This window comes from Paenibacillus sp. J22P165, assembly GCF_059692015.1.
On the sequence record NZ_JCAUAP010000009.1, the window covers coordinates 57,672 to 115,342 of the forward strand.

A 57,671-nucleotide genomic window follows, 5' to 3' on the forward strand; every position below is an offset into this window, starting at 1 on the left:
CGAAGCTGTTTGACAACATCCAGAAGGCGATCCCCATCACGAAATGGCTACCTAGAAAACAACAAAAATAACTCAAAAATTGATTGCGAGACAAGATGGCTCCTGCGCTGCTATTCGATAGGGTATAGGCAGAATTAGTGAATCGCCGATGCAGCCTTTGGAGCAACTTCCATCGAGAGACGTGAGTGAATACTCGGCCTAACCAAGCTGTGATACTTGAATAATACATATAGGCTGCGCCCGCAATAGCACCAATGAATATGCAAACAGGAATTGACACAACATCTAGGCTAAAAGCAAGTAACAGTGCATACGAAAGCGCCGCGGATACCAAGAGAACGTTTTCGTATAGGATGGCTGCAAACTGTGCACCCAATGATACACCCGCCCTAGTGGCGAGTACGATGCGGCCCGCATAGTTCCAAAAGCCGCCTGGTATGTACTTAGCGAATTGCGAGTTAATAAAAATAAGCAGACCTGATAATAAATCTAGTCTAGTTGGACTGTCCGTTTTTGCTCCAATAGCATTAACAATAAGCACCCAAATGCTCGCTTGCAGTATTAAAAATACGGTGAAAAGGACCATAGACACATAAAAACGATAATCTGCATCCATCAGAAACGTTAGTAAGTCCGCGGGCTCTAGCGCTAAGCTTCTCTTGGCAAAATACAAAATGACTGCCACGAGTAAGGCCTTCAGAAGCACTGGCCACCATCTCCGCAGCATCTTGGCTCCACCGTCCCTTCCTATACGTATGGCGGTCCAATTATTGTATAACGGCATTGTAAAACGTCATGCAGGTAATCATTTTTATTTTGTTAATTTGCTGATAATCATTCTAAGTATGGCTAGCATCCGCCGCAATCAACTCGTACAAGTCATTCACCCGGCAACCGATGGTATCCGCAATGGATATGGCAACTTTCAAGGGCATCATTCTCTTATTTTCCATATAGTCGACTAATCGTTCTGGCTTATAAAGCAATATCCGAGTTAATTCTTCCTTAGCTATTCCGTATTCCGCTAATCGCTCCTGTAACAAGCAGCGTCCAAGTTCAAATTTCATATACGAGTCCCCTTTGTCCAAAAGAATATGACTTCAGCCTAGCCAAGGTTCTCGACTTTTATGCGCAATGAAAAACCCACCGAAAGCTTGCACGAACGTGCGGCCGAAGGTGGGTTTTGATAGAGTTGGATCAAAAAAAATTGAATGAATGTGCCTTTCAGCCAATCACTCTTCGCGATTAACTTTGTCTTTGCTTTTTCCCCGTCTGCCATGCTACATTGTTTCCAAGGAAACTACATGCTGAAGGGGTTGTTCCTATGGGGATTTTAGAAAACTTGGGTAAACGCATTTCACATAAGGCCACCGTCATTCAAAAGCAACAAATTGCTGAGCATACTTTCAGAATTTCACTTCAGCTGCAGCATGCAAAAGGCCTTTCCTATACGCCAGGAGAGTTTCTCCGCGTATTGGTAGGCGCTGATCAATCCGTCAAACTAACCGATATGATCCGAACTTATTCCGTCTGGCGTTACGATACGGCATCACAAGTCATTGAAATAGCGGCTTGCGCATTTTCCTCAGGTTCGGGGGCAAGCTGGGCCAAGCGTCTACAGAAGGGTGACACTGTTCATTTCACAGGACCTAAAGGAAATTTCGTGTATGATGAATCCCCTGATTACTATATCCTTATCGGAGACATCTCCTCATTAGCCCATTTGTATGAAATAAATCGCCAAATCCCTCCACACAAAAAGGTATTTAGCCTCATTTATGCCGATCATAAACAAGATTTTTTCACCGACTTGGATGGAACATCGCCCCTCACCTTCTATGACTTGCCTGCAAACCCCGTACAGTCGTTAAAGGAACAACTAGAACTAATCCTGAAACAAGCACAGGGTAAGGGCATGCTATATGTGGGAGGCGATGGCCGGGTTTGTGTCGAGATGCGTAACTATGTGAAAGTGCATCACCAATGGGAGAATCGTCAAATTAAAGCGAAGCCCTTTTGGATGCCGGGTAAGAAGGGACTTGAATAAAGGCCATTTAAAGCATTAGTTCGATTTTCATAGCCTTAACCGATCAATGGAGCAGTTTCGCCAAGCGTTCCCTCTACTTCGTTCCCTTCCTTCCTCCAGTACTCAATGCCTCCGAGCATCTCTTTCACCCTAAACCCGAGACCGGAGAGTCGAGCTGCTCCTTTGGTTCCACCGTTGCATGCTGGTCCCCAGCAATAAACGACGATTGTTTGTTCTTTTGCGAATGAAGCAGTCGTCTCTTCGTTGATCTGGTTGGAAGGGAGGTTAATCGCACCGGGTATGTGACATTCTCCATATGCTTTGGTGCTGCGAACATCGATGAGCACAAAATCATTAAAGCCATGTTGCATGTCATAACGTACATCCGCAACATCCGTTTCCACGGAAAGCTTATTCATATAATGACGATGAGTAAGCTCCGGTGATGCGGCAGGTATCTCGAGAACGAGTGATTTATTCGTTTGAATGGTCATTTGGGTTGCCTCCAGTGGGTTTGTCGATTTCTTGATGTTAATGTAACACAGGAACCGACACTGGAGTTATCGATAGAAATCGATACAAGACTTCACTCATTTCGATAGTTAGTTAGCGCCATTGAGTATCTCTAGAAAACCAAGATAGGCTTTCGATTTCCATTTTTTCTTGGCGATAATCAATTGTGTATAGAACTTACACTCGGGATGAATAAATGGCATTGCGACGATCTGGCCTTTGCGTAGTTCCTCGGCGACAGCAATTCGCGGCAGCAATGCGATACCAAGCCCGTAGGTTACGCACTGCTTAATCGCTTCGAGATTACCGAATTCGTAGGACAAATTGTAGCTCACTTGATTTCCTTTCAACACTTTCAGGAGCATCGCTCGGTATGTGCAGCCATCCTCGGTCAGGATTAGGGATTCGTTCGCTAGATCTTCCACATGGACTTCGGTTTGCCCAGCTAGTTTATGATCAGGACTTGCAATAATGACTAAAGGTTCTTCTCTTAAAATGGTGCTATCTAGCTCTGGATCTGTAAAAGGCGGATCCAAAATAATGCCAATATCCACAGCGCCTTCTTTAACCGAATCGATAATGAAAGGCTCGTTCCCCGGATGAATAACAATGTTGACGTCCGGATATTCACGTCGATACGCCTGAAGATGGGGTGGGAGATAGAAAGCTGCCAACGTCTCAATCGTTCCAATGGAAAGCGTCCCCTTGGATTGCTTAGATACGACTTCCTTGGATTCTTCGTGTAAGCGATAAATCTCGTTAGCGTATTGCAGGAGCGCTTCTCCGGCCATCGTCAACTTCATCGTCCGTCCGAATCGTTCTAAGAGCACAGCGCCGTAAGATTCCTCCAGTTTCTGGATCTGCGCCGTTATACTGGATTGCGCATAGCCCAGCGTTTCCGCGGCTCGCGTAAAACTTCCATACTTCGCCACTTCGCGAAATGTCCTTAAATACGTCATTTCCACAGGGCTCAACTCCCCCTTTTTCCATTCTAACTTCCCGATAAAGACCGCAGCCGCCGAAGCGACGGAAACAGATACATCCACAAGCCTGCAACAGCAAGTGTCCCTATGCCACCTACGAGCGCGGCCGGAGCTGCGCCGATGAAACCAGCCACGATGCCCGATTCGAACTCTCCCAGCTGATTCGACGTCCCAATGAATAGCGAATTCACGGCGTTAACCCTGCCTCGCATCTCGTCTGGCGTTTGCAGCTGCACAAGGGATGACCTAATCACGACGCTCACGACGTCCGAGGCGCCCACGAGGAATAGAGCGAATAACGATACGATCAGGTTCGTCGAAATGGCGAATAGCATCGTTGCAAGTCCAAAAACAGCGAGTGCCCCGAACAGCTTAAGTCCGACTGACTTTTGCAGTGGAAAATAAGCCAACACGATCGACATCAATAAGGCACCAATTGCCGGTGAGGTTCGCATAAGCCCCAGTCCCACAGGTCCCGTATGCAAAATATCCTGCGCAAAGATAGGCAATAGAGCTGTCGCTCCACCTAATAGAACAGCAAATAGATCAAGAGAAATCGTCCCGAGAATGATCGGTTTGCGATAAATAAAAGTTAACCCCATGAACACAGAACGCATGGTGACAGGCTCGAATTTACGTTCGATAGGCGTCATACGAATCAAGAACGTCAGGATTCCAGCACCGAGCAAGGCAATAGTCGCTGTGCCGTATACGAAAGTGGGCCCTATCGCGAAAAGCAAGCCGCCGAGCGATGGTCCTATAATTTGCGATGTTTGTCCGACTGACGTGCTCCAGGCGATCGCCTGCTGCATGATGGATTTGGGGACCAACTGTGGGAGCAGCGCTGAGGAAGTGGGACCTTCAAAGGCGCGACAAGCACCGAGAATGGCCGCAGCCACTAGAATTTCTTCTCGTCCGAGCCAGTCATTCAGGTTGCCCAACAGCAGCAGCACAGCAATCAAGGCCTCGATGAACTGACAGATGAAGACAATCTTCCGACGGTCGAAGCGGTCCGCCACCTGCCCTACAACGAAGGTAAGCAGCACCATCGGCACAAACTGAGCTAACCCGACGAAGCCCAGACTGAACGCATCGTGGGTCAAGTCATACATTTGCCACCCGATCGCGACAGAAAGCATCTGAAAAGAAGAAGAGGAAAACATGCGCGAAATCCAGAAATAATTGAACGATGGATGACTCAACACAGAATCTTTGGAGGTAAAACGCAATTAACTCACGCCCTTATCGTAGAGTAGTTGAGGTTGGGCTGTCCCATCTCCTAATTGTAAACAGGTTTATTATACGACTAATACGGGCTGTGTTGAAACGTTTAATGTAAAAAAGTCAATTCAGAAAAAGCGCTCTCTCACCATCCGGTGGGAGAACGCTCCTATCAATAATCGTATGTCATCTTCCGTCTACGAGTAATGGAGGTTCTGATGCATTTGTACATATAGAAGGCAAGCAGCGTCATCTCAAGTCCCCAAATCACATAAGTCGACGTTTCACTTACTTCAATTTGCAAATAGTTAAAGTCAGCAAATTGCTTTCTCACAAATTGATCTGCCACCATCTTGGCCACATGATCCACGATCGGCACAAAATCTTTGCCAAACCCCTGCGCCATCATGTAATCCTGAACCTCAAGCTTGAGCATATCTACTTCACTCCAGGAGAAAGCATGCACCCACCTCATAGAACCATCCGTTGATGGGCTGAAGCTAACGACAAAATCGTTCTTATTGCCATTCTTCCATTTATCCTGAAGAGCGTAACCGTATTCCTGCGGCAGATCCGTCCCCAAATTCACAAAAATCAAATTGACTTGTTTCCACGACTTGGTCTCTCCCGGATTCTCTGGGTCAGGCACCGCTTTGTTCAGCTCGGTATTCCACGCCGCCAATGCTTGCAAGGCTTGCAGCCCATTCGGCACAGCGCCTACAATCCTATCGACATGAAGCAGCTCCGATACATGGCTCGGATACCCTGGCAGATCAGGGTAATCTTTTAGATCAATGTCTTCATGTTTAAAAAGACTGTAAGAACCTCGCACCTTATTCACATACAAATGAACGGAAGCTGAAGGCGTCCCCAGCGGAAAATATTTGGCTAATTCGGCTGTCGTATTGGGGGAGCGATCATTAAACCTAGTTCTCCCGTTCATGGACTCGTCCACTTCAAACCATCCGTTGTCCGAGGTTTTAATCTTGTTTTTCGCCTTGTGGTGCTCGTAGTGCCCCGGATTTTGGGTACAGCTCTTGCGGCCGTTAGCATCCGTGGAACATTCTTTCTTGCCTGGAATCCACTCGTCCCACTCTTCTGTGTGCTCCCAGTTCGTCACGCTCCCCGACCAGACCTCTGTATCGACCGTCCTCACATAAAAATCACCGGCTACTACACCAGCAAATAGGGTGGCGGCCAATAGCGATATCAGCACATATCTCCACCATCTGCGCCCCGTCACGAGCTCAGTGGCAAAACCAACAATTAAAACGAGAAAAAACGCTGACCAATACGCCATGTGCTTACCTCAGCTTCACTTCGTTATCTTTGCCTGTTTGATACGCATCGCTCGTACGATCCGAAGTAATAATAAACTTCTCTGCATCCATGGTTTCAAAATGAAAAATAGCGTTCATCAGCACATGCTTCCGAATATGTGTGTTATACTCACGGACTTGATCAGCAATATTCTTTTGATTCCGGTCAAACTCGGTCCGCGCCGAAGAAACTTCATTTTGCAGCTTCGTATACAACGTACTGCTCATTTGAGGGTTCTGCTCTTGTATCACTTGGAAAAGAGCCTGTGTATTCGTGTAACGGCCTGAAATCAGGTCGGTATATACTTTTTTGATATCATCAGCCTGCATGTCAGTGACTTGCGCCATTTCTTTGAACCGTTTCCACATGTTATCGTAGTTGGACTTATTCGCCACATGCTGTGACTTAATTTGCTCATCCAACGCAATGGCTGTCCCCCGTTGTCCCCACACCACGGCTGCCGTGATAATTGCAATTACCACCAATATGCCAATAAAACCAAGACAACCCACGACCAAAATCCCACTCTTATTCCTCATACAATACCCCTCTGCCTATTATTCCCAATCAATTCTATTATTCTAGCACATTGGGGCGACAAGATATCTCAAGATTTTACAAATTTTTGATATGAGGAAATAAAAAATACAGAGCAGCGGTGTTGGTTGGTCCACGCACCACGCTCTGTATGCTTTTCCACTCTTACGATAACTTTTGTTCAACATTAGTCCGTAGTCACAAACCAATCCGCTTTTTGCGTGGCTAACAGCTTTCTCTGACCTTGGAATTCGTCATAAATGCTGAGCGTATACTTTTGTAGAAATTTAGTATTATAAATGAGTCCTGGATCTGGACTTGTTATTTTGAAATTGTCTCTCTTACCAAGACGAATCTTAACATCTTCATCCGCCGTTGAATCTCCATTAATGACATCAAAATCTTTAAAATCAAATTTCTTTTCAAATCGCTTAATTCCGCCGCCATCTTCAAACACAAGCAGTAAGTTATGACCTTCGGTATTAATTTCTGTCATTTTCTCTTTGGTTAACTCGTAGTTAAATTTCAACGTAAATGCACCGTCCGAAATGGACGTTCCTATTTTATCAATCGAGATCGTATAAGGGAACAATTCCACATTTTTAAGTGTTGTAGCTACATCACTCTTCTCGTCTGGCAGCAAGTACGCTACTGGGTTCACATAGGCATCCGCGACAGCTTTCTCGCCTTCTGACAACTTACCTTCTGTCACGGCTTCTCCTAGAAGTAAATTCATATTTGTCGTGGCGTATCCCTTGGGAACCGATGCCCACACATTTAACAGCGCTTTGCCTGTGGGGCTAATTTTGTTCTTCACTTCCGCGACGTTTGCTGGGAAAATCGTACCGTCCGATGAACGGAAATTAGCAACGAATTTAGACACATTCGTGAATCGCTTCTCCAAATTGGTCGCTTCTACCATCGCCGAATACATGATATTCGTTTTGTCTGCATAGGTCGATACGCTTCGAACTCCATACTTAGCTTTACGTCCGATATCATTTGATGTATAGAATTGCCCCATCCCAACCAATGGAATCGCCTGGAGTTCAGCCTGTGTCGAGAATTCCAGCACATCAGTCGCTGCCGCATTGCCTGTGTTTGTACCTGTTCCCGTCGTTTCCCCTTCATTCTCTTGGAGAACTAATTTAATATGTGAAAACTCGTACGTATAAGGTACCTTGCCTGCAACTTGCAGGTTGACACTTGCACCCGCTCCCAACCCAATCACTTTCGCTGTTTGAATAAGCTTTGCATCAATTTTCACTGCGTCATCCAACAAGAAATACCCGGATAATTTCGGGATAGGCAGTGATTCATCTCCGTTATTGCTTAGCGTTAAATCGGCTGTAAGTAAGTCTTGATCCTCCCACGGCAATCTGTGCAAACCGTTCAGCTGCGTCGTATACACACCTGATTTATTGGTGAAGGTATATGCTTTACCAACGGAGCCACCTTCAGGCTGAGAAACAGTTGGCAGCTGGAAATTGGCAACCGCAACATTTAATTTCAAGTCTGCAATCGTCTCAGCAATCGCTAATTGCCAAGCATCTGCAGCAACAGCCACTGGAATCGAACCAGAGAGCTGTATTTCCTTGGTCTCCTTAGGATTAATTTGCAAATCCTTCAATCCTTTGGCTTCCATCGGATACATGAGGCCTTCTGACGTGCGAATTGAGAAGAGGTACGCAGGAATGGTTACGGTATGACTTCCAACATTCTCTAAGCTTACGTACACCGTAGGAACATGATATTTCTCATTCTTGTTGCTTACAAATTTTGTGATTGACGCCTTCACGTTAGTTCCACCAACCGAAATCACAGAGGCAAGATTAGCAGGTGTTACATCTGTATAATCATCGGGAATGGCTAACTCACCTAGAATTCGTTCAAAATCAGTTTGGTTGAAATCCCATTTAATAAATTGCACAACAAGATCTTGTAAGTTCGTACTCGCATCAACCGTTGCATAAAACGTTACATCTGTCGTTGAACCGGGAGCTACCCGGTTCTTATCCTTATCTGCCGGAAGTAATCGCACGGAGAATTGCTTGCCGGATTTGCTTTTTAGACGCGCCCAATAATCAATAAATTGCAGTTCACTGCTGCCCTCGTTATGGATCGTAATCGTAAATGTCGCTAACTTCCCGCTAGCATTCTGTTGAAGATGAATCTGTTGTAACTCAAAATAACTGCTTCCCGTCATGCTTACCTTACCCACATCTAATACAGGGGTGGAGGGGCCGCTATCGGCCCAGACGGGGGTAGTCGCTCCTAGCACAAGCAGCGTAGACAAGACAATAGTCACTAGGCGCTTGTGGTGAATTTTGATGATCATGAGGGATTCTCGTCTCCTTCTATATCCTTCTTATCCTGCTGGAACTGCAATCGCTTGATTCATCATTGGCTGCCCGGGTGCAGTTGGGTTTTCTTTCATTTGTTTGAGCATGGCATCGCCATCCGTTTGCCATTTCTTAAGCGCTTCTCGAGCAGTCATTTTCCCTTGTAGAACATCGCTAAACAGCTTATGACCAATTTCCTGCACTTGATAAATATTAGGATTATTGCGATAAATTTTTGAATTATCTTGTTGTGGAGCCGGTGTTACATTGTAGAAAGCTTCCATGTGAAAATCCAGTCCATCTGTAGGTTTTAAGTATTTGGAGCGTGATACCAACATATTTTGACTACGCGATTTGAGTTTGGCCCAATCATCGCCATTAATGAACTTAATAAATTTCCAGGCATCGTCTGGATTTTGCGATTTGGCGTTGATCCCCATAATGCCATTCATATAAATAGCGCCGCCAACGCCTTTGGCTTCGGGGTGAGAAGGAATCGTTACAACATCCCAATCAATCGGTGTGAAGCCTTTATAATTAGCTGCATTTTTATTGGCGTTCGTGAGTTGTGGAAGTTGACCATAATTGAGAATCGACATGGCCAAGCGACCCGACATAAAAGCATCGTACGCAAAAGGATTATTTTGATCAAACCTCTGATTCATTTGTTTCTGAGGATCAGCTACCGGTGGGAATACATTATCTTTTTGCAACTGTGCCATTTTGGCCCATACTTTCTCCCACTGGTCCGTATCTACCGTCATTTTCTCGCCAGCATCATCAAACATGCTTAATTGCAGAGGGGCTGTATACATTTGCATGCCGTAGAACAAATCCGCACCTTGGGCTTGGGTTGTAAAAGAGAACCCATTGATTCGCTGATCTCCTTCCCCTTTCGCCAACCGTTTGGAAAGATCAAATGTCTCATCCCATGTCATGCCGTCTTTTGGATAATCGACTCCAGCATCTTGGAACATTTTCTTATTATATATAAGTGCAGAAGAGCTGAATGTAGGAGCAAGGGCATAAATCTTGCCACCACCCGCATTTTTCATTCCCTCTATCACAGCTGGAACAATGCCTGCAGTATCAAATTTATCTTTCGTTATACGAGAATCCAATTGTAGTAACAGGTTACTTTCGACAATCTCTGGCAACTGTTCATAACCAAGCATAACCACATCCGGCGGATTATCACTCTGCATCACTTCTTTTAGCTTCTCCATCGGATCTGGCATCTTCTCACCAGGCTGAAGGCCACCGTTCATAAGCTTTTCATCCATCGTCGACATGATTTCCAGCTTAATATTCGGATTAGCAAATTCAAATATTTCAGTGAATTGCTGTGTGAAATATTCATAATTACCACCATACCCCATATTGGTCGCAATCTTCAGCACACGCTCTTGGTTATCGTCCGCTTTCTCCCCCTTCGTACAAGCAACTGCAAGTGGAGCCATTAAAGCTAAAGTTAAGGTTGTCACTATCATTTTTCGTTTCATTTTGATTTTCCTCCGACCGTTTGTGAATGAATTGACGCTTGCTCCTCTTCTGCCGGTAGTGCTCTTGGTGCTTTAATCGTGATGGTCTCGCCATCAAACTCCATCGTAGCTTTCCCGTCAATGTTCAGAGCGGTTAAATACGCTTTGGGAACCTGTAGACGGCCTGCACGATCCAACACGACATATTCCTCATGAGCCTCACCTGTGAGCCCTGTCGAAGTCCCCTCTTGAGCTGAACTCGAAGGATTGCGGGCAATAAACTCCGAACTTGTCATCCCATCTCGAATAGCAACGACACGCCCTACTTTGCCCGCCATGGACATATCGTGGGTAACTATGACAATCGTGACACCTAGTTCCTTATTCAATCGTTGAAAAATGGAAAGAATCATATCCGCTGTCTTCGTATCAACCGATCCCGTTGGTTCATCCGCTAGCAGCAAACGCGGGCGATTGGCTAATGAAATCGCAATGGCCACGCGCTGTTGCTCACCACCCGAAAGCTCTTGTAGTTTATTATTCAAGCGGTGACCAAGACCAACCCATTCCAGCAATTGCTTCGCGTATGCAGGATCGTAGTTCCCACTCAGCATCATGGGCATTTCCACATTTTCAAGCGCAGTCAAGTAAGAAACGAGATTCCGTGCATTATTTTGCCAGATGAAGCCAACTGTATGTCGTTTATAATCAACGAGCTGCTTATCTGTAATCTTCAGCAAATCCCAATCCCCGACTTTCACTGCACCTGCAGAAGGGCGATCAAGCCCCCCTAAAATATTCAGCAACGTAGATTTACCGCTTCCACTATTGCCGATAATCGCCATTAATTCACCGTCGTCAATCTGAATATTAAGTCCTTGCAGCGCGACAACTTCGATCTCATCCGTTTTGTAAATTTTCACTAAGCCTTCGCAAGTTATCATGCTATTTCTCCTCTCCCAGCTTCACTGCCTGGTGAACACGCAATCTTCTGATATGTAAGAACAGCAACATGGCCCCAGTTAGCATCATGAAAGCAACCACGATATATAACTGGTTGGTGTCCTTGGAATCGAACACGACTCGGAATGGCGGCACCTGTGTCTTCACATTCTGGGACGTTTGCAGAAAGGGTAGGAAGAAATAACTCGTTAACTTGCCAATTGCAATACCTAACACAATGGATAATCCAGCTGTGAAACCTTGCTCGAGCAATAGCATCCCTGTGAGTTGCTTACGAGAGAGTCCCATAGCACGAAGGACACCGAATTGTACAACCCTGCTAGATAAGTTAAAGAACCAATACAGCATATAGCCGATTAAAGACACCACGACAGAAACAAGAAAACCTAAGCTAAGAATACCGAACACGCCGCCTCTTGCTGGAAGCTTCTTCTGGACGATGAGCTCGTTGCGAACATCCTTAATCGCAGCAATCTCAATCCCTTTGGCCTGCAATTCTGTAACAATCGGCGTCACTTTCGCATCTGGTATCATCTTGAGCCATACTTCATAGGGTGTCATTGGTGCTTGATCGTAGATGTAGTCTAGATTCGCTATGAAAAATGGTGTTTGATCTGGATATTGAGCTGGCCAATACGGTAATATCCCCACAATTACGAATTCCAAAGGCTGTTGGCCAATCGTAATGGAAAGCAAGTCACCCGCTTTAAGCGCATATTTGCTGGCGTAACTGGAAGAAATGATAATGGCTTGCTCATAGCTGCCTAGTAAATTCAAATATTCGTTCGGATGAGCTGGAAACAAGTCAGGACGGAACCATGCTACTTTAGCGAAATCCGTATTATCGATCCCCATGACCATTCCCTGCCCGGTAGACTTACCGGATACAACCACATTTCCTTTGGTTTGCATGACTCTAGCCGCAGCCTGAACGCCTTCTAAATCGCGGAACACTTGAAATGGCGGCTCTACATATCTGATTTTGGACGGCGTTTCCTCACCAGGCTTCTGACCACCTTGGCCTTGACCTTGACCCTGGCCTTGGTTTTGGCCACCACCCGTACCAGCTCCGCCATTTCCGCCTTGAGCTTCGCCACCATTCCCTCCGGCGTTCGGATTCTGTGGCAAATCATCTGAGAAACCTTCCCACACGGTTTGAATCACAACGTCAGTACCATATTGGTATAAGATTCGCTCCGAAGAGTTCAAATCAATCGTACGTGCAGCGGAAGAATTGTACACGCCAAGGCCAAGCGTAAGAATGAGCAGCAGCATAAGCGGATAATACGCTTTTGCTGAACGTGACAGCTGTACAAGCGTTAAATATAACGGCACGGGAAGGAACTTCCGGCCAAACCAACCGAACAATCGCAGCAACCATGGAAAGATGCGTAGAAAGAAAAGTCCCAACGCGAAGATCGAAAGTGCCGGTACGAAAAACAACAGCGGATGTACCTGTAGTTGATCCGTTGTCATGCCTGTTTGCACGGATAACACTTGACGTTGGTCAAATAAGTAAAAGCCATAACCAACAAGCCCCAACAGGACAATATCAAGGAACCACCGCTGCCATAGTGGCGAACGGTCTGATCTTGCAAGCTGCTGCTTGTAGTTTACGATTGAAGATCTTGCAAAAAGCACAGCTGGAATGACGCTGGCGAGAATGGCAATAAGAACAGCGAGCCCACCGTAGAGCATCGCTTCTGATGTGAAGCTAATTGGAATCGATTTGCGATCCACGAACGTTAGAAAGCCACTGGTGGAACCAATGCTTTTCGCCATGAACCAACCTATGCAGGGTCCAATCAACAGCGCAATCACGCCTAGTAATAATCCTTCTAGGAAGTAGATCCCCACAATTTGCTTCGTGCTGCCCCCACGGCTTCGCAAGATCGCAATCACACCGCGCTGTCGATCTAGCGATTGTCTGGCATTCATCATAATGTAATAGAAAACCATCGCAATCATCGGCGCCGCCAATGTGAATAAGAGAATCTGCATCTGTAAACTTTGTGTTTTGAACTCCGTTAGAATCGGCTTGAAGGAAACATCTACCTTCGTATTCTTAAGCTTCTGGAACAAGTTGATATCTAGTCGTTCCAAACGACTCTCAAGCGGCGATAATTGACTTGTTTGAATGTCTCGCAGATCGAAAGCATAATACCAATTCGCCAGTTGCAGCGGAATTTTCTTCTCCGTCAACAACGTCTTGATGAATGCATCATCGCTAATAATAAGTGCATTGACTAAACCCTCTAACCCTTGGAACCAATACGCGCTCGTTTCGTCCTTCGGTTTGAAGGAACCCACGATCTTCACCTTGAGCAATTGACTGCCGCTTGCACTTGCAACGGAATAATTGAATACATCCCCTACGTGCAAATCGTTTCGGAACAAGGCTTCTTCCATGACTACTGCTTCAATTTGACCATTTTTCATGTCTCCAGAAGCCATTTGGCCATTGGACCATTCGACTTCGTCCTTTAACCCACTTAGTGACGTTAAAGTCATTTGACGACGTTTACTCGGATCGGCTTTGGTCCCTTCAGCAGGGGTTAATTGTGCACCTTTAATTGCATAACTACTTGCATATGTATGTATAGGAAAGCCAATATCTGTAGGAACATCATGTTGGATATACGTCTTGACGCTCTCTAGATCATTCAAATCTGCACGTTCTGTTCCTACTGCTTGATACCGCATGAGCAACGAACCTGCTGGAAGTCCCTCGCTCTTAGCTTCTAAGGATTTGGCTACGACACGCTTCAAAGACCCATTGGCATACATGGGAATGCTGGTAGTGAAAGCCACAGCCAAGACAAGACCAAGCAAGGTGCTGAGCGTTAGCCAGCGGGTATTCCACATTTTTCGAAATAAAAACCGCAGCATCGGCATGGACATTAGCGACCTACTACTTTCTGTCCGGCTGTAAGACCTTTGATGACTTCCACATCCGTTGACGTCTGCTGCCCAATCTCCACGTCCACTTCTTTCTTGTTGCCTTGGGCATCAACCACTTGCACATAATTTCGGCCTGAATAGGAACGAAGTGCCGCTAGAGGGATTGTCGTAGCATTTTCTTTTCTCTGAGTAACAATCGTCACGCTTAGCGGTGTACCGCGGTTCAACCCTTTGGGAAACTCATTCAACTGCACAACCAAATAATTATCAATCGTATCTTGTTCCCCTTGCTGTCCCTGACCAGGGAATCCACCATTATTCGCGTTGTTTCCAGCTTGAGGGTTCGGAAGCTGCTTTACTTTCCCTTTGTGCGTACCAGCTGAATTAATATCCACCTGAACTTCCATGCCAATCGCTACTTTCTTTGCATCGTCTGCACTGATGCTTGCTGCGACAGTTAGTTCGTTCAGATTGGCAATAATAGCGACAGATTCACCTGACTTCACGGTATCACCTTTCTTCGCCGATACGGTGACAATCGTTCCACTGAACGGTGCGAGCAGCTTCGCTTTACCCACTTGTGATTCAAGCTTCGTCAGTTCCTCACGTTTCAGTTCAAAATCAATCTTCGCTTGCTCGATTTGTTCTGGCGACATTTCGTCAGCTTTACGAAGTGTTTCGATCATTGTCAGCTCATCCTTGCGTGTTTGAAGCTTCTTACGCTTCAAATCGCTTTCGATATCCGATACGTCGAGTTCGGCAATCGGCTGTCCCTGTTCGACGGAATCGCCATTTTTCACAAGTATGGCACTTATCCGTTTGGCAGACATATCCTCGGAGAAGAACAATTTCTCTTCTTGCAAAGCCATTAATCGCCCACTCCCTCTCACTTTCGTCTCAAGGGTTTCCGTTTTCACCGTATACTCAGGCTTCTTGGACAGCTTAGGTGGATTAATTGACGGAAGTGCTTCTTCATCCTGTTCCTTAGGCAACAGTGCGCATCCTGAAGCAAGAAGAAGAGTAGAACTTAATACTAATGCTGCTAGTGGTTTCATCGTCCACTTACGTGACGAATCTTCCGTCCACCATTTCATAAACATGATCGGCATCCTCCAAAATTGTAGGGTCGTGTGTCGTCATACAAATCGTAACTTGCTCTGTTGCGATGATGTTGCGAAAAACCGACATAATTTGCGCGCCCATCTGTGAATCCAGCTCGGCAGTCGGTTCATCCGCCAATATGAGCGATGGCCGATGCGCAATCGCTTTGGCGATCGCGACACGCTGCTGTTCACCACCAGAAAGCTCATAGGGACGATGGTGCATCCGTTTCCCGAGACCGACAAGGTCAAGACAATGATGTACCCGCTCTTTCCACTGAGAGCGTGGCGTGCCGGCCATCCGCAGCGCCAACTCAACATTCTCCCAAGCAGATAGCAACGGCATTAACGCATAGGATTGAAATATAAAACCAATTTCCTTACGACGAATCAACGTCCTCTCATCATCGCTGCTATGGTGAAAGGCATGCTCTTGAAACACAATCTCCCCCTTCGTTGGCAGATCCAACCCTCCGATTAAATTGAGCAGCGTTGTCTTCCCCGAACCTGATCGCCCTTTGAGCATGACAAGTTGCAGCGGCCTCAGCTCCATCTCAATCCCTTTCAGAACATCGATTTGCCCACCTCCAACTTGAAATGAGCGATGTACATCGCTTACCGTCAACAAAGGTGTATGGGGCCTAATGATGCGAGTGAAACTGCTACTAGCTAATGGCTCCTCTTCTAAATCAATAGCCTCCAATGTGCTTTTTCTACGAAACCAGCTTGTCATGCAGTTTAATTTCCTTTCATTTCCATATTATTCGTATGATAAAGTAGACGGTGAATGTTGCAAAAAAGTTTCAAGATACTGGTAATTTAAATTGTTCTCATTAACGAATTAATTGGAAAATGCATCCATACAACTAATTACCTATTTTATTACACGCACAAAAAAATGGTTCACCGCCAACTTCTTAGCAGTGAACCATTTTTTGTTGTGTGCTATTCCTCTTCACCCTTGGCAATCGGGTTCTCTTCCCAACTGATCCAGTCGCTCCAGCTTCCGCTGTAGAGCTTCACGTTATCGAAGCCCGCTTCGCTGAGGCCCAGCACATTCGGGCACGCCGTCACGCCGGAGCCGCAATAGACGATGATTTCATCAGCGTCACGCAGTGCGGCAAAATGCTGTTCCTGCTCCGCAGCTGACAACCAAGCGCCGTTCTCGCCGAGAACGCCTTTCCAGAAGAAGTTGCGCGCGCCTGGGATGTGGCCAGCCACCGCATCGATCGGCTCTTCCAAGCCGAGGTAGCGGCGCTCCTCGCGCGAATCCACAAGCACGGTGCCAGGGCGACCGATCTTGTCCTTTACTTCGTCCATGCTCGCTAGCATGGACCGGTGCACCTTCGGTGAGAAGGTGCGCGGGAATACCGCAGGCACTTCAGCCGTGACCGGGTACCCTGCGGATTTCCATGCGGTGTACCCTTGATTTAGCACGTAGACCTCGGAGTGGCCGAGGAATTTCAGCATCCACCACAAGCGCGAAGCCATAGCTCCGCCTTGATCGTCGTAAGCAACGACTGTCTTCGTACCATCGATACCTAGACTCCCGACGAGGATCGAGAACGCACCGAGATCCGGCAACGGATGCCGTCCGCCGTGCGCCATGATAGCGCCCGAAAGGTCCTTTTCCAAATCAACATACACCGCTCCTTCAATATGATCCTGCTCATACTGTTCACGGCCTGATTCAGGCTTACCAAGCGCAAAACGACAATCAGCGATAACGATATTCGCATCCCCCAGCTGCCCAAGCAGCCAACTCTGACTTACGATATTTTCCACGGTTTCTGCCACCTTCCCCAACCTACAGTTAATCTCCCATCCCACTTGTGGGATTCGCGGAGTACGATTGCCAATTGCCTCGATCTCCACCCATTTTATCGTAAAATGCTTGCGCGCGTAAGTTATCTGGAGCTGTTGTCCAGGTTAAATTTGCATAACCGTGTCTGGCTGAGTAACCTTTGCAAGCTGCAAACAGCTTTGCCGCCGCCCCTTGCCCACGTTCAGCTTCAACAACGAACAAATCGTTCATGACAGCAATTTTGGAGGCGCGCAGCGTGCTGAAAGTGAAATATAACGTCGCAAACCCCACCAATGCCCCTTCTTCTGTCTCCGCCACAAATTGAATCCCAATTTTCTGTTCGAGCAGCTCATGGATCAAAGCATTCAGCTTTTCATCCTCAGGTTGTCGATACTGATAAAAATCCACAATATAACCGAGCATTAAAGTTTTGAGCTGGGGTATATCGGACATGACTGCTTCACGAACGTTCACTTGTGTCATCACGGGTGCCCTCCTTAATCTTCATATGATATGGTATAAATAAAAGTGATGTCATTGTAGTCAAATAGAACAATGGCCAATAAATTCGAAAAAATGATAATCGTGCATCACTTTAGTGGTACTTCAAAATAATTGCACTCAAACAGGGCTCCACATACACGCATGCATAGTACCATTTGAAACATCAAATTCGTGCCTATAGAAAGGTTGCCCACAATATGCCTCAACCTATTACCTTAACTTTACCATGGCGCGTGGTTCCATTAACGGAAACAGCATGTCAGGAGCTTTGTACGTGGCGATACCAGGCTCCTTACGCCATTTACAACTGGCCATCCTGGGAAACCATGCTCGATAACCAATCGGAATTCGCTGATCCACAAATTAGGGACTCACAATATCGGGGAGTAGTGGATATAAACGGCACACTAATGGGATTCGTTCAATTCTTCCCGCTCGTTGGCGTCACGCGGCTAGGCCTCGGGCTTCGACCGGATCTTTGCGGACAAGGCGGGGCTAACAACCGCGGACTCGGTACGCAATTTGTTCAGCTGCTCGTAGCCGAAGCCCAACGCCGCTCCCCTGAGCAAGAAATCGACCTCGAGGTACTCGTCTGGAACGAGCGAGCGATACGCGCTTACCAGCGCGCTGGTTTCACGATGACAGACAACTACGAGAAATGGACACCAACTGGCCCCGCAGACTTCCACTGCATGGTCTACACCGGTCCAACCATCCTCTTAGCGCGTTAGCTCGGCATACGTGTGATCAAACTTCGCAGCGGTCCGAAAATCGAGCTCGGTCAAACCGCCAGCACTCCACGAGGTTAGGCGCAGCGTAACCATTTTATAATCAATCGCGATCATCGGATGGTGGTTCATGGCTTCAGAGAGTTGAGCGACTTCATTCACGAAAGCGATCGCTTGCAGAAAAGTAGTAAACCGATACTTCCGTACGATCCACTTGCTCTCCTCCGCTTCAAGGACCCACGTTCCCAAAGCGGCCAATTGCGCATCAATAGTCACTCGCTCTAACTTCACCCTCACCATCCGCTTCGCTCCTTCACTCGAACTCATACGCAACCGCGCCTATATCGCTCTCTCCCGCATACGTGCGAAGAAGCTCCAAGAACGGCTTCCCGTAGTTCCGGTATTTGACCTCACCGACCCCTTTGATGCGCAGCATCGCGGCTTCCGTAGTCGGACAGCTCTCACTCATCTCACGCAGCGTACTATCGGCGAAAATAATATACGGCGGCACCTTCTCACGCGCAGCCATTTCACGACGCAGCAATCGCAGCTGCTCGAACAACGTATTGTCCATCGCAGCAACAGCGCGAACGGGTTGTTTGCGTACCTTTTGATTCACGGGCAACTTCCCCTGTAGCACTTCTGCAGCAGGCTGCATCAACCGAACAACGGGATATTGCCCCTCGGACAACTGCAAGAAACCTTCCGAAATCAGCACATTGATTAACTCGGCGATCTCTTTCTCCGGCAGATTACTCATAATACCATGCGTCGGCAAGCGATCAAAGCGATACTCCATGATCTTCTTCGCTTTAGAGCCCTTGAGCACCGAAGCGACCATCGAGATGCCGAAGCGCTCGTTCATACGACGGATACAGGAAAAAATCTTTTGCGCCTCAACGGTAATATCGACCGTTTCCCGATCGTCCTTGCAGGAGCTGCAGTTCCCGCAGGTGTCTTGAATATTTTGCTCATCAAAATAATGTAAAATAGCATTCCGCAAACAACGCGGCGAATAGCAGTAGTCGATCATGGTTTGGAGCTTCTTATATTCATTCGCTTTGCGCTCGGGCGAAAGCTGATTCTGCTCAATTAGAAATTTCTGCGTCATAATATCCTGCGCACTGAACAACAGAATACACTCACTCGGTTCACCGTCACGCCCTGCACGTCCGGCTTCCTGGTAATAGGCTTCCATATTTTTCGGCATATTGTAGTGAATCACGTACCGCACATTGGATTTATCAATACCCATTCCAAAAGCGTTCGTCGCGATCATCACGCGAATATCATCATAGAGAAACGCCTCCTGCATGTAGGAGCGCTCATCATCCGAAAGCCCGGCATGATACTTGCCAGCGGCGAAACCTTTTTTACGTAACGTTTCGTACAAATCCTCAACATCCTTGCGCGTAGCTGCATAAATAATGCCAGGTTGATGCGTGTGTTCCTTCACGTAATTCTGTATGTAATCCCGCTTATTCTCACCACGAAGAATGGTCAATTCCAAATTATCACGCGAGAAGCCGTTGATGAAAATCCCTGCCCCATCCAAGTCCAACAACCGAGCAATATCCGCTGTCACCTCAGCGGTAGCCGTTGCCGTGAACGCAGCTACAATCGGCCGATTCGGCAGCTGCCGAATGAACGGCGCAATCGAGACGTAGCTTGGTCGGAAATCATGTCCCCACTGCGAGACACAGTGCGCCTCATCAATCGCAACCAGAGGCAGATTCAACGCCGCCATCCGCGCACGAAAACGTTCCGATTCCAAGCGCTCAGGTGCTATGTAAAGCAACTTATACTTCCCCTGCATAGCTCCCTGCATGCGCTGTTCCACTTCTCTAGCTTCCAACGTACTATTAATGAATGTGGCCGAAACTCCGAGCGCTCCAAGCGCATCCACCTGATCCTTCATTAAGGAGATGAGAGGGGAAATGACCAAAGTCACGCCCTCCATCAACATGGCTGGCACTTGGTAGCAGATCGATTTCCCACCGCCTGTTGGCATAATGCCTAAGGTGTCCTTCCCTTCGAGAAGGTTCGAAATAATATTTTTCTGGCCCTCTCGAAACTCGGGATACCCGTAAACCTGTTGCAGAACCTTTCTTGCTCCATCCAACATAGCTTCTTTACACCTTTCTATATCACAGTTCTGCCTGTTTTAGACCAAATAGATGACCGAAACTAACTTTTCGCCATCATGTACCTTGAGCACGTGATTACCAGCATCATGTTTAACTGAACCCGCTCCAACCTGCATCACCGGTGAACTGCCTAGTCCATAGAATATATCGTCAGCCAGCGTACGCAGGCATTCTTCCTGTTCACTCGCATCAAGCTCCTGCCAGTCTTCTGCATTCATCTCCAGCAGCTCGTAAAATCCATTCACCATTTCGATCCCACGTACAAAATCAGTCACAATGTCCTTATATTCACGCCCAAATTTAATACCCACTCGCGCAGTCTCCCTTCAAGAAGCATTTCTTATAGCTTCACTTTATCATATTCTAGGTGAGAATGCAGGGTTAACCCCTTTCGGCACGGATTAAAAATATCACCTTTGGCATAAACTGTGGAAATGGGCAATTTCGGAAAAAATCTGTTACTATGGAAGAAGGAATGCGCCGCTCGGAGGGTAGGAACGATCACATGTTGAAACTTCAAATTCCCAAAAATCGAATGAACTACCTCATTAAGCAAATCCCGCTTCACTTCGACGCCACCCGTCTGGAGCAAGGTTGGGAGTATTATCATAAAGGCCGCGTGACTGAGGTTGATCTCAAAGGGCTTAGTGTCCTGGCCACCGTCGCAGGCAAACAGATCCACACAGCAGAAGTTCATTTAGAAAATTTCGCAGCAAGTACCTGCACTTGCTCCTTTGAGGGCTTCTGTCAGCATATTGGTGCTGCGTTTTTCAGCTTATACGCCACTTATGGCCGTCCAGAGCTAGTACTACAACAGTTAAAACAACAAATCCATACACGGAAGAAACCAGCTCGCGGTGCCGCAGCCTCAGTTATACAAGAACGCAAAGCGGCCGCACAGGCGAATGTGCCTTTGGAAGAGAGTATGCCTAGTGATTGGCATCGTTTTTTTGAGGGGAAATTCCATGGTTTCTCCATTTCTCATCAGCATTCCATCGAAACCTTTTATGAGTCTGCTTTGGAATCGCTGCCGCCTTTTGCAGCGAACTGGCGCGATACGACGCGCGAGCTCTACATGTTCCACATTGTGCTATTCATGATGCGGAAGATTGAACAATTTTATCAAGAAACGAAGAGCTCTTACTTAAGCTACTACCATGAAAATGGGTGCAAAATCGCCGCCAAAAACTGCGAAGATAAACTTGTCGTATTCGTAGAGCAAATCGATGTGAATCGCTCTTTCCTTGCGGAACCGAAAATCTGGCTTTCGACGATGAAGATGGTCGGAGAATCTGCTCTGCAAGGCAAGGATAGCCCTGTAGATTGGCTGTTTGTTTACCGTTTCATCTGGTGGAAGCTAACCGATCAACCTAGCGCACAGAAAGAGGAAGTAACCCGTCTTGATAGCCTTTTGGCCAAGAAGGAACTGCTCCCGAAGAAGAAAGATACGTTGCTTGCGGCTAGGGCTCATTTTGATATTATGCAAGGGCATACCGAGCAAGCTTTCGAACGCCTTGGACAGCTGGCTCATCCGCAGGCCAAGGATTTCTTTCTCTATTTAAATAAATTTGCCAATGATGGACAGTGGGATCAGATGCTGATCTGGCTCCGTTGGCTATTCCCCTCGATTGCGAACGCGAATCACGATGACTTCCGGACTTTTTGCCAATATTGGCTGGATACGACGAAGCACTTGGCGAACGATAGTGAATGGGTACAGGTCATGGAGTCCTTACTCCCTCGTTCTTACTACTATTACACCGCTTATTTATTACAAACGAAGCGATACCGGCAGTGGGTAGATTTGCAACTTGCGAATCGTATTTCGCCCCTAAATCTGTATGGGATGGAGCTTAAAGCGATCGAGGAGCATGACTCCGCGCTGCTGCTTCCCCTCTATCATCAAGCAGCCGAACGGGCTGTTCTGGAGAAAAATAGAGCTTCTTACAAGACAGCAGTCCGTCTTCTTAAGAAGCTGCATAGCATTTATAAACACATCGGCCAGGATGACCGCTGGGAGCACTATATCTACCGCTTAGCGGATAAGTTCTCGCGTTTGCGTGCTTTCCAAGAAGAGCTCAAGAAAGGAAAATGGATTCGATGATCGAAACCAGCGCGCTGACCGTTCACGTTAGTTCCTTACCTAACGGATCATTATTTCTATGGGGTTCCCGTGAAAACGGCGGTATTTGGGATGCTCTTGATTTAAAACATATGCTTTTCGCCTGGCATCGCTCCTCCTTCTTCGGCACCTTCATGGAACCGAGTGAATGGCAAAATCGGGAGGGCATCGAGCTGCAGCCACTGGAGGCGCTCGACTATTTCAGCGAACCGCAGCCGGTTCAGCACTTACAATTAAAATGGCATGCTTCTTGCGCGGATGTCATAGCGCTTGCTCCTGCTATTCGTGAGTCGCTGGCAGCAGGCCGCTTCATGCCGGACTACGAGAAATGGAAGTCCGGCGAGATCGGTTGGAAGCTGCAGCTGCCCGAGGAGCTGCAGCTTTTGGAGACGCCAGCCGTTTCACGCTGGATTCATGCTTTGATCCCGGAGTGGGTCGATGCCGACGGGATCATGAAGGACAATTTACGCAAGCTGGAAGCTGCGTATCCGCTCATGCGCCGCGGCGATGTCAGCGGCGAGGTGTGGCTGGACGAGGAAGACTGGCTCGTCAGCATAGGTTGGCGTCAGGACCGGACGCCGATGCGGACGTGCCTGCAGCTCGTCGAGCCCGACCTGGCGCATGGCGCAGGCTGGCAGCTGCGCGTGCTGCTGCAGGACCGGCTGGCGCCGGAGGTGCTGCGCACCGTGACGACCGTCGGCGAGCCGGTCGCTGGTGAACAGCCACTGCCGGAGGCGTGGCTGCCTGAGCTGGGCCGTGTCGAGCGCGACACGGCGAAGTGGGTGCGCATCCTGCCGTGGCTGGATGCGGGTGAAGGTGTCCTCCGTCAGTCGGTGACGGAGGAGGAGGCTTGGCGCTTCCTCGCAGAGGGAAGCGTCCGACTGGTTGAGGCAGGAACGAGCGTGTTCCTGCCTGCGTGGTGGGATCGCATCCGCAAGATGCGGCCGAAGCTGCGCGCGAAGATCAAATCTTCCGTCGGTTCTGGACGGGAGACGATGTTCGGGCTGACCCAGCTGATGCAGTTCGACTGGAAGCTGGCTGTTGGGGACTTAGAGCTGACGGAGGAAGAATTCCGTCAGTTGCTGGAGGAGAAGCGCAAGCTGATCCAGATTCGCGGCAATTGGATTCAACTCGACCCTAGATTCATGGCGCAGGTCGAGCAGATTATGAAGCAGGTGCACAAAAAGCAGGGACTTTCGTTCCGCGATGTGCTGGAGCTGCATTTTGCCGGTGATGCAGGCGGCTTATTACCTGCTGAGGATGATCCAGATGCTGCGCGTTACCTCGACATGGAAGTCGAGTTGAACGAACAGCTGCGCCACATGATCGACCAGCTGACGCAAACCTCCGCGATCCCGACGATTGAGCCCCCACCTAGCTTTCATGGCTCACTACGCCATTATCAAGTGGACGGCATCTCTTGGCTGTTGTTCTTACGTAGATTTGGCCTTGGCGGCTGCTTAGCTGATGACATGGGTCTTGGAAAAACGATCCAATGGATCACGTATTTGCTCACTGTGAAAGAGACCGAGCTGCCGGATACACCTTCGTTATTGGTTTGCCCGACCTCCGTGTTAGGCAACTGGCAAATGGAGCTGAAACGATTTGCCCCTTCGCTGCGCGTCCATCTTCACTACGGACCACAACGGTTAAAAGGTCCCGCTTTCAGTGAGAAAATCGTCGGCAACTATGATTTGGTTTTGACGTCCTACACGCTTTCCCATCTGGATGAGAGTGAACTTGGCGCTATTGCTTGGAACTCGATCTGCTTGGATGAAGCTCAAAATATCAAGAATGCTTACACAAAACAAGCTACGGCGATTCGCCGATTAAATGGCTTCCATCGCATTGCCTTAACGGGAACTCCAATCGAGAATCGGTTGACGGAGCTGTGGTCTATCTTCGACTTCGCCAATCCAGGCTATCTCGGTACGGTGCGAGAGTTCACTCATCGCTATGTGAACGCCATTGAGAAAACGCGCGATGAAGCGACGATTGGCAAAGTTCAGAAGCTGATCCGTCCGTTTTTGCTGCGGCGCGAAAAGAAGGATCCCGCTATTCAGCTGGATCTGCCGGAGAAAAACGAGTCCAAAACGTTCATCTCACTCACAGCGGAGCAAGGTTCGTTGTACGAAAACTACATCCAAGATATGTTCGATCGTCTGGATAAGCTTAATGCCATGGAGCGGCGCGGCCTCATCCTCGCTGCATTAACGAAGCTCAAGCAGGTATGCAACCACCCTGCTTTGCTGCTTAAAGAAGGGCTCGGCACCCCGTGGAGCGGACGCTCCAACAAGCTAGAGCGCTTGCTCGAAATGGTGCAGGAGCTGCGCCAAGAGGGCGACAAATGCTTGATTTTCACGCAATTTGTCGAGACCGGCAACCTGCTGCAGCATGTGCTTCAGCAGGAGCTTGGCGAAAAAGTGTTGTTCCTGCACGGCGGAACATCGAAGAACGGGCGCGATGAAATGATCGCGCACTTCCAAAACCCTGATGACCAGCCGGTCGACGAGCAGCGAAATGTGTTTATTCTTTCGCTGAAAGCCGGTGGCATCGGGCTCAACCTGACGGCGGCGAATCATGTGTTCCACTACGATCGCTGGTGGAATCCCGCCGTCGAGAACCAAGCGACGGACCGTGCCTTCCGGATCGGCCAGACGCGTCACGTGCAGGTGCACAAGTTCGTGACGCTCGGCACGTTGGAGGAGCGCATCGACGAGATGATCGAGCGCAAGCTCGGCCTCAGCCAGCAGATCGTGGGCTCTGGCGAGAACTGGATCACGGAGCTGTCGACCGACGAGCTGCGCGATCTCTTCTCGCTCCGCCGCGAGTGGGTTGAGGCGTAGTGCCTCGGCTTCAAACACAAAAGAGGTTATCCCAAGCTTCACCTGGGGTAACCTCTTTTGTGCTCCATGCGTATCCTTTTTGTTCTCTCTATGTCGGTGTTCTGTTTATCCTCGTCCAATCCGCCATCACAAACTACATTCCATACCTTTTCTCGCCTATCGTGTCTAACTTCGGCTTTTGAGTAGCTAGCTCTTCAGCATCCTTTGCGCTACCCTCTTACCTTCCTCCATTATGCCATCGTTGACTCCTACGCCAGCTAGGAATTTAACTGTAAAAACTACAGTTATTAACGTCGTCTTTTCATACATTCACTAATTAACTGGAAATAGTACATCTATTTTTCCCATTTTCGATGATTTGGCGTGAAATGGATGAATTTAACTGTAGGTTTTCCAGCTAAACGCATCAAAGCGTCTTATTCGGCAAAATTACCTGTAGTTTTTCCAGCTATCCGTGCGAGTGCCGGTTGTGAGTCAGATTTGCGGTCTGCGGTCTGCGGTCTGCGGTCTGCAGTCTGCAATCAGCTGCTCCACCCTCTGCGCTCCACCATCCCCTGCCCCTCAAATCACCAAATCCAAAAACAAATAATATCCCTCACCGATTGCACAAGAGTAAGTCTGAATCTGTCGCGAGGTATCCAAGTCGGTGTAGGCTTGGGAGAGAATCCCTTGCTTCTGCAGGTTCATCATGAGGATATTGGAGATGAAATAGGGCCGCCAGGTCCAGTTTGCTTGACGATAGCTCTCATCTTTGCTCCACCCTTCATCTGTACGGGCATAGTTAGATGAAGTCTGGTAGCCATCGCCCTGGCATATGTACATGCGGATGCAATTGTCCGTGACGTTGCCTATAATTTGTTCGATCACAGCGTCGGCCTCTTCGGCGTTTGAGATGTGAACGGAAGAATTGATAAGTGCTTCCAGTCTTTGATGAACGCTCAAGAGATGTTGGTATCGTCCAAACTCATCTTGACCGAACGATTTGATTTCTTCCTCCAGCATGGCTTTATATGCATCCGGATGCTGTAGGTCAGGTTCAGCTTTTGAAAACAAAAAGCCCTGCACATATCGTGCTCCTACCTGCAATGCGCTACGCAGTTCTTGCTTCGTTTCGACGCCCTCAACGAGTAATGAGGCACCAATTTGAGCTGAAACGATGGAAAAGGACTGCATGACTGCCTTGTAGCCATCGTGTACGATACTCTTTTTCAAAATATTCAGGTCAACCTTCAAGATCTTCGGCTGCAAGCTCGCAATGCGATCAAAGTTACTAAAACCACTTCCCACATCATCAATGGCGATGGTGCATCCGAATTTACGATAGAGCTCGACAATCCATGTCAGCTCCTGGAGCTTGCCTGTGAATTCCTCCTCCGTAATTTCAATCACAATTCGTGAGGGGTTTATCTGGTATTTTTTCAATAGTTCAATTGTGGGTAAGACACCTGTTCGCTTGTAGGTTCTATAAATCCAAGAAGGCTTTAAGTTGATAAAAAGCTCGCTTTCATCAGAAGAAGCTGCAATTCGTTCTATCGCCTGCTCTCGCAAATATCGATCAATCATCAGGTGCATATCCTCGGAAATATCAGGATCTTGAAAAAAGGGACCTAAGCTCTCCACACCGCTTTCACGAACCCGTCTCCCCAGTGTTTCATATCCAATGATTCGTTGGTTTTGTAAGGAGATAATCGGTTGGAAATAGGGACGTACCTCATGACGCGGCGGAATCTTGATGTTTTTCACCAGCACAGTGCGCCTCCTTCTTAGAAAATTTTTATGTTATACGACTTAACATCCGTTCACTTGTTGACTCATATTTTAAACGACATTATCACTTTCCGCAATCTCTTATGGGAGAAAACATGACATAAGCGTTTTTTAAAGGAATTTGTTGAGGTTTGTCGAATTTCTATGGGATATTTCATTCTAATTAGAAGCTAGGTGAGCGATGGATATGAAAACCTTCACGAGATCACGTATCTCCATGTTATATGTCATTTTAATTGTTGTTTTGCTTGCTTTCGTCAGTGTGTACAACTACTTGGCTTCTCGAAATATGGAGAAAGAAAACAATGCGATCGTGAATCAGGCTATTCCGATTCTAACGACAGCCAATAGTTTATTGACCAGCTTAATTAATCAGGAAACAGGGCTTCGTGGTTACCAATTAGGTGGAAGTGAACAGTTTCTTGAACCTTACACCACAGGAAGAGACCAGGTTGCTATTGATTTAAACACGCTTTCAACCTACGACAAGAAGTATCCGACACTGCAAATCATTATTGATACACAGGCAGTACCTGCCATTACCAATTTGCAAAGATATTATGATACGACCTTAGAATTATTCCGTGCGGGAAAAATTGAAGAGGCAAAAGCTCGTGTCACTGGCGGTAAAACGCTGATGGATCGCTATCGAGTCATTCATACGAGTATCGAAAATAATATCGAACAGATCACCTCAACAGCTTACGAGGCCTCTCAGCAAGCTGGTCAAACCTCCCGTTTGATCACCCTAGTGGGCTTCATAATCGCACTTCTAGCGGGAGGTATGTCCATCATCATCTCCTTGCGTTCCTTCCAAGCGGAGAAAGAGCTTCGCAAGAGCGAAGAAACGTACCGCTATATGGCGGAGAGTCTCGAATCACAGAACGAGGAAATTATTGCCCAACAAGAAGAGCAGCAGGTCACATTGGCCAAGCTCTCGGAACGCGAACGGGATTTGGAACTCATTTCTTCTTATCAAGAAAAACTTACCGGCTATGTGAAGTTGACTGATTTCTTAAAACATACGCTGCCAGCTCTATTAAATTCGTTAGCTCATGATGCAGCGTTGGTCGTCCTCGAGAATCGCTCGGATGATGAAGCTGTCTCTTACGAGGTTATTCATTCCATTGGTTATCCCAAAGGACAGATTCAAGCTTCCCGCAGTGAACTCTTCGGGCCGTCCAGACGTGTATTCGATGAAGGTGTTGCCATTACACATACCCGTGATGTAACAGGCAATGAGCAAGGCATACACAGTGGAGTGCTGCGAGCCATTGATCATTACATTCCACTCACAGATGACAAACAAGAAGTCATTGGTTTTCTTTTGCTAACCAGTTACCAATGCTCACTCTATCAAGATGATAATCAGCGTCTGACCAAAGGTTTAGTACGCCAATTCGGATTAGCCTTCTACGCGCAGCTCGTGAATGATCAGAAGTTGCAACAAGCGGAGAGCTTAGCCATGCTGAATGATCAACTCACAGCAGAGAAGTTGCTATTAGAAGGACAACACGATTTGATTCAAAACATTTTGGAATCCGCCCACGAAGGCATGATGATGTGTGATTCCCAAGGGACGATTCTCTTCTCCAATCACCGGATGAATCAATATTTCGGGCTAGATGAACGTGTCGGTCAGAACTTCGTTGATTGCAGCTTTAACATTGGAGCCCAAAACCCTAGCTTTCATGGGGTAGCAGCTTCGATAGAGGCTTTGATTGACCGCTCGTTATCTCATTTGACACAACGTTTTAGTTTCCAGAGTGGCGAGCAGCTGCAACATGCAGAGCTCTACGCTACGGTTGTTAGCGAAGGAACGGAGCAGCAAGGCTATCTATTCGTATTCCGTGACCGTACGGAAGAAGAGCGCGTTGATGAAATGAAAAATGAATTTATCTCCATTGTTTCACACGAACTTCGAACTCCACTGGCCAGCGTGCTTGGATTTATCGAAATTTTATTGCATCGTGATCTTCCAAAAGAGAAGCAAAAGCGTTACATGGAAACTATTTATAACGAAGCACAGCGCTTGTCGAATTTAATTAATGATTTCTTGGATCTGCAGCGGATGGAGTCCGGTCGTCAATCCTACAACTTCGCACCGATTCATTTGCAATCTATCGTCAGTGAAATTGCAGAGCAATGGCAGGATAAGCAGCTTCATCAAATTGTCCTTCATCAACAAGAGCCAGAGCTGTGGGTACGAGCAGATGTTGATCGTATTCGCCAAGTGTTCGATAACCTCATTAGCAATGCGATTAAGTACTCACCGGCAGCTGATCATATCGACATTTATCTAACAGCACACGAAGGTAAAATTACGATCGCTATTCAAGATTATGGATTAGGTATACCTCAGGAAGCCAATGAGCATATGTTCTCTAAATTTTTCCGGGTCGATAACTCTGACCGCCGCCAGATTGGCGGCACTGGCCTTGGACTGGCCATCGTGAAGGAAATTGTAGAGGGCCACAATGGACATATCTCCTATACGTCTGAAATGGGCCATGGCACCACATTCCGAATTGAGCTGGATCAATATGAAATTTCTGGCCTAGACGGGAAAATCGTTATTTTCGAAGACGATGATAATTTGGCCAAATTAATTCAAGTCGCCTTGCATAAATTGAACCTGCCTTCCGTCCAGCTGCGTTCAGCTGAAGAAGGGATGATTGCGCTGCGGCGCTGTGAGGGCGAAGGCCCGATTTTGTTCATCGTAGATATTCACCTGGAAGGCGAGAAAACGGGCTGGGATTTCATCGCAGATTTGTACAAGCACCCGTTGCACGCGCAAACGCCTGTTATTGTTTCAACAGCGCTTGATCCGCCTCATGACTATCATGAAAAAGAGATTGAGAAATACCTAAAAAAACCGTTCACGATGGAACGACTCGTTCAGGTAGCAAAACGCTTGCTCGACAATAAGAGCAGCTTAGCTTATGTTTTTCCTTTTCAAGACAAAGAAACGCTCTCCACTACCTTAGAACGCAACGGCATTAATGTACTCAAAATGGAAGAGAATCATGACATGATTGAAGTTGATCTCATTAGGCCATCGGACAAGTAACTGTTCATTGATCTCTCCTACCTTCCTTAGGTGGGGGAGATTTTATTATTCATGTAAAGATAGAGGGATTTCTATATAGAATCGCTAATATAGTAAAGTAATAGAGGTAAGTGCAGAGAAAGGGTGTGCCCTATGGCAAAGCTTGAATCCGCTTCCAATCCAGTACAAGGACGTAGTGTATGGGCGTTGTTTTTCTCCCTGCCCGTTTTCGCATGGGCGATGTATGATTTTGCAAATACCATTTTTTCTTCCAATATCGTAACTGTGTTTTATCCTTTTTACTTAAAAGAAACTTTAGGCAGCAGCGAGGAAATGAACCAGATTGCAAGTACTTTCATCACATATTCCAATGCGTTGTCCAGCTTATTCTTAGTGCTCTTATCTCCCTTATTCGGTGTCTGGATAGATCGTACCGGCAAAAAGAAAGCCTACCTCGTCCCCTTCACACTAATCGCAATTATCGCAACGCTTCTCATGGGAGCATCGGCCCTATGGGAGACAGATCAAGAATGGCTTGGACTCAATACGTCGATTCTTGGTGTTATTTTATGCTTCATGATCGCTAAGTTTTTCTATAACTCCAGCCTAGTCTTCTATGATTCCATGATCTCCGATCTGGGTAATGAACGTGAAATCCCCTTGATCTCTGGGTTCGGTGTAGCGGTTGGTTATGTAGGTACGCTCGTCGGCCTCATTGCTTTCTTGTTCGTTCATGATAACCACTTCGAGAGTACGTTCATCCCAAGTGCCGTCATGTTTCTCATCTTCTCCCTGCCGATTATGCTTCTCTACAAGGAGAAACATCAAAAGCCTGTGGCTAGCAACAAATCATTGCTTAGCGGCTATCGCGAGATTTGGGCAACGTTCAAGGAAGCTCGAAAATACCAGGCAGCCTTCACATTCATGATCGCCTACTTCTTCTTTAACGATGCCATCGCCACAGCGATTGCGGTTATGGCCATTTATGCCAATACAGTCATGGGCTTCTCCACGGGGCAGTTCATTCTACTCTATCTCGTGTCCACGGTGAGCAGTGTGATTGGTTCCTTCCTTTTCGGGTATGTCACGCGCAGCATTGGACCTAAGAAGGCGGTAACCATCGTCGCTCTTATCCTGATTGTCGCCATCTCCCTCGCCGCCCTTGCGACGAGCCAAAGCATTTTCTGGGTAGCAGGCAGCCTGTATGGCGTCTCCATGGGTGCTATGTGGGTGACGTCCCGCACATTGATTGTGCAGCTAACGCCAGAAGAAAAGCGCGGCCAATTCTTCGGCCTATTCGCCTTCTCAGGGAAAGTGTCCTCCATTGTAGGGCCTGCCTTATACGGATCAATTACTTGGGCTTTGGCATCCACAGGTAACTTAGCAAGCCGTGTGGCTTTGGGCTCCTTGCTCGTTCTCGTTATCATTGGTCTTATCGTTCATATGCGAGTTCCACAGAAATTGCAAAACCCCGCTTAGTTCATGTACAATTACTTCTAACCAGAGGAATCAGACACAGCAAACACTAGAGCATTCAAGGGCTTTAGTGTTTTTTTTGCAAACATCCAAGGTGCCCGCACTACACAACCTAGTCAGACACAACTTATCGTACAGGCGTTCTCATCAGAGAGAGGGGATATGGAAATGGCTTTGCGATACAAACGAGTCCTCATTAAACTTAGTGGCGGGGCTGTAGCAGGCAACGACTCATTTGGCTTCGATCCTACACAGCTGGATCATATCGCCAATGAAATTATGACCGTCGTGAATTTGGGCGTTGAAGTGTGTCTTGTGATTGGCGGGGGCAATATTTTCCGCGGTAATATGGGTGAAAGCTGGGGCATCGAGAAGGCCGAAGCAGATAACATCGGCACACTGGCGACCGTCATCAACAGCTTGATGCTGCGCGGTGTATTAAAAGCGAAGACAGACGCCGAAGTTCGCGTCATGACTGCTATTCCGATTGCTTCCGTAGCGGAGCCCTTCATTCGATTACGAGCCATTCACCACTTGGAAAAAGGGTACATCGTCATTTTTGCCGGCGGGAATGGGCAGCCTTACGTTACGACGGATTACCCGTCAGTGCAGCGTGCCATTGAAGTGAATTGCGATGCCATTCTTGTGGCTAAACAAGGCGTCGACGGCGTCTTCGACAAAGATCCGAAGCACCATCAGGAGGCACTCCAATACAAATCCCTCCATTACAATGATGTCATTCAACATAATCTGAAAGTGATGGATCAATCCGCATTTATTCTAGCGCGGGACTACCATGTTCCGATTCATGTGTTTAATTTCGACAAGCCTGGCTCGATGAAGGATATTTGCGCGGGGCTAAATACGGGCACCATTATTAGCGGCTCTTCCGAACTCATTTATCATTAACAGTTTGGTATCCACTCCCAGAACAAAAAAAGGATAGACAGCAGAGAATTTCTGCTGCGCTATCCTTTTATTTTAACTCAGGAGAAGCACGTAGTAGTCTTGCGCATTTCTCGTTGCGAAACCGCAAGATTCATACAGCCCTAGCGCCTTCTCATTCTCAACCGAAACTTCCAGCTTGATATTCTCCGCCTTATCTCGCTGCTTTAATTCCGTAATCGTCTGGCTCAAAATTTGGCGACCATACCCTTTGCCTCTAACTTCAGGTAACACACAAAAACCATAAATAAACCCACTTACACCCGGCTCCACCATCGCACCAAGTTTGCCAATCGGCTCTTTGTTCTCACCAAGTTCCGCAATCCAGGTACGTTCCTTCTCACCTGTAATCGTCTGATTCACGTAGTCACGCGTGTCGTGCTCCGTCATATCGAAGCCTGACATATTCAGTTTCACCAACAACTCTGTATCTGCACGATCCGCTAAGCGAATGCTGACTTCCGTCTGGTTGGAAGCTGGAGGAACGATTTGCTCTTTCAAATCCATCACATATTCGGAAAAGGAATAGTACGCGCTTAGCTTCGACAGAAAAGCTTTGCCGCTCTTGGATTTGTGTTCATTGATGAAAATAAGCTTCGGAACCCCACGCTTTCTACATTCTTCGATTGCTGTCTGAACGAGACTTCCGTAGATGCCTCTTCGCCGCGCATCCGGATGCACCATCCCGCTGATTTCCACTTCGGTGGCGAGAAAACTGTAGATAGCTAGAAAGCCAATAATCCGGTCATTTTCGTAATACACGAAATCATTAGTCACGCCAACTGGACGGCTGGATAACGTGCTCCAGTTTAGTTTAATTTCGATATCCTCGTGCGCATTGCAAATCTCCCATAAAGCCTTAACTTCCTCCAACTCTTCCGGGGATAAGCCTGCTCTTGCATAGATGCCTTGTTTCATATGTTGTCCTCCATTAATCATCTCATTCATATGGACTTACCTGCTGTCATTATACATGTCTGGGCCCTGCGGTGGTAAGCTAATAAATCATTCTAAAAATATTTTCGTGCAGCAGTGAACGATCTTCACGAGCTGTTCGTACTATCTATGAAACCAGGCAGAGAGGATGTTCAAACACTTGGAAGAGCACGAACTCATTCGTCGAGCCATGGTAGGCGACACCGCGGCTCTGTCTCAGCTACTCCAGCAGCATTATGCATTTGTGTATAAATATCTGGTCAAAATCACACTGAATCCCGCCCAAGCCGAGGATCTCACGCAAGAAACAATGGCCCGATGTATTGAAAAAATAAAGCTCTACAACGGTACTTCGAAGTTCTCGTCCTGGTTAATCACCCTCGCAACTCGGTTGATGATCGATCAAGGGAGACGCCGCCTTTGGGAGCGCAAGTGGCAGGACAAAGAACAGCAGCAGACCTTGCGCCAGCTGCAATGGCAGACAGCCCATCACACGGATGATGCTTGGCCAGAGGTGTTAGATGCTTTAGCTAAAATGTCACGTGAGAGTCGCATTCCGCTCATTCTTAAGCATTACTACGGATACACCTATGAAGAAATTGGCGATATGCTCTCCTTGGCAGAAGGCACCGTGAAATCGAGAGTGCACCATGCACTGAAACAACTACGAAAGGAGTTGAACTAGATGGACGAAGATTCACAAAAACGGCGGAAGCGCGAGACATTGGGCGGGGTACCAAGCAAGGTGCAAGTTGGCAGCAATCAGCCTCGAGCTAGCGAGGACCAAGATGACGAGGATGTCGCTCGACAATTGCGCGACGGACTTCATCTGCTCGATGCTGCCATCCAAGTTCCAACCCCCAGTGCAGCTTGGTTTGACCAGCATATCGCCGCAACGCAAAGCAAGCGGAAATCCAAGCTAATCCGTGATCTAGTCATCCTATGGATCGGCGCCATGTTCTTGTTTTATGTGTTTTATCTGACGGTGACAGCTCAGCCTGTTGCCTTCCTCTCCATCCAAGCTGCGGCGATATTCATTCCGTTAGCTTGGCTTATCTTAAGAAAGCAGGTGGATTCTCATGACAACAACTGACTCCAAATTCGATCAACTTCCCCTCTGGGCATGGATTAGTCTTGCCCTCATTATGCTCATCCAAAGCACATGGCTCTACATGGACTCTCGTAAGCGCGGTGCTCGTCACCCTTGGTTTTGGGGCATTTGGGGCATTATTCAGGCCCCGGTTCCCACCATTGTTTATCTCTTTGCGGTTCGTAAAATTCACCGTAAATAATCTGCACGCATAGAAGCGGTTGCCTCCCTGGCAGCCGCTTTTTTTCATGCCTAACTAGATACAAGTATTGGAAAAAATCAAAATCGTATTGACTTCCTTCTGTCGTGTAGGCTATGATTTGGGTGTTATTTTACTAACTTAGTAAATTAGTAATTTAGTAAATATTATTTCGAAAGGAGTAAGTCCCTTGTTAAAAAATCATTATGTGCGAACCATCCTCCTATCCCGTGTGCTCCTGCAGCTCGGCATTTGGATCCGAAATTTCGCCATTCTCCTCTACATCTCGGACATTACGCACAATAATCCGCAGTATCTTTCCCTCATTTCTATTGTGGAGACGGCACCTATTTTCATCTTCGCTTTTATTGGCGGCACGTTTGCTGATCGCTGGCAGCCGAAGCGGACCATGGTTTGGAGTGATCTTTTATCCGCTGCAACCGTATTTCTTGTCTTGTTGACCCTGTTATCTGGCTCTTGGTATGCCTTGCTCATCGGGACGTTCATTTCTGCGAGTTTATCGCAATTCTCACAGCCATCTGCCATGAAGCTATACAAAAAGAATGTACCCGCGGAGCACCTCCAAGGTGTTATGGCCATGTCTCAATCTCTCGTTGCGATTTTCATGGTCCTAGGCCCTGTGATCGGTACGTTCATTTATTTAAACTACGGCGTGGAAGCTTCTCTTATCCTCACCGGTGTGATGTTTTTCGGATCTTCTTTCGTCCTTATGTTCCTCCCAAAAGACGAGATTGAAGAAGCCGCTTCAGGAACCACAAACTTCTTGAAAGAGCTGAAAGCCGGACTACACTATCTGTACACCAACCGTGCGCTCAGAACGCTCAGCCTCACTTTCGGAGTTACGGGATTAGCAGCAGGTTTGATTCAACCGCTTGCATTGTTCATCGCTGTGGAGAAGTTAGGATTAAGCAAACAGTCTCTACAATGGTTTTTGATGGCCAACGGGGCGGCTATGCTCATCGGGGGTACAGTCATTATGGGGATTGCGAAAAAGGTGAAACCGAAGTTTTTACTTGCTACTGGTTTACTAGTAAGTGCTGTTTGCACCATAGGTGTCGGAGCCTTTACCCTTGTATCCGTGACACTGATCCTGCAAATCGTAAGTGGATTGTTTTACCCCTGTATTCATGTCGGCATTCAAACCCTAATTATGCGTAACACGGAAGGGCCATTTATGGGGCGAGTGGGCGGTGCGATTACACCGATTTTCATGGGGATGATGCTCGTGGGGATGTCCTTATCCGGTTACTTGAAGGATACAACATCGTTACTAACGGTGTATGTGCTAAGTGGCGCTTTGCTAATGGCAGGCGTTGTGTTGTTAAACCCGCTTCTACGGAGAAATCAACAAACGGCCAAACAGCAAGCTATGTAGCGAAGTGTTGAATGGACTAGGGAGCAAGTTCTAGAACAGCTCATAAAACCATAGCTCCCTTTAAGGGCGAAAGATGATTAAATGGAATTTCTACAGCTAATTTCGCAGATTACGGTTCAATTCTCGAATTAGCTGGATTTTCTCCTGTTAATTCTCTACTTTTTGATGAGGGAAGGTGGAAACAGCGATAAATAGATGGAAGTTATCCAGTTAATCCTTTGTTTTGAGCTAAATGCTAGAAAATAACTGGACGTTTTCCAGTTATTTTCCTGGGTATGCGTTGAGTGTGGGTTAGATGGGATTGCTGCTGGTGTAATGAATTGGTTGGTGGATTAATCGAATTCGTGCTGCGTAGTTAGTCGTTTTGGGATGACATTGCGTGAGTTGCCCCGCATCACTTAGCCTGCTTCCTTAGTGCGTATTCCTCCGGCGTTTGGCCGAGTATTGATTTAAAATCTTTAATAAAATGCGATTGATCATGATATCCGAGGTCCATCGACAGCTTGGCCCAATTATGCGTATCATTGCCATCTGTGATCTCTGCTGCGCTTTGGATACGAGCGATTTTGATTACCCACTTCGGGCTGACTCCGACATACTGGTCGAAGAGGCGCTGCAAGGTGCGAATGTTCATTCGAAAATGCTCACAAATAGCGTCAACCTTGGTAATCTCAGGCTGTTCATACACATAGTCTACAATTTGATTAACCACTATCACTTGCTCATCCTGGGCAGGCAGCTTGGAGCGAATCATATTTTCAACCAGACTAACATTCCGTTCATCATCACTGTGACTGAATACTTTTTCTTCCAAGACACGCGGGTCAGTGTCGAAAACATCGCCAATACACAGTGCATTATTCAACATACTAGACACGTTTTCTTGAACGAAAGGGTAAAAGCCGCCTGGTTTAAATTTCACGCCAAACACACTTCCCTGTCCTTCAAGGCGATGTCCGTACTTCTCTTTCCCAGGACCAAAAATGGCCGATTTCCCCTGCTCTACAACAAGATTCACGCAAGGATTAGGAATAATATGCTGTGTATACGGGTCTTCACCTGCCAAGTCCCACTTCACAACCCAATAATGACGAACGAAATAGGCTACATCCTCATCTGGGGCATAGCGACAAAGCTGAAATTTGTGACCGCCTTGTTGAAAATTAATAATCCCCAAACTAGGCATGGGGGAATTGGGATTGGAATTTGTAGGCATATTAAACACTCCTTGTCGCGTTTTTACAATACATGGGAATATGGCATGCCATATGATAGGTAGGATCATAGATGCGAAGGAGTGTATGGCTTATGGAACTGAGATATGAATTTTATATTGGCGCAAGTACGAAGGAAATCTGGGATATACTCATAACGCCAGAGGGAACTCGGCAAATTTTATTCGGCAGCGTGCTGCATTCCACCTTTGAAATCGGCTCCGACTACTCCTATATTGGCCCCGGTCAAGATGGCGAGGAAACCGTGCATGTGTATGGCAAAATTTTGGCCTATGAACCGGAGAAACTTCTTAGTTGCACCGAACATGCCGGTCCTTCCTATCGGGAGAACCATGCTGATTTCGAATCTCGCATGACGATTAGCTTAGAAACCGTAGGTAATTGCACAAAATTGACGCTCGTCAATGATCAATGGACGCCTAACCACCCTAGCTTTGAAACCACGAAAGCCAGTTGGTGGATGATTCTAAGCAACATCAAAACCCTCGCAGAAACGGGGAAAACGCTAGATTTCGGTTGGTAGACGGAACAACTAGCGGATGCGTATTATTATACAGGATGTGTATAATCTCAAGTCAACCGTACAGGCAAATAAAACAAGGTGTCTCCTGTCCTATGCAGGGAACACCTTGTTTTTAGTGTCTACTGATACAATAACCAACAAATTACAATGGCAACAGCGCCAACGTCTCTTTTCCTTCCAACCCAGCAACCATCGCTTCCCAAGCATGCGGCTTGTTCGCGAGCACTGCATAGTACCGTCTCAGGAACTTCGCCACCAGCGCTGCAGGAATTTCAGCTACCTCTTCGTCGGTTGGTAGGAAGCATAGGTCCAGCTCCTCCACCGCTTCCCCATTGTTCTCCCAAGATGGATGCACATACGTAAAATCAATCCGCTTATAACCAAGGTGCGACAGCACCTCACGTCGAACGTAAGGATCCATCGGCTTAACGCCGCCGAAAGCATGCCCCTCAACCCGGTACGGGTCGTAAATTTCAGCAAACATCCCTTTCATCGGCTTACCTGACTCGGACGCCAAACGTTCCAAATCCTGCCACCGTTTTCTCGCAAGAAACCGCCCGATCCCCAGACCCGCCTCGCCAATAATCGTGAAGTCCGTCATCGCCACTTGGTCATCCTCGTAATAGCGATACTCCGTCGTGCCGACTACCTTGCCATCATGAACGGCCACAAACACGCGAATCCCTGGATCTTCAAGAGGCTCCCTCCACAACGCATATTCGAGCACTTCCTCCGGCGGAAATACCTCTTTCATCAAATCGTGCATCGATCGAAACAACGGATCCTCAATACTCGTTATACGTATGAATTCCATAAGGTCAACTCACTCCTATTTTAATATGTAAAAGGGTTCCGCCACTCCATCAACAACGCATGATTCAGCGATTCCTCATCCTCCAAATAATTCGCAACCACGCCTACTGGCGTCCGGCCGCATCGCAGCAAAAAGGTGATCACAGGGTCCTTCATCGTCCCGGCCATGATAGCCGCCACATAGTCGTCGGCACTCATCGTCTCCGCTACCTTGTGGTAGCCAGGCATCCGCCCGCCTCCAAGCAAACGAGCCAGCCCTAGCTGTACAACAACCTCAAACATCGACTGCATGAGCCATTTGCCAAGGCCGAACTTGCGGTATGCCGGCATGATGCAGACATCCACAATATAGAGTGTGTCACCCTCTGGACAATGTGTGCGGATAAAGCCCTCATCCGTGATCGCCGACCAGCTATGATCAATTGCCCCAGCCATCTGCTCACTATCTACCCGCAAGCCTGTGATCGATCCCACGACCTGATCCGCTACCTCCACGCACAGCGCACCCTCGGGAAACCGAGTCACATGCTCCGTTAGTTGCTCCTTGGTCCACCAAAGCTCCGAGGGAAAAGGTGGCGGAAAACTCAGCTGCTGAACGCGAATCAAGGCATCGAAGTCTGCTACACCGTACGTGCGTATGACCGCCTCTACAGGCGTGTCGCCATCAAACACATAAAGTTGTTTCCTCATCGTCTCATGACCAATCCGTGTATAAATCAGTGCGGCGATCGCGCCAGGTGGTGACGGAGCCTTTTTCCCGAACGAGCGTCAACAACGAGAGATCAAGATCAGCAGTGACAACCATATCACCGTTGATTTCCCCTTCAACAAGAATACCTTTGGGGGGGAACGGCACATCGTTTGGCGTAATGACAGCAGCTTGCCCGAAGTTTGCTCTCATGAAATCAACCGTAGGTAAGGCGCCAACAGTTCCCGTAGAAACCACATAGATTTGATTCTCAATCGTCCGGGCATGACACGTATACCGAACTCGATGGAACCCATGCCGATCATCCGTGCACGAAGGAGCGAATAGGACATCTGCCCCACGAGCTCTAGCCATTCGCACGATCTCTGGGAATTCCACATCATAACAAACCAGAATCGCAATTCTGCCTTTATCTGTATCAAAAACCTGCAGCGAATCCCCAGCGCCCATCCCCCATTCTTTCACTTCCGTTGGGGTAATGTGCAGCTTTTTCTGCTCGCCAATACGACCATCTGGATAGAACAGGAACGCTGTATTGAACAGCTTGTCCCCCTCTGCCGTAATGTGCGTACCACCAATTAAATGCATGCCCGTTTGCTGAGCAAGTCCCTGAAATAAGTCACGATACGCCTCTGTAAAAGAGGGCAGTGCCTCGATTGGCAATGCTTTGCCATTTTCATCTCCAATTGACATCAGCTGTGTGGTGAACAACTCTGGAAAAAGCACAAAATCCGCCTCAAACTCCTGCGCCACCTTCACATAATGCTCAACCTGTGCGGCGAACTCTTCGAAGCTGCTAATTGTATGTAAATGATATTGAACTGCTGATACCCGCATTTTCACTGTACAATCCTCCTTATCCCTTAAATAAAAACACAGACAGTCACCGGATCTTTCGGTTATAGCCGAACCAACACCCGGCCTCTAACCTTGCCTTCCAACACAAGCTGCGCTGCCTCCGCAACCCCATCGAGCCTAACTTCCTTATACACCGTCTGCTCCAGCAGCCGTGGCTTCAGCTCCGTTGCCATCCGCTCCCAGAGCGTCTTTCGCACGGCTGACGGGCAATAGACGGAATCAATGCCAAGCACATTCACACCTCGCAAGATAAAAGGATACACAGTCGCCGCAACATCTGCGCCCCCTGTCAATCCACTCAACGCCACGGAGGCGCCGTATTTCATCCGACTGAGCACATAGGCGAGCGATGCGCCTCCGACAGGATCAACCGCGCCTGCCCAATACTCCTTGCCGATAGGCTTGCTATCAGGCGGCGAGAGCTCCTCGCGCGAGAGTATGCGCGTCGCACCGAGCTCAAGCAAATACGCGTGATCAGCGGACTTCCCTGTGCTCGCCTCCACTTCGTAGCCGAGTGCGGCGAGCATCGAGACGCTGCTGCTGCCCACACCACCCGTTGCCCCGCGCACGAGCACGGGTCCCTCCTCTTTGCGCAGCCCATTCTGCTCCATTCGATGAATGGACAGGGCTGCTGTCAATCCCGCCGTGCCGAGAATCATCGCTTCGCGATGCGTCAGTCCTTGCGGGAGTGGCACGACCCAATCGGCGGGAACGCGCGCATACGCGCTGAATCCGCCGAAATGCCCTGTGCCCAGCTCGTAGCTGGTCACGAGCACCTCATCCCCCTCGCGATAGCGGGGATCAGACGAGGCCACAACCGTACCAGCCAGATCAATGCCTGGCACTATCGGGTACTGGCGAATCACTCGTCCGGTCGGACTGCAAGCCAGTGCATCTTTATAATTAATCCCGGAGTAGGCGACGCGGATCGTAACGTCCCCAGCGGGCAGTTCCTCGATGCGGATCTCTTTCATTTTTAAAGAAAACTGATCCTGTATTCGCTCAACGACCAATGCGCTAAAGCTATCCATGTCCGCTCCTCCTACCTCTTGCTATGACTTCACTTCATTCTATTAGTTTACTAAATTTTGTAACCGCATGCCATTCTCACCTGCATACAGACGCAATCGGATTTACGTGTCAACTCCCTATGACCGCAATCGCGGATGTGTTAACATTAAAACGACAAATTATCCAATTATCCTACAAATGATGGAGTGCGAACCATGGATCCAACGCTAACCATGTTCATTTCAATCGTCGCAACCTCGGGCGTTTTTACAACCTTTTTGTGTTTGTATACGTTTATCAAACGCAAAGAAATACCCGGAGCTTATACTTTCGTCATCTATACGGCTACACAGGCTATTTATATTTTTGCTCACGCATTTGAAATGGCCAGCGATACAATAATTGAGGTAAAAATATGGACGATTTTCGAGTACGTTGGTATCGGGGCTGCGCCCGCCATTGGTTTGCTCATTGTTATGCAATATATCGGCTTAAATCTGACACGCAGAAAAGTAACGGCACTCCTCCTCATTCCGGCCATTACCTTCATTATGGTGATCACCAACGATGCCCATCATTTGTTCTATAAAGATATCTTTTTCCGCGAAAATGCACCTTTCCCCACCACTGATGTTGTCATAGGACAATATTACATTATTCACGGGGCCTATATATTTGGATGTATGCTGGCAGCGGTCGTACTGCTCTTGCGCAGATGGCGTCAAACCAAGAAGGCCTACCGGTTGCAGCTAGCAACCTTAATTATGGGACAGTTCCTGCCGATGACAGGTGCGTTCGTGTACCTGATGGGGCTAACACCGTATGGCATTGACCCTGTGCCCATGATTCTTTGTATAACTTCTGCCATGTACATCTGGTCGATGGTGTCTACAAGAATGTTGACGGTTATTCCGATAGCGAAGGATCGTATTTTTGAAAGTATGCGTGAGGGTGCTGTCGTGCTGGATTCCGCCGATCGGCTTGTTGACATCAATGGCGCGATAAGTTCGATGTTCCCAGGCTTAACGACGGACATGCTTGGATTAACACTGGATGATGCCTGGATTCAGCTGTCAGGGACGCCATTTCCCGTGGAGCGAACGCAAGATGGCACCCAAGAAGAGTTTGTTTGGCGTGATGCTAATGGCAACGAATTCTTCTATCAAACCCGTTCCTCAGTTGTCCTTGGAAGCAGTTCGGAGTCAATTGGGAGTCTGCTGATGCTGATCGATGTCACCGAGCAAAAGCTGCTCCAAGATCAATTAAAGCAGCTTGCCTACTACGATGGCTTGACGAAACTGTTGAATCGCACGGAATTTATCCGTCGCAGTAAGGTTGTATTGGAAAAGGACCAGCTCAGCGAGAGATCGACATGTATCCTGCTTTTTGACATTGATCATTTCAAAATCATCAATGACACCTATGGTCACGACGTTGGTGATATGGCCATTCAGCATGTGGTAGCGATTGCGAAGCGAGTTGAGGCTGAAGTGCCTGGCGCACTTATTGCCCGTTATGGCGGTGAAGAGTTTGTCATCGCCTTGCCTTCCTGCTCGCAAGAACGCGGAGCCCAGGTTGCCGAACGAATTCGCGCACAGCTCTCAGATGAACCAATGCAAGGGAGCTCTAGCGCAATTGCTGTGACAGCGAGCTTCGGATTATCACAAGCGAGCCCTCGCAATGCTACGCTGGAGGCATTGCTGAAGCATGCCGATATGGCTTTGTATCAGGCGAAACGGGCTGGGCGGAATCAGGTTTGTGCATTTCATGAGCATTCAGAGCTTCGAAGTGTGCTTTAACGAAGGATAATCGCATTATGGCAAAAAAGTGAAAAAGGGAGTTCCCCTAGCGGGAACTCCCTTTCTGTTTATCTACGGAAGGACACGCCCCTCCGTCAAAGCGAACTAGCCTGGCTGAATTGGTTGGCATACAAATCATAATAATGCCCGCGACGAGCTATCAGCTCCTCGTGTGTACCGCGCTCCACGATCTCGCCGCCGTGGATGACCAGAATGGCACTCGCTTCGCGAATCGTGCTGAGCCGGTGGGCGATCACGAAGCTCGTTCGCCCTTTCATCAACACACCCATCGCCTGCTGAATGTGCAGCTCGGTGCGCGTGTCGACGGAGCTCGTCGCCTCGTCGAGCACCAGAATCGCGGGGTCGGCGAGTATCGCCCTCGCGATCGTGAGCAGCTGCCTCTGGCCTTGACTCAAGTTGCCGCCCCCAGCGGTCAACTTAGCGTCATAGCCGCTCGGCAGCTTGCGAATGAACCCGTCCGCGTTGGCCAGCTTCGCGGCGGCTTCCACTTCTTCGTCCGTCGCGTCCAAGCGGCCGAATCGGATATTTTCTCGGATCGTATCCGAGAATAGGTACACATCCTGCAGCACGATGCCAAGCTGGCTGCGTAGACTGTCTTTTTGCATATCGCGAATATCCAGCCCATCAATGGTAATTCGGCCCTCATTTATCTCATAGAAGCGAGTCAACAGATTAATGATCGTCGTCTTCCCTGCTCCTGTAGGCCCGACTAAAGCGATCAGATCACCAGGCTCCGCGGTAAAGGAAACCTCTTGAAGCGTAGGCACATCATCGGTGTAAGCAAAGGAAACGTTTTGAAAAACAACTTCACCTTTGACATCCGTTAGCTGTGAAGCGCCCTCGTTCGAATCGTATTCCGTCTCATTATCCATCACTTCAAAAACACGCTCCGCCCCCGCAATACCTGACTGAATCATATTATATTGATTAGCGAGGTCGTTGATCGGACGGCTGAATTGTTTCGAATAATTTAAAAAGCTAATGATGACACCAACCATCGTCCATCCCTTCAGCACCATCCAACCCCCAATAGCAGCCAGTAGAATGAAGCTAAAATGATTGATCATATTCATGCTCGGCCCCATCATACCCGAGAGTTGCTGAGCACCGGTACCAGCAGCGCGGAGCTGCTTGTTAATCACCGCGATTTGATCGACTGCTGCGGCTTCGCGGCGAAATGTTTTTACAACCTTTTGACCCGAAATCGTCTCCTCAATTAAGCCATTCAGTTGACCAAGTCGCTGCTGCTGCTCTTTGAATAAGCGCTGGGTGTGTTTCGTGATTTGCTTCGTTGTAAAAAGAACGATCGGAACCGTAATTAATGCGATTAGCGTAAGCCATATATTCAATATCAACATCATGATCAAAGACCCAACAATCATAATGATACTGGACATAATTTGCGTTAAATTTTGACTGAGCGTGGTCGCAACGTTATCCACATCATTGGTCGTACGGCTCATGAGTTCCCCGTGGGAAGTTTTATCAAAATAGCTAATTGGCAGCTTGTGCAAGTGGCGAAAAAGATCCTGTCTCATTTGCCAGACGGTTCGCTGGGAAACCCCTGCAATCAGATAGGATTGGATCCATGATGCAGCCCCGCTGATGACGTAACAACTGAGTAATAGGAAGCAAATTCCTAACAGCCCATTCCGGTCTCGCGGGATAATATAATCATCAATGGTCCTACCGATTAAATAAGGTCCGAATAGAGCGAGGCCGCTGCCGACAACTGTCAAAATTGCAACGGTAAGCAGTCCAGCACGTTGGAGTCGTAAGTAACCCCACATACGCAGAAGGGTTGCTCCGATGTTTTTCGCGCGTGGTTTTGGCTTATTAGCCATGCAGGGCAGCCTCCTTCCCTTGCTGGGAGTGGTAAATATCTTGGTACAGTGTGCTTGATGCCAGCAGCTCCTCATGTGTTCCGCGCGCTGCGATGCGTCCCTCTTCCAAGACAAGAATCTGATCGGCCTGCAGGACCGAGGAGACACGCTGTGCGATAATGATACGCGTGCTGCCTGCCATCAGCTCTTGCAAGGAACGCTGGATGCGTTTCTCTGTCCCTAAATCAATGGCGCTAGTGCTGTCATCTAGTACAAGCAGCGGCGAGCGTAATAGCAAAGCACGTGCTATCGCGATTCGCTGCTTTTGACCCCCTGAGAGATTGACACCACGCTGTCCCAGCTTGGCTTCATAGCCCTCTGGCAGCTTGCGGATAAAGCTATCCGCTTCAGCTGCTCTAGCGACGGCTTCCATCTCTGCATCTGATGCCTCCGGCTTACCGAAGAGAATGTTATCGCGAATCGTACCGCTAAACAAAATAGACTGCTGCAGTACAAACCCTATCTGACTGCGTAGCTGCTCTGCAGGGAGATCTTTCACATCCACCCCATTCAGACGAATATGGCCGCTTGATGCCTCGTAAAGTCGAGGAATCAAGCTAACAAGTGTGGATTTACCAGAGCCTGTTGCACCAAGAATCCCAATCGTTTGGCCAGGCAGAGCTTTGAACGAAATATCCTTGAGGATTGGCTGATCAGGAGCCGTTTCATAGACGAAAGTAACCCGATCAAATTCTAATTCACATCCTACTGTAGTTGGCGAAGGGTCTTCTAGCTGAGTTACTAGTACCTCTGTTTTATTCTGAGCTGACTCATTCGGATCCATCTTCGTTTCGAGCACTTCCTGAATGCGTTCGGCTGAAACTTGTGCACGGGAAATGTTCATCAAGGTATTGCTGATAGACACCAGCGAAAACAACACTTGGCTAATATAGATAATGAATGCCGCTAAATCACCAATAGCCATCGACCCGCTCCACGTTTGAGCGCCGCCAAACCAGAGAACCGCTACAATACTCACGTTCAAAATCAACGTCATCAGCGGCCCGCTTGTCGCCAATGCGCGAGCTGAGCTAAGGCTGGCATTCAGCAGGTCCGTGTTCGCTTTGCCAAAGCGCGTCCGCTCGAAGGCGGCACGTACGAAAGCTTTGATCACACGGATACCTGTCGTGCTCTCTTGCATAACGGTATTCACGCGATCAATTTTCGTCTGCATCTGGCGAAACAGCGGTGTAGATCGTTTCATCAATAGATATAGGATGAGGAATTGAATCGGTACGACAGCAAGCAAAATCAAGGATAGTCGTGGTGAAATAACGACAGCCATGATCACACTACCGATAAGCAGAGAGGCCTCCCGTACGAATTGGCGCAGTAGAATTTGCAGGATATTAAGCATTTGCATCACATCGCTAGTCAAACGAGTAATCAACGAGCCCGTCGAAAAGGTATCCAATTGACGGAACGACAAGGATTGAACCTTCTCGAATACGCTTAACCGCAGGTCGGCGCCAAAGTTCTGGGAAGCTTTCACTGCGAAAAATGTACAACCCGCTCCACCAACCAGACCCACAAATGCGACGCCTAGCATATGTAAGCCTGTCGACCATATCAACGCGAGATTGCCATCGGCAACTCCGTGATTCACAATGGTCGCCATGAGACGAGGCTGCGATAAATCCATGCATACCTCCATCACCATCAACAAAGGAGCAAGGAGCGTTATGAACCAATACGGTTTAACAAACGATCGTAATTTCCACATGGCATGAGATCCTTTCTTTTTGTTTGTCAGCTAACTAATTTATTCCTCTTTGGGACGAAGATTATCTTTCATTTGAAGCAGAAGACGGCGAAATAACAACACTTCCTCCGGTAAAAAATGCGAAAAGATCATCTCATCCGCCGTCTTTATCGCTTCTTTGACATGCACGGTGACTTCCTTGCCCTTCTCGGTCAGGTAGACACGTGTAACACGTTGATCATTCTCATCAGGGCGGCGTTCGACAAGGCCTGTTTTCTCCATACGGTCCACCATCACGGACAAAGTCGCGCGTTTATTGTGGATGCGAGCCGCAAGCTCGCTATGGCTAAGTCCGTCCTCTACGGACAAAGCAAGTAGTAAAGGGGGCTGACCCGGGTAAACATCATAGGGATGAATGATTTGATCGATCGTATGTCGGTGCATTTTTAGCAAATGCGACATTAGATGTGTAAGCGATTCTGGATTATGGTGACGCGACAATGGAACCTCTCCTTTTAGTTAGTCGGCTAATTAATATTTTAGGTAGCATGACTCGTCCTGTCAATACGGTATTTATCATGTGCATGTGTGAGGAGATAGTGATAGAAGGGTGGGATGATTGGGGGGCTGGGAGGAAATGTGTAAAGAGGGTGCTTGGAGATAATGTAGCTGGTGAGGTGAACCTGGAGTAGTTAGTTTGGTTCTGTGGCTGGGGCTTGGTGTCATGGTGCGTCTGTTGGTGGGGGTGTGTTTGGGAGTAACTGGATTGGTTTCTGTGAGGAGGCTTGGTGTCATGGTGCGTCTGTTGGTGGGGTGTGTTCGGGAGTAACTAGCTTGTTTTCTGTGGCGGGGGTTTGGTGTCATGGTGCGTCTGTTGGTTGGGGATGTGTTCGGGAGTAACTGGCTTGGTTCTGTGGCGGGGGTTTGGTGTCATGGTGCGTCTGTTGGTGGGGTGTGTTCCGGAGTAACTGGATTGGTTCTGTGGCGGGAAATTGGTGCGATGGCGCCTCTGTTTGTGGGAGTGTTCGGGAGTAACTAGATTGGTTCTGTCATGGGGACTTGGTGCGATGGTGCTACTCAACAACCACTTAGATGGAAAATCTCCATCTAAATCCTCCCTTATCCCTTTAAATTTAGGATTAGATGGATTTTGTACATGTAATTTCGCTCATCCTACGCTATGTGGTTGAAATCAGTGAAATTAGCTGTATCTTTTCCAGTTAATCTTCAATTCTGTCCACTTTCTTCGGAATTAGCTGTAGTTTTTCCAGTTGTTCCACCCACTACTGGGAGCATCCGCAGCACCATGCGCTAGCACAAAAAAATCCCTGGTCCACCGACCAGGGATCTCGTTTCCTACACCTGCTGCGCGAAGCCCACCGCAGCCAAAAACCGTCCGAACGCCGCTTGCCCGGCGTCGTCTCTTTTGAAGACGCCTGCGTCGAGCAGGACGTCCATGAACTTGCTGCCGACCTCCGTCTGCAGCACCGCATTTGCCGCGTCAGCCGTCAGCGACGCACCATGCTTCGCGAGCAGCGCCGCGATCCAATCCGCATGCTTATGCAGCGGATGCCCGGTATCGCTAAGCGCCTCGCGGCTGAGCTCGGCTTCGCCGGTCAAGAGCTTGGCGATGTCCGCCAGCTCTTCTTGCAGGCGGCCTGGCAGCACCGCCAGCCCCATAACCTCAATCAAGCCGATGTTCTCCTTCTTGATGTGGTGCAAGTGCTGATGCGGATGGAAAATCCCATCCGGATGCTCAACGCTGGTGCGGTTGTTCCGCAGCACCAGGTCAAGTTCGTACTCGCCCCGCGCATTGTTGCGGGCGATCGGCGTGATCGTGTTATGCGGGATCCGCTGTCCGTCCTTCTCGCTGAACGCGAGGACCTCCGCTTCCGCATCACTATAGGCACGCCAGTCGTCGAGCAACTTGCTTGCCAGCTTGTACAGCTGCTGCTTGTTGTGCCCGCTCAGGCGGACCACGGACATCGGCCACTTCACAATCGCGGCCTTGACGCCTTCAAAGTCCGCATGTGAGAATGCTTTCTCACTTGGTGCCTTTTCCATCGGGAACTTGTGACGTCCGCCTTGGAAATGATCGTGGTTCAAAATCGAACCACCAACGATAGGCAGATCAGCATTAGACCCGATGAAATAGTGCGGGAATTGCTCAATGAAATCCAGCAAACGGTAGAATGTATTGGCCGTTGTTTTCATCGGAATATGCTTCTCGTGGAAGATGATGCTGTGCTCGTTGTAATACACGTAAGGTGAATACTGCAGGTACCATTTCTCGCTATCTAGCTCAAGCGGAATGACGCGCAGATTCTGTCGAGCCGGGTGATTCACACGGCCTGCATAACCCAGATTGTCTACACATAGCAGACATAGGGGGTAGCTGCTTTGTGGCAGCGTTTTGAGCAGCGCAATTTCCTTCGGATCCTTCTCCGGCTTGGACAGGTTGATCGTAATTTCCAAATCACCGTAAGCCGTTTCCGCGAGCCAGTAGGCATTCTTCGCAATTCGATCCATCCGAATGTAGTTCGAGTCGATAGATTGCTTGTAAAAGTAGGCCGTTGCCGCCTCCACATTCTGCGTTTTGGCAAGCGTCCAGAATTGACGTACAACCTCGGAAGGACGAGGCATCATGAGACCCATGATGCGTGCGTCCAGCAAGTCACGGTAAGTCGTCGTGTTTTCTTCCAGTAGTCCCGCTTCCCAAGCTGCATCGAGCAGTTCTTCCAGCAACCCAACTGGACTAGTCAATTTCTCCGCAGGTACTTCCCCTTGGAAAGGCTCCGACAGTCCGAATAAATCAAGCAAAGCATTGCGTGAGGTATACACGTCCAGCTGTTCAATCAACCCATTCTGGGTAGCGAATTGCAAAAGTCTTTCTATCGTTAAAGCCGCAGATTGCGGTGTTTGTTGCGTGCGTTCCATCATGCCACTCCCCTTACTTATAAGAAAGCCTCAACCAAAAGCCTGCAAATGTACATCCTTTTTACCTGCCAATCGCACAATTAGAAAGAATAGCTGCAAAAATACATCTTTTCGAGCCATATTCGCGTGAATCGCTTCATTTCTCGCCAAATGCATGCACTTTTGCATCAATTTCTACTTAGGCGAGTCAAATCTCCGGAAAAACTGCACTTTTGCAGGAATTTGGGGGCTTGAGTTCTGTTTCGGTTTCAGCTCTATCTCTACCTATCAAAATTAAACCTTAACTTCCGCCGCATACCCCTTCGGGTGCTTCTGATGCCAGTTCCACGCGCTCTCGATGATCGCTTCCAAAGAATCTAAAGCTGGTTTCCAGCCTAGCTCCGCTCTTGCGCGCTCCGAGGAGGCAATCAATGTTGCTGGGTCACCCGCTCTGCGAGGCTCAACAACCGCAGGGATCGCATGGCCCGTCACTTTGCGCGCGATATCGATGACTTGCTTCACGGAGAAGCCTGTGCCGTTGCCAAGGTTGTAGATGTTGCTATCCGCACCACCACGCAGCTTCTCTACAGCAAGCACGTGTGCGCTCGCTAGATCGCTAACGTGGATGTAGTCACGGACACAAGTTCCGTCTTCTGTTGCGTAATCTTCACCGAAGATCGAGATATGCGCTCTTTGACCCAACGCTACCTGCAAAATAATCGGAATCAGGTGCGTTTCCGGGCTGTGATCCTCACCGATTTTGCCACCAGCATGGGCGCCAGCTGCATTAAAGTAGCGCAGCGATACATATTTGATACCATGCGCAGTATCGAACCATTTCATCATTTTTTCCATCGCCAGCTTCGTCTCGCCATACGTATTGGTCGGCAAGGTACGATCACTTTCAAGGATTGGAATGTTCTCAGGCTCGCCGTAAGTAGCAGCCGTTGAGGAGAATACGATGCGTTTTACGCCGTATTGCGTCATTTTTTCAAGTAAACAAAGAGTTCCGTACACGTTATTGTGGTAATATTTCGCTGGATTGGTCATGCTCTCACCAACGAGTGAATTCGCTGCAAAATGAATGATGGCATCGATATTATTTTCAGTAAACACGGTATCCATGAACTCGCTGTCGCGCAGATCGCCAACGTATAGTTTGCCGCCAAGCACTGCATCTTTGTGACCTTGCTGTAAGTTATCGACGATGACAACTTCCTCGCCTTTGGCCAGAAGCTCTGCTACCGCATGCGATCCAATATAGCCCGCTCCACCTGTAACTAGAATTGCCATTTACAACGCCTCCTCAAGTTGCTCTACACCGTTGCCAATATCACACACGTAGAAGCTTGGTGTAAGCCCTGTAATTCCTGTATATTCCGCGCCCACTTGATCGATAAATGTTTGAACGCTGTCTTCATGCACTAAGGAAACCGTACAACCACCGAAGCCTGCACCCGTCATCCGCGCCCCAAGCACACCCGGCACTTTCAACGCTGCTGCAACCATGGTATCCAACTCCAACCCTGTTACTTCATACAAATCACGAAGGGAATCGTGGGAGCCGATCATCAGCTTGCCAAAGGACTCAAGGTCGTTCTTTTCAAGCACTTCGATAGATTTCAAAACGCGGTCAATCTCTTCCACAACATGCTCTGCTCTGCGACGAACGGTTTCGTCTGGGATCAGATGCTTATATTCGTTAAACTGCGCAAGGCTCAATTGACCAAGCAGTGTGATGTCTGGGAATTGCTTTTGCAAATAGGTAACGGCCTGCTCGCATTGACTTCTTCTTTCATTATAAGCAGAGTCCACGAGACCTCTACGTTTATTCGTGTTACCAATCACAAGCTTATAGCTGCCACTTTGAAAAGGAACATGACGATATTCCAAGGTATCGCACATCAAGAGGATCGCGTTATCTTTCTTACCATTCGCTACAGCGAATTGGTCCATGATGCCGCAATTTACGCCAACGAATTGGTTCTCTGTTTCTTGTGCGAGCAGCGCGATTTTGACTGTATCCACAGGATATTTCTCTAGTGTCAGTAAGCTATAAGCTGTTACAACTTCGATGGAAGCCGAGGAGGAAAGACCTGCACCATTCGGAATTTCACCGTGGAACAAAAGGTCATAGCCTTGTGTCACTGGAAAGCCTGCTTTCGCCAAGTGAACAAAGATCCCTTTCGGATAATTGATCCAATCATCCTCTTCTTGGTAGGACAAGTCGTCTATGGAAATTTGTTTGCGAAGTGCCAAGTTGGTAGACGCGAAGCCGATTACACGATCTTGTCTTGGACGAATGATCAAGGTCGTTCCGAACGTCAAAGCTGCAGGGAATACATAACCACCGTTATAATCCGTATGCTCGCCGATCAAATTCACTCGACCAGGAGCGTGAAACGCTGATATTTTCGCAGCTGTTTCTCCGTAAATTTCAATAAACGTGTCTTTTAGAGCTTGCAAATCTGCCATGTGTGGCACCGCCTTTAGAGGTATTGGTATGTTGACTTGTTTCGATGAAATTAATGTTGTATCGCTCATCATTGCATGTTTTCAATTGAGCGTTTCTTATAGTTTAAGTATAAAAGATACACCATGGATTGGCTATGGAGGCATGTTATTTCCACATGGAAAAATGTGATTTTCAAATTCCGTTTCATGTGGATTTTATGGTACAGTGGAAGGAACGAAAGACACGAACGGAGATGTGGATACGAGATGGATAAGAAATATAGCTATTACGTTGTATCGAACCCTTTACCAGCTGGGAATAGCGACTTTACGGTTTTATTTGCAGGGGAAAGTCAGACTAAGCCTGAACATCGACTAGGACCGAAAGTATATGACTACTACTTAATCCATTATGTCATATCGGGTCGCGGTGTATTCTCCTCACATGGAGAAGAGTATGCCATTGGCGCTGGCGACAGCTTTGTCATTGAACCGGAGCAACTCATTAGCTACGTCTCGGATGAGCTGGATCCTTGGCATTATTGCTGGATCGCCTTTACGGGCGCCCAAGCAGCGAAGCTCGTCAGTGAGGCGGGCCTCACGCCTGCCAACCCAATCATCCATATCTCGCGCAACCGGCATATGCCTGTGCTTTATCGCCAGATTCAGCAGGCACTCAAATCCAAGAAAAGCAACGCGCAACTCAAGGCTACTGGATACCTCAGCTTATTGCTCGGTGAATACTGCGAAGCTCTGTCTGCCCCCACGATAGCAGGACTAATCACAGAAGATGAAAGCGACCGCATCGTACAGCAAGCGATTCACTACTTGTCCACACAATATGCGGAACCCATCACGATTGAGATGCTGGCCGAGAGTTTGGGTTATAATCGTGCTTATTTATCGCGCATGTTTAAAAAACACACCAAAGTGACGCCGGTCACGTTTTTGCTCAAGCTGCGTGTGGATAAAGCGCGTTTGCTGCTGCGTGAGCGGCTGGAGCTCACGATCGAGCAGATCGCCGCTTCGGTCGGCTTCTATGATCCGCTGTACTTTTCTAAGCAGTTTCGACGTTGGTACGGCGTCTCGCCGAGCGAGTATCGGAATCATATCAAATCACTCTGATTCGCTAAGACATCCTCCAGCTAATTGGATGCAGAATAAAAATAGATGCCTGATTTTCGGCGATGCCCGCTGAAATGACCGTGTATACTTTTGAATATAAATGAAGGAACAGGGTGTGGCATATGGTACTTGATGATGCGCATAAAAAAGAATATTATAAGGCACTCGTAGATAAGAAATCAGAATATGAAGGTGTTTTCTATGTAGGGGTGAAAACCACTGGCGTATTTTGTCGTCCAACTTGTCCAGCCAGAAAACCAAAGTATGAGAATTGTGAGTTTTACGAAACATCGAAGCAAGCGCTTTTAGCTTCCTTTCGCCCTTGTCAACGATGTCGCCCGTTGTCGCATCCGAATCATGTCTCTGAGCTTGTCCGTTTGCTTGTTGAAGCCGTTGAGAACAATCCCGAGAAGCGATGGACAGAGCAAGACTTCAAAGAACTCTCTGTCGATGAATCAACAGCGCGTCGTCAATTTAAAAAGCGATTCGGGATGACATTTGTTGAATATGCACGAGCACGTCGGATGGGACTGGCTTTGAAGAACATTCGATCAGGCGAAACCATTATTCAAACGCAATTAGCATCCGGTTATGATTCCAGCAGCGGCTTTAGAGATGCATTCTCGCGCATTATGGGAGCATCACCTACCCTATTAGGGGATAGCAAAGTGTTGAAAGCAGCTTGGCTGGATACTCGGCTCGGACCTATGATTGCTATCGGAGATGAGCACATGCTCTATCTTTTAGAATTTGTGGATCGTCGAGGATTAGAACGGGAAGTAGAACGGCTTAGAAAACGAACGAAAGCAGCGATAATCCCTGGGTTCACAGCGTCCATTAGGTCAATTGAAAAGGAGCTTACTCAGTATTTCGAAGGTACACGAACTGAGTTTAAGACGCCACTCTTTTTAATGGGATCGCCTTTTCAGAGGAATGTTTGGGAGCAATTAATACAAATACCTCCTGGGGAAACCCGTTCCTATGCCGACATTGCCATCTCACTGGGAAAACCAACTGCTTATCGCGCTGTAGCTCAAGCTAATGGTGCAAATCAATTGGCCATCGTAATTCCTTGTCATCGTGTTATTAACTCAAGCGGCGAACTTGGTGGTTATGGCGGGGGATTAACACGCAAAAAGTGGTTATTATCCCATGAAGAATCGGGAGGATAAACGCAGTAAAAACAGCGATTGCCAAGGACTTTGTTTTCTCGTCCATGGTCACCGCTGTTTTTGAAGTTGGCGTTAGTCTAGCTCGTTATTTATCGGGAGCTTTGGCTGCCAAATAGGTTTCAATGGCTTGATTAACCTGTGTCAGCCTACCCTCCGCCGTTACTAAAAGCCCCTCCAACACGCCAATAGAACCTTGATGAATGTTCGTCTGAAGCTCATCCGCCGTATGACTGAGCGGAGTTGCTCCGATGTTAGAAGCCACGCCCTTCAACGTATGAGCAAGCATCAACGCTTCAGGATAATCTTCTTTCGTGATCGCTTCTCGTATCCCCTCTATGGCGTTCGTGTGGTTCGCAACAAACTTATGCAATATCCGCTCGTAGAGGTTCATATTTTGTCCCAGGCGCTGCAGCGCTTCCGCCGCGTTCAAGGCAGGCATCACCTCGATTTGCTTCGCTGCTGCGACTTCAGCATAACTTTTCCCGCGCGAGCTCTGAATCATTCTCTGTAAAACACTGAACAATTGAATAGGTTCAAATGGCTTCGAAATATAGGCATCCATGCCGGCTGCCATAACCTGCTCTTTGATACCTTGCATAGCGTCAGCCGTCATCGCGATAATCGGTGTCTCTTGGTCAAAATCCCGAATATTTCTCGTTGCCTCAAAGCCATCCATTAAAGGCATCTGCAAATCCATCAATATAGCGTCGTATTGCTTCGCCGCCGTCCGTTTCAATGCTTCTAAGCCATTCTCTGCTACATCTACATGAATAGCCATTTCCTGAAGGATAGCCTGTGCTACTTGCTGATTGATTTCATTATCTTCCACCAACAGAACCTCGGTGTTTCGGAGGATATGCAGTTTTTTGCTTTCATTCTCGCGTTGTGGCGATGCGGACTTTATCTGCATTTGCTCTTGAAAAAGGTTCGTGATTTGGTTATACAGCTGAGATTGACTCATTGGATAATAGAGGACCTTTTTCACTGATGTCGACTGGGACTTCAGCTGAAGCTCGGACTCGTGATAGGAACTGATAAGTACGATGACTTGGACAGGTGTCGCGTACTCTAGTTTTATTCGCTCCGCTAAGGCGTGCGCTTTCTCATCTTGAAGCTTCCAATCGATGATAACTAAATCATAGCGACCGTTGGTGCTGATTCGTTCAATTGCACTTTGAGCCGAATCCACGTCGTTGACGATAAATTGGAACTGCTCTAGCTGATTCTTCAGCACGAGACGCATTTCCTGGTCATCACAGATGAGAAGAACCCGCAGGAATTTCAAATAAGAGGCTATTGGAGCGCTAAATAAGTGCTCTGAGCCCACATCGAATTTCACTGTAAAAATGAAGGAGCTTCCTCTTCCTAATTCGCTCTCTACATGGATCTCCCCTTGCATTAACTCTACGATACTCTTGCTGATGACTAGCCCGAGGCCCGTCCCCCCGTATTTACGAGTCGTTGACATGTCGGCCTGTGTGAAGCCGTGGAACAATAACGCTTGCTGCGCGGGTGTCATCCCGATCCCTGTATCCCTCACTTCAAATCGCAGTGAAACTCCGCTAGCATCTTGTGATGAAACGCCTACCGAAATGGCAATCTCGCCTTCATCTGTAAATTTCAAAGCGTTATTCACCAAATTGAGCAGAATTTGATTCAATCGGAACGGATCGCCGTTCAAGACTTGAGGTACTTCATGATGAATGGAGAAGTGAAGCTTTAACCCTTTCTCATACAGCGAAAATCCGATGATATTCGAAATATTGCTCATTATTTCATACAAATCAAAATCAATGCGCTCGAGCACAATCTTCTTCGCCTCAATTTTCGAAAAATCGAGAATATCGCTGATGATCGTCAGCAAGCTTTTGGCCGAAAGCACCGTCTTTTCGACGTAATCCTTCTGTCTCTCTGTTAAATCCGTTTGTTGCAATAAATAATTCAGTCCGATAATTGCGTTCATCGGTGTTCGGATTTCATGACTCATATTAGCAAGGAATTCACTCTTCGCACGATTAGCAGATTCAGCGGATTCCTTGGCATCTGCGAGCAGCAGATTCTTGCTCTCCAGTTCAGATGTACGTTCCTCCACCAATACTTCAAGATGCTCTTTGTATTGATTCAGCGTCTCTTCGGCTTGCTTGCGTTCCGTAATATCCACACCCGCAAGAATCACGCCGCCAATTTCGCCAGTCTCTTTCCAAATCAAGTTATTATTCCATCCAAGAAGACGCTCTTCTCCTGAGCTAATGGTGATCGCTAACTCGTAGTAATCCCGCGCCGGGACACCGTCCATGATGCTTTGATAATATTGCTTCCGCGCTTCCCATTGCTGCTTGGGTACACAAATCTCAAACCAATTCTTACCGATGAGATCTGCTTCCTCATAGCCCAACATGGCGCAGCCTTTCCGATTCAACAGTTCTATCTTACAGTCTCGGTCCAGCACCACAATCATGACATCGACGAGATCGAGATAGCTTTGGGCTTTCTCTTTCTCCTTCATCAGCCGCTGCTCGCCTTTCCTTCGCACCTCTCGGGTCTGCAACGAAAGAGCCGTCCCGATCGCAATCGCTACCAGTGTAAAAATACTCGCCATCCAAAGAACCAATTCGCGCTGATTCGAGGTTCGATCTACATCCCGCTGTGTTCCCGTCAAATTATACGTGATCCACTGCTGCAAACTTGCATCTGCTTGCTCTCTATTCGGTGTAAGCTTGTCCAACAAGCTCTTTCCCCTGGCATAATCACCAGATTGAACGGCATCGATGATAAGTTGACCTTTTTGCAAATAGTCTAAGGCCTTATCACCGACTTCCTTGTAAATTCGTCTCTCATCCTCAGAATTAATGAAAGAACTATAGTTAAGATATTTCTCATCAAACTGCTTCTTGGCTTCCATATAAGAGGTAATCACCGTGAGGAGTACATCTTTGTCGGTTTCAAGCAACAACTTATGCAAAAGAACTCTTTCCTGTGTGATGATGTCCTGCATCTCTACAATTCTCGCAATACTCGGCATCCAATTCGTCTTAACATGATCAATCGTCCCCT

Annotated in this window: 48 protein-coding genes (2 of these 48 cut by a window edge); 16 read left to right on the forward strand and 32 right to left on the reverse strand. The window is 47.8% G+C overall.

Going from position 1 to position 57,671, the window contains the following annotated elements; all coding sequences use genetic code 11:
- Together AC58QM_RS22810 and AC58QM_RS22815 are read right to left on the reverse strand one after the other, a co-directional pair.
- Positions 1-727, reverse strand: the 5' portion of a protein-coding gene (locus tag AC58QM_RS22810) for a flippase-like domain-containing protein (protein ID WP_497287159.1). 263 nt of this gene lie to the left of the window's left edge; only the first 727 of its 990 coding nucleotides appear in the window; the start codon lies at positions 725-727; the stop codon falls past the left edge of the window.
- 112 nt (positions 728-839) lie between these two features.
- Positions 840-1,067 (reverse strand): XRE family transcriptional regulator, encoded by a 228-nt coding sequence (locus AC58QM_RS22815; protein ID WP_497287160.1) that lies wholly within the window; start codon positions 1,065-1,067, stop codon positions 840-842.
- Positions 1,068-1,324: 257 nt separating this feature from the next.
- Here AC58QM_RS22815 and AC58QM_RS22820 point away from each other — a divergent pair, with 257 nt between their 5' ends.
- Positions 1,325-2,047 carry a siderophore-interacting protein gene (locus AC58QM_RS22820; RefSeq protein ID WP_497287161.1) on the forward strand — a complete coding sequence of 241 codons (723 nt, stop codon included), beginning with the start codon at positions 1,325-1,327 and terminating at the stop codon, positions 2,045-2,047.
- Between the two features lie 35 nt (positions 2,048-2,082).
- On the opposite strand, the gene AC58QM_RS22825 is transcribed toward AC58QM_RS22820, so the two are convergent.
- From AC58QM_RS22825 to AC58QM_RS22885, 13 genes are all read right to left on the reverse strand, one after another.
- A complete protein-coding gene (locus AC58QM_RS22825) occupies positions 2,083-2,520 on the reverse strand; it encodes a rhodanese-like domain-containing protein (protein ID WP_497287162.1) in 438 nt (145 codons plus the stop codon).
- Between the two features lie 108 nt (positions 2,521-2,628).
- Complete coding sequence (locus AC58QM_RS22830) at positions 2,629-3,504, reverse strand: LysR family transcriptional regulator (protein WP_497287163.1); 876 nt, start codon at positions 3,502-3,504, stop codon at positions 2,629-2,631.
- A gap of 26 nt (positions 3,505-3,530) precedes the next feature.
- Positions 3,531-4,751: an MFS transporter gene (locus AC58QM_RS22835; RefSeq protein ID WP_497287164.1), complete on the reverse strand. Its 1,221-nt coding sequence runs from the start codon at positions 4,749-4,751 to the stop codon at positions 3,531-3,533.
- 164 nt (positions 4,752-4,915) lie between these two features.
- Positions 4,916-6,043 (reverse strand): hypothetical protein, encoded by a 1,128-nt coding sequence (locus tag AC58QM_RS22840; protein ID WP_497287165.1) that lies wholly within the window; start codon positions 6,041-6,043, stop codon positions 4,916-4,918.
- A 4-nt stretch (positions 6,044-6,047) separates the two neighbouring features.
- Entirely contained in the window at positions 6,048-6,602 is a 555-nt protein-coding gene (locus tag AC58QM_RS22845) for a hypothetical protein (protein WP_497287166.1), read from the reverse strand.
- A gap of 185 nt (positions 6,603-6,787) precedes the next feature.
- On the reverse strand, positions 6,788-8,938 hold the full coding sequence (locus tag AC58QM_RS22850; protein WP_497287167.1) for a hypothetical protein: 2,151 nt from the start codon (positions 8,936-8,938) through the stop codon (positions 6,788-6,790).
- A 30-nt stretch (positions 8,939-8,968) separates the two neighbouring features.
- Positions 8,969-10,444, reverse strand: a complete 1,476-nt coding sequence (locus AC58QM_RS22855; RefSeq protein ID WP_497287168.1) for an ABC transporter substrate-binding protein — start codon at positions 10,442-10,444, stop codon at positions 8,969-8,971.
- Positions 10,441-11,367: an ABC transporter ATP-binding protein gene (locus AC58QM_RS22860; protein ID WP_497287169.1), complete on the reverse strand. Its 927-nt coding sequence runs from the start codon at positions 11,365-11,367 to the stop codon at positions 10,441-10,443. Before AC58QM_RS22860 ends, AC58QM_RS22855 begins: the two co-directional genes overlap by 4 nt.
- A gap of 1 nt (position 11,368) precedes the next feature.
- Positions 11,369-14,281, reverse strand: a complete 2,913-nt coding sequence (locus AC58QM_RS22865; RefSeq protein ID WP_497287434.1) for an ABC transporter permease — start codon at positions 14,279-14,281, stop codon at positions 11,369-11,371.
- Between the two features lie 5 nt (positions 14,282-14,286).
- A complete protein-coding gene (locus tag AC58QM_RS22870) occupies positions 14,287-15,387 on the reverse strand; it encodes an efflux RND transporter periplasmic adaptor subunit (RefSeq protein WP_497287170.1) in 1,101 nt (366 codons plus the stop codon).
- Positions 15,350-16,120 carry an ABC transporter ATP-binding protein gene (locus AC58QM_RS22875; protein WP_497287171.1) on the reverse strand — a complete coding sequence of 257 codons (771 nt, stop codon included), beginning with the start codon at positions 16,118-16,120 and terminating at the stop codon, positions 15,350-15,352. Before AC58QM_RS22875 ends, AC58QM_RS22870 begins: the two co-directional genes overlap by 38 nt.
- A 212-nt stretch (positions 16,121-16,332) precedes the next feature.
- Entirely contained in the window at positions 16,333-17,172 is an 840-nt protein-coding gene (locus AC58QM_RS22880) for a sulfurtransferase (protein ID WP_497287172.1), read from the reverse strand.
- 28 nt (positions 17,173-17,200) lie between these two features.
- Positions 17,201-17,674, reverse strand: a complete 474-nt coding sequence (locus AC58QM_RS22885) for a GNAT family N-acetyltransferase (protein WP_497287173.1) — start codon at positions 17,672-17,674, stop codon at positions 17,201-17,203.
- 218 nt (positions 17,675-17,892) lie between these two features.
- Between AC58QM_RS22885 and AC58QM_RS22890 the strand changes: the two genes are divergently transcribed.
- Positions 17,893-18,426: a GNAT family N-acetyltransferase gene (locus tag AC58QM_RS22890; RefSeq protein WP_497287174.1), complete on the forward strand. Its 534-nt coding sequence runs from the start codon at positions 17,893-17,895 to the stop codon at positions 18,424-18,426.
- On the opposite strand, the gene AC58QM_RS22895 is transcribed toward AC58QM_RS22890, so the two are convergent.
- The 3 genes from AC58QM_RS22895 to AC58QM_RS22905 are packed head-to-tail and all read right to left on the reverse strand — an operon-like array spanning position 18,415 to position 20,881.
- A complete protein-coding gene (locus tag AC58QM_RS22895; protein ID WP_497287175.1) occupies positions 18,415-18,750 on the reverse strand; it encodes a 4a-hydroxytetrahydrobiopterin dehydratase in 336 nt (111 codons plus the stop codon). The two genes, AC58QM_RS22890 and AC58QM_RS22895, sit on opposite strands and share 12 nt — an antisense overlap.
- Positions 18,737-20,548 carry a DNA helicase RecQ gene (recQ, locus tag AC58QM_RS22900; protein WP_497287176.1) on the reverse strand — a complete coding sequence of 604 codons (1,812 nt, stop codon included), beginning with the start codon at positions 20,546-20,548 and terminating at the stop codon, positions 18,737-18,739. The genes AC58QM_RS22895 and recQ overlap by 14 nt, the downstream gene beginning before the upstream one ends.
- Before the next feature lie 39 nt (positions 20,549-20,587).
- Positions 20,588-20,881 carry a hypothetical protein gene (locus AC58QM_RS22905; RefSeq protein ID WP_497287177.1) on the reverse strand — a complete coding sequence of 98 codons (294 nt, stop codon included), beginning with the start codon at positions 20,879-20,881 and terminating at the stop codon, positions 20,588-20,590.
- 194 nt (positions 20,882-21,075) lie between these two features.
- Here AC58QM_RS22905 and AC58QM_RS22910 point away from each other — a divergent pair, with 194 nt between their 5' ends.
- Complete coding sequence (locus tag AC58QM_RS22910; RefSeq protein ID WP_497287178.1) at positions 21,076-22,674, forward strand: SWIM zinc finger family protein; 1,599 nt, start codon at positions 21,076-21,078, stop codon at positions 22,672-22,674.
- Positions 22,662-25,538, forward strand: a complete 2,877-nt coding sequence (locus tag AC58QM_RS22915; protein ID WP_497287179.1) for a DEAD/DEAH box helicase — start codon at positions 22,662-22,664, stop codon at positions 25,536-25,538. Before AC58QM_RS22910 ends, AC58QM_RS22915 begins: the two co-directional genes overlap by 13 nt.
- Before the next feature lie 561 nt (positions 25,539-26,099).
- On the opposite strand, the gene AC58QM_RS22920 is transcribed toward AC58QM_RS22915, so the two are convergent.
- Positions 26,100-27,281: an EAL domain-containing protein gene (locus tag AC58QM_RS22920; protein WP_497287180.1), complete on the reverse strand. Its 1,182-nt coding sequence runs from the start codon at positions 27,279-27,281 to the stop codon at positions 26,100-26,102.
- A gap of 211 nt (positions 27,282-27,492) precedes the next feature.
- Here AC58QM_RS22920 and AC58QM_RS22925 point away from each other — a divergent pair, with 211 nt between their 5' ends.
- From AC58QM_RS22925 to pyrH, 3 genes are all read left to right on the forward strand, one after another.
- Entirely contained in the window at positions 27,493-30,375 is a 2,883-nt protein-coding gene (locus tag AC58QM_RS22925; protein WP_497287181.1) for an ATP-binding protein, read from the forward strand.
- Between the two features lie 132 nt (positions 30,376-30,507).
- Positions 30,508-31,833 carry an MFS transporter gene (locus AC58QM_RS22930; protein ID WP_497287182.1) on the forward strand — a complete coding sequence of 442 codons (1,326 nt, stop codon included), beginning with the start codon at positions 30,508-30,510 and terminating at the stop codon, positions 31,831-31,833.
- 165 nt (positions 31,834-31,998) lie between these two features.
- The gene (gene pyrH, locus AC58QM_RS22935; RefSeq protein WP_497287183.1) at positions 31,999-32,739 is read left to right on the forward strand and encodes a UMP kinase; all 741 of its coding nucleotides are present in this window, start codon (positions 31,999-32,001) and stop codon (positions 32,737-32,739) included.
- 72 nt (positions 32,740-32,811) lie between these two features.
- On the opposite strand, the gene AC58QM_RS22940 is transcribed toward pyrH, so the two are convergent.
- The gene (locus AC58QM_RS22940; RefSeq protein ID WP_497287184.1) at positions 32,812-33,693 is read right to left on the reverse strand and encodes a GNAT family N-acetyltransferase; all 882 of its coding nucleotides are present in this window, start codon (positions 33,691-33,693) and stop codon (positions 32,812-32,814) included.
- Positions 33,694-33,871: 178 nt separating this feature from the next.
- On the opposite strand from AC58QM_RS22940, the gene sigY reads away from it, so the two are divergent.
- From sigY to AC58QM_RS22960, 4 genes are all read left to right on the forward strand, one after another.
- On the forward strand, positions 33,872-34,396 hold the full coding sequence (gene sigY / locus AC58QM_RS22945; protein ID WP_497287185.1) for an RNA polymerase sigma factor SigY: 525 nt from the start codon (positions 33,872-33,874) through the stop codon (positions 34,394-34,396).
- Positions 34,397-34,804, forward strand: a complete 408-nt coding sequence (locus AC58QM_RS22950; protein ID WP_497287186.1) for a YxlC family protein — start codon at positions 34,397-34,399, stop codon at positions 34,802-34,804. It abuts the gene before it with no gap.
- The gene (locus tag AC58QM_RS22955; protein WP_497287187.1) at positions 34,791-35,003 is read left to right on the forward strand and encodes a sigmaY antisigma factor component; all 213 of its coding nucleotides are present in this window, start codon (positions 34,791-34,793) and stop codon (positions 35,001-35,003) included. The genes AC58QM_RS22950 and AC58QM_RS22955 overlap by 14 nt, the downstream gene beginning before the upstream one ends.
- A 187-nt stretch (positions 35,004-35,190) precedes the next feature.
- A complete protein-coding gene (locus AC58QM_RS22960; protein WP_497287188.1) occupies positions 35,191-36,396 on the forward strand; it encodes an MFS transporter in 1,206 nt (401 codons plus the stop codon).
- 394 nt (positions 36,397-36,790) lie between these two features.
- On the opposite strand, the gene AC58QM_RS22965 is transcribed toward AC58QM_RS22960, so the two are convergent.
- Positions 36,791-37,612, reverse strand: a complete 822-nt coding sequence (locus AC58QM_RS22965) for a DUF6597 domain-containing transcriptional factor (RefSeq protein ID WP_497287189.1) — start codon at positions 37,610-37,612, stop codon at positions 36,791-36,793.
- A 92-nt stretch (positions 37,613-37,704) separates the two neighbouring features.
- On the opposite strand from AC58QM_RS22965, the gene AC58QM_RS22970 reads away from it, so the two are divergent.
- Positions 37,705-38,154 carry an SRPBCC domain-containing protein gene (locus tag AC58QM_RS22970; protein WP_497287190.1) on the forward strand — a complete coding sequence of 150 codons (450 nt, stop codon included), beginning with the start codon at positions 37,705-37,707 and terminating at the stop codon, positions 38,152-38,154.
- 142 nt (positions 38,155-38,296) lie between these two features.
- On the opposite strand, the gene AC58QM_RS22975 is transcribed toward AC58QM_RS22970, so the two are convergent.
- The 4 genes from AC58QM_RS22975 to AC58QM_RS22990 are packed head-to-tail and all read right to left on the reverse strand — an operon-like array spanning position 38,297 to position 41,565.
- Positions 38,297-38,968, reverse strand: a complete 672-nt coding sequence (locus tag AC58QM_RS22975) for a GNAT family N-acetyltransferase (RefSeq protein WP_497287191.1) — start codon at positions 38,966-38,968, stop codon at positions 38,297-38,299.
- A gap of 20 nt (positions 38,969-38,988) precedes the next feature.
- Positions 38,989-39,657 (reverse strand): GNAT family N-acetyltransferase, encoded by a 669-nt coding sequence (locus AC58QM_RS22980; protein WP_497287192.1) that lies wholly within the window; start codon positions 39,655-39,657, stop codon positions 38,989-38,991.
- A gap of 4 nt (positions 39,658-39,661) precedes the next feature.
- A complete protein-coding gene (locus AC58QM_RS22985) occupies positions 39,662-40,519 on the reverse strand; it encodes a carbon-nitrogen hydrolase family protein (protein WP_497287193.1) in 858 nt (285 codons plus the stop codon).
- Positions 40,520-40,575: 56 nt separating this feature from the next.
- On the reverse strand, positions 40,576-41,565 hold the full coding sequence (locus AC58QM_RS22990; protein WP_497287194.1) for an acrylyl-CoA reductase family protein: 990 nt from the start codon (positions 41,563-41,565) through the stop codon (positions 40,576-40,578).
- Between the two features lie 195 nt (positions 41,566-41,760).
- On the opposite strand from AC58QM_RS22990, the gene AC58QM_RS22995 reads away from it, so the two are divergent.
- Complete coding sequence (locus tag AC58QM_RS22995; protein ID WP_497287195.1) at positions 41,761-43,344, forward strand: histidine kinase N-terminal 7TM domain-containing diguanylate cyclase; 1,584 nt, start codon at positions 41,761-41,763, stop codon at positions 43,342-43,344.
- Between the two features lie 95 nt (positions 43,345-43,439).
- On the opposite strand, the gene AC58QM_RS23000 is transcribed toward AC58QM_RS22995, so the two are convergent.
- From AC58QM_RS23000 to AC58QM_RS23010, 3 genes are read right to left on the reverse strand one after another with little or no spacing between them, the layout of a single operon-like run.
- Positions 43,440-45,209, reverse strand: coding sequence for an ABC transporter ATP-binding protein (locus tag AC58QM_RS23000; protein WP_497287196.1), 1,770 nt, complete (start codon positions 45,207-45,209; stop codon positions 43,440-43,442).
- Positions 45,202-46,971 carry an ABC transporter ATP-binding protein gene (locus tag AC58QM_RS23005; protein WP_497287197.1) on the reverse strand — a complete coding sequence of 590 codons (1,770 nt, stop codon included), beginning with the start codon at positions 46,969-46,971 and terminating at the stop codon, positions 45,202-45,204. The genes AC58QM_RS23000 and AC58QM_RS23005 overlap by 8 nt, the downstream gene beginning before the upstream one ends.
- A 39-nt stretch (positions 46,972-47,010) precedes the next feature.
- Entirely contained in the window at positions 47,011-47,451 is a 441-nt protein-coding gene (locus AC58QM_RS23010) for a MarR family winged helix-turn-helix transcriptional regulator (protein WP_497287198.1), read from the reverse strand.
- Positions 47,452-47,812: 361 nt separating this feature from the next.
- Here AC58QM_RS23010 and AC58QM_RS23015 point away from each other — a divergent pair, with 361 nt between their 5' ends.
- Complete coding sequence (locus tag AC58QM_RS23015) at positions 47,813-47,989, forward strand: hypothetical protein (RefSeq protein ID WP_497287199.1); 177 nt, start codon at positions 47,813-47,815, stop codon at positions 47,987-47,989.
- 317 nt (positions 47,990-48,306) lie between these two features.
- On the opposite strand, the gene AC58QM_RS23020 is transcribed toward AC58QM_RS23015, so the two are convergent.
- From AC58QM_RS23020 to AC58QM_RS23030, 3 genes are all read right to left on the reverse strand, one after another.
- Positions 48,307-49,887 carry a UDP-glucose--hexose-1-phosphate uridylyltransferase gene (locus AC58QM_RS23020; RefSeq protein ID WP_497287435.1) on the reverse strand — a complete coding sequence of 527 codons (1,581 nt, stop codon included), beginning with the start codon at positions 49,885-49,887 and terminating at the stop codon, positions 48,307-48,309.
- 273 nt (positions 49,888-50,160) lie between these two features.
- Positions 50,161-51,159 (reverse strand): UDP-glucose 4-epimerase GalE, encoded by a 999-nt coding sequence (gene galE / locus AC58QM_RS23025; protein WP_497287200.1) that lies wholly within the window; start codon positions 51,157-51,159, stop codon positions 50,161-50,163.
- Entirely contained in the window at positions 51,160-52,341 is a 1,182-nt protein-coding gene (locus tag AC58QM_RS23030) for a galactokinase (protein WP_497287201.1), read from the reverse strand. It lies immediately after the preceding gene.
- Between the two features lie 246 nt (positions 52,342-52,587).
- Here AC58QM_RS23030 and AC58QM_RS23035 point away from each other — a divergent pair, with 246 nt between their 5' ends.
- Together AC58QM_RS23035 and AC58QM_RS23040 are read left to right on the forward strand one after the other, a co-directional pair.
- On the forward strand, positions 52,588-53,445 hold the full coding sequence (locus tag AC58QM_RS23035) for an AraC family transcriptional regulator (RefSeq protein ID WP_497287202.1): 858 nt from the start codon (positions 52,588-52,590) through the stop codon (positions 53,443-53,445).
- Positions 53,446-53,567: 122 nt separating this feature from the next.
- Positions 53,568-54,617 carry a bifunctional transcriptional activator/DNA repair enzyme AdaA gene (locus tag AC58QM_RS23040; RefSeq protein WP_497287203.1) on the forward strand — a complete coding sequence of 350 codons (1,050 nt, stop codon included), beginning with the start codon at positions 53,568-53,570 and terminating at the stop codon, positions 54,615-54,617.
- Between the two features lie 85 nt (positions 54,618-54,702).
- Here AC58QM_RS23040 and AC58QM_RS23045 read toward each other — a convergent pair whose 3' ends face one another.
- Positions 54,703-57,671, reverse strand: partial view of a response regulator gene (locus tag AC58QM_RS23045; RefSeq protein WP_497287204.1) — the 3' portion only. Its footprint extends 103 nt past the window's final position; 2,969 of the gene's 3,072 nt are visible here — the last part of the coding sequence; the start codon falls outside the window, past its right edge; the stop codon is at positions 54,703-54,705.

What these genes read in the sequence shown, in the direction of transcription:
- AC58QM_RS22955 (WP_497287187.1), top strand. Translation starts at nt 34,791, where the DNA reads ATGACAACAACTGACTCCAAATTCGATCAACTTCCCCTCTGGGCATGG.
- galE (WP_497287200.1), bottom strand. Translation starts at nt 51,159, where the DNA reads ATGGCAATTCTAGTTACAGGTGGAGCGGGCTATATTGGATCGCATGCG.
- AC58QM_RS23005 (WP_497287197.1), bottom strand. Translation starts at nt 46,971, where the DNA reads ATGTGGAAATTACGATCGTTTGTTAAACCGTATTGGTTCATAACGCTC.
- AC58QM_RS22980 (WP_497287192.1), bottom strand. Translation starts at nt 39,657, where the DNA reads ATGAGGAAACAACTTTATGTGTTTGATGGCGACACGCCTGTAGAGGCG.
- AC58QM_RS22940 (WP_497287184.1), bottom strand. Translation starts at nt 33,693, where the DNA reads ATGAAACAAGGCATCTATGCAAGAGCAGGCTTATCCCCGGAAGAGTTG.
- AC58QM_RS23000 (WP_497287196.1), bottom strand. Translation starts at nt 45,209, where the DNA reads ATGGCTAATAAGCCAAAACCACGCGCGAAAAACATCGGAGCAACCCTT.
- AC58QM_RS22825 (WP_497287162.1), bottom strand. Translation starts at nt 2,520, where the DNA reads ATGACCATTCAAACGAATAAATCACTCGTTCTCGAGATACCTGCCGCA.
- AC58QM_RS23015 (WP_497287199.1), top strand. Translation starts at nt 47,813, where the DNA reads ATGGTGCGTCTGTTGGTTGGGGATGTGTTCGGGAGTAACTGGCTTGGT.
- AC58QM_RS22895 (WP_497287175.1), bottom strand. Translation starts at nt 18,750, where the DNA reads ATGAGTTCGAGTGAAGGAGCGAAGCGGATGGTGAGGGTGAAGTTAGAG.
- AC58QM_RS22815 (WP_497287160.1), bottom strand. Translation starts at nt 1,067, where the DNA reads ATGAAATTTGAACTTGGACGCTGCTTGTTACAGGAGCGATTAGCGGAA.
- AC58QM_RS22845 (WP_497287166.1), bottom strand. Translation starts at nt 6,602, where the DNA reads ATGAGGAATAAGAGTGGGATTTTGGTCGTGGGTTGTCTTGGTTTTATT.
- AC58QM_RS22925 (WP_497287181.1), top strand. Translation starts at nt 27,493, where the DNA reads ATGAAAACCTTCACGAGATCACGTATCTCCATGTTATATGTCATTTTA.
- AC58QM_RS22885 (WP_497287173.1), bottom strand. Translation starts at nt 17,674, where the DNA reads ATGACACAAGTGAACGTTCGTGAAGCAGTCATGTCCGATATACCCCAG.
- pyrH (WP_497287183.1), top strand. Translation starts at nt 31,999, where the DNA reads ATGGCTTTGCGATACAAACGAGTCCTCATTAAACTTAGTGGCGGGGCT.
- AC58QM_RS22890 (WP_497287174.1), top strand. Translation starts at nt 17,893, where the DNA reads ATGCCTCAACCTATTACCTTAACTTTACCATGGCGCGTGGTTCCATTA.
- AC58QM_RS22850 (WP_497287167.1), bottom strand. Translation starts at nt 8,938, where the DNA reads ATGATCATCAAAATTCACCACAAGCGCCTAGTGACTATTGTCTTGTCT.
- AC58QM_RS22860 (WP_497287169.1), bottom strand. Translation starts at nt 11,367, where the DNA reads ATGATAACTTGCGAAGGCTTAGTGAAAATTTACAAAACGGATGAGATC.
- AC58QM_RS22840 (WP_497287165.1), bottom strand. Translation starts at nt 6,043, where the DNA reads ATGGCGTATTGGTCAGCGTTTTTTCTCGTTTTAATTGTTGGTTTTGCC.
- AC58QM_RS23030 (WP_497287201.1), bottom strand. Translation starts at nt 52,341, where the DNA reads ATGGCAGATTTGCAAGCTCTAAAAGACACGTTTATTGAAATTTACGGA.
- AC58QM_RS22865 (WP_497287434.1), bottom strand. Translation starts at nt 14,281, where the DNA reads ATGCCGATGCTGCGGTTTTTATTTCGAAAAATGTGGAATACCCGCTGG.
- AC58QM_RS22855 (WP_497287168.1), bottom strand. Translation starts at nt 10,444, where the DNA reads ATGAAACGAAAAATGATAGTGACAACCTTAACTTTAGCTTTAATGGCT.
- recQ (WP_497287176.1), bottom strand. Translation starts at nt 20,548, where the DNA reads ATGTTGGATGGAGCAAGAAAGGTTCTGCAACAGGTTTACGGGTATCCC.
- AC58QM_RS22930 (WP_497287182.1), top strand. Translation starts at nt 30,508, where the DNA reads ATGGCAAAGCTTGAATCCGCTTCCAATCCAGTACAAGGACGTAGTGTA.
- AC58QM_RS22970 (WP_497287190.1), top strand. Translation starts at nt 37,705, where the DNA reads ATGGAACTGAGATATGAATTTTATATTGGCGCAAGTACGAAGGAAATC.
- AC58QM_RS22965 (WP_497287189.1), bottom strand. Translation starts at nt 37,612, where the DNA reads ATGCCTACAAATTCCAATCCCAATTCCCCCATGCCTAGTTTGGGGATT.
- AC58QM_RS22910 (WP_497287178.1), top strand. Translation starts at nt 21,076, where the DNA reads ATGTTGAAACTTCAAATTCCCAAAAATCGAATGAACTACCTCATTAAG.
- AC58QM_RS23040 (WP_497287203.1), top strand. Translation starts at nt 53,568, where the DNA reads ATGGTACTTGATGATGCGCATAAAAAAGAATATTATAAGGCACTCGTA.
- AC58QM_RS22870 (WP_497287170.1), bottom strand. Translation starts at nt 15,387, where the DNA reads ATGTTTATGAAATGGTGGACGGAAGATTCGTCACGTAAGTGGACGATG.
- AC58QM_RS22975 (WP_497287191.1), bottom strand. Translation starts at nt 38,968, where the DNA reads ATGGAATTCATACGTATAACGAGTATTGAGGATCCGTTGTTTCGATCG.
- AC58QM_RS23035 (WP_497287202.1), top strand. Translation starts at nt 52,588, where the DNA reads ATGGATAAGAAATATAGCTATTACGTTGTATCGAACCCTTTACCAGCT.
- AC58QM_RS22875 (WP_497287171.1), bottom strand. Translation starts at nt 16,120, where the DNA reads ATGACAAGCTGGTTTCGTAGAAAAAGCACATTGGAGGCTATTGATTTA.
- AC58QM_RS23020 (WP_497287435.1), bottom strand. Translation starts at nt 49,887, where the DNA reads ATGGAACGCACGCAACAAACACCGCAATCTGCGGCTTTAACGATAGAA.
- AC58QM_RS22950 (WP_497287186.1), top strand. Translation starts at nt 34,397, where the DNA reads ATGGACGAAGATTCACAAAAACGGCGGAAGCGCGAGACATTGGGCGGG.
- AC58QM_RS22995 (WP_497287195.1), top strand. Translation starts at nt 41,761, where the DNA reads ATGGATCCAACGCTAACCATGTTCATTTCAATCGTCGCAACCTCGGGC.
- AC58QM_RS22915 (WP_497287179.1), top strand. Translation starts at nt 22,662, where the DNA reads ATGGATTCGATGATCGAAACCAGCGCGCTGACCGTTCACGTTAGTTCC.
- AC58QM_RS22820 (WP_497287161.1), top strand. Translation starts at nt 1,325, where the DNA reads ATGGGGATTTTAGAAAACTTGGGTAAACGCATTTCACATAAGGCCACC.
- AC58QM_RS22990 (WP_497287194.1), bottom strand. Translation starts at nt 41,565, where the DNA reads ATGGATAGCTTTAGCGCATTGGTCGTTGAGCGAATACAGGATCAGTTT.